This is a genomic window from Mesorhizobium sp. M1182 (assembly GCF_040318335.1).
In the GTDB taxonomy this organism is placed as follows: domain Bacteria; phylum Pseudomonadota; class Alphaproteobacteria; order Rhizobiales; family Rhizobiaceae; genus Mesorhizobium.
On the sequence record NZ_JAMYMD010000035.1, the window covers coordinates 7,501 to 63,811 of the forward strand.

Below are 56,311 nucleotides of genomic sequence, written 5' to 3' on the forward strand. Positions count from 1 at the left end.
AGCCAGATCTATGGCGCCAAGGTCGAAAGCGAGATGAGCTTGAAGACCGTCGATTTCCCGATCGAGACGGCGGCCTTCGACGAAAAGAGCGACCTTTCTGCCGACGAGGTGGAAAAGGTCGTGCGCGAGGCCGGCACCGATCTGAGCGACGGCGCTGTCCAGGTCGCTTCGCTGCATTATGTCGACCCACAGCGATTCGGTGACGGCTTCGCAGAAAGCATGGCTGGCTCCTATGACGTCAAGATCGTCCCGGAAAACGTCTCGGTGTCGCCGCGTGCCGCCATCGACGACCAGGCGCCGGCTTTCGCCGAGGAAATCATCCCCTTCACCAAGGATCTCGACATTGCCGAGGCCTTCGCTGATTCGGGCTATACCGGCGAGGATGCCACCGGAATGGCCGAGGCGATCGCCAAATTGCTGAATGCGACGGCCCTCAAGGCAGGAACCGTGCTGCGCGTTGGGCTTGAGGTCCATGGCGACGCCGCCAAGATCGTTCGCACCAGCGTGTACGACAGGACCCAGCACATCGTCACCATCGCACTCGACGACCACGACCAGTACGTGCCGGCGCAGGAGCCGGAGCCAAATCCCGAATTGCTGACGGCGTTCGACGATTCGCCTGCGCCCGTAGTGCGCGGCAATCTGCCGAACGTCTATGACGGCATCTACCGCACCGCCTATTCCTACGGCATGTCCAAGGCGATGACGCAACGACTGATCAAGTTGCTGGCATCCAGTGTCGACTTTCAGTCGCGCCTCAATCCCACGGACCGCATCGAGGTGCTGTTCTCGCAGCCCGATGGCGACGACCAGGCGTCTGACGAATCCGAGCTGCTTTACGTCTCCGCGACTTTCGGCGGCACGACGCGAAATTTCTACCGTTTCCAGATGCAGGACGGCAGCACCGACTACTTCGACGAAAATGGTAGCAGCGCCGAGCAGTTTCTGCTGCGCAATCCGTTGCCCAATGGCCGATTTACGTCAGGGTTCGGTGCCAGGCGCCACCCCATTTTGGGGTATGTGAAAATGCATACCGGCACCGACTGGGCAGCTCCCGTGGGATCGCCGATCATTGCCGCGGGCAATGGCGTCGTCGAAAAAGCCGGCTGGGCCGGTGGCTATGGCAAGCAGATCATCTTGCGTCACGCCAATGGCTACGAGACGTCCTACAATCACCAGAGCGCCTTTGCCAAAGGCATCGAGCCGGGTGTTCGCGTTCGCCAGGGTCAGGTTATCGGCTATCTCGGCTCAACCGGCCTCTCCACCGGTCCGCATCTTCATTACGAACTGATCGTCAACGGCACAAAGGTCGATTCGATGCGCGTCCGCCTACCGGTCGGCAAGACGCTGAAGGGCGACGACCTCGTCGCCTTCAAGCGCGAGCGCGAACGCATCGACGACCTGCTCAAGCAGGAAGACAGCAACCAGTTGAAGGTCGCGAGCGCCAAGATCGAAGGCTGAGCCGACGTTTTTCGTCGTCAGCCGTGCTGATTCGCCGTGTCGCGCGCCCATGGCAGCCGCTCGCCGGAAACCGTCGTCCACGCGGCGATTGCCGAAAGCAGGCAAAGCACCGCGGTCACCGCGGCAACGGCGGCGAATGCCGCGTCGCTGGCGGCAAGTCGTGCCGCATCGAGGCCGGGCGCCAGGCCGGCTGGCGGCGGTTCGCCGAAACCCGGAATGCCGGAGCCGGCAGCGGTGCCGAGCACGCCAGCATAGACCCAGGCCGCCAGCGATCCCATCGCCGCCACGGCAACCAGGCCGCCGATGCGCGAGACGGCGTTGTTGATGCCCGAGGCCGCACCCGTATCCTTGTCCTCGACGCCGTCATGACGGCGGTCGACAGCGGCGATACCACCAGCGCCATGCCGAGCCCCATCAATGCCATCAGCGGGAATACCCCGATCCAGAAATTGTGGATGCCCCAATAGGCCAGCAAGGCAAGTCCGGCAAAGGCAAGAGCCACAACCAGACTGCCGCTGGAGATCGGAAAGCGAGGCCCGATGCGGTCGGACCACTGGCCGACCGGTCCGGACAACACTGCGATCAATGCCGAAAGCGGCAAGAAGATGAAACCGACCTCGGCCGCGCTCAGCCCCCATCCGGCGATCATGAGCATCGGCAGATAGAACAGATTGGCCGACAGCGCAAAATAAAGGAAGAAGGTAGCCACATTGGCGCCCGCGAACGCGCCGATCCGAAACAACGACAGATCGATCATCGGCTCGCGCCGCCGGCGCTCGAAGACGATGAACACGACGAGCAAAACCGCACCGGCGGCAATACTCGGGCCGGACATCAGCCCCTCCCCGTCGCCACTGATCGAGGTCAGACCGTAAGCGAGAGCTCCGAACGCCAATATGGCGAGTGCAGCGCCGCCGAGATCGAGGCTGCGCTTTTCCACCGGCGCGTCGGCAGGGACCTTGGCCAGCAGAAGATAGACCGAGATAAGGCCGAGCGGCAGATTGATGGCGAAGATCGCCCGCCAGATGCCGTCGCCGAACGCCGACAGCACGAAGCCGCCCAGCACCGGGCCGAGCGCCGTCGTCAGTGCTGATGCTGCGGCCCAGATGCCGATCGCCCGGCCGCGTTCCTTTTTCGGATAGGCTTTGGCGATAATGGCCAGGCTGCCCGGCACCATGATGGCCGCTCCGACACCCTGGATAGCCCGAAACGCAATAAGCACCGCCGGGTTAGGCGCCAGCGCGCAGGCAAGCGAGGCGGCAATGAACAGGACGATGCCGGCGACGAAGGAGTGGCGCAGGCCGAAGCGATCGCCGGCGGCGCCGCCGACGAGAATGAGGGCTGAGAGCGTCAATGCGTAGGCATTGGAAATCCATTGTGCCTCGGCGAGGCTGGCGCCGAGGTCGACGCGGATCGCCGGCGTCGCAATGGCCAGGACCGACCCGTCGATGAAGCCGAGCGCAGAAGCCAGGATCGCGGCGATCAGCACGAACCGCCGCTGCGCCTGCGGACAGAACGTATCGGCGGGAAGTGAGCCGGTCAGGGGAACGGCGCCGGTACCGACTTTGGTTGGCGTGTGCATGCCGCCTTACCTAGATCGCCGGCGCGCCGGCGACAACCGGCCAGCAGACTGTTCTCGTTGAAACCAGGCCCAACCGGCCACACAGGCAGGATCACGCCGCTCAGGGTGCAAACGGCAAGTGCCGTGCTAAGCTTCTCGCAGCGCTACAGACAAGGGGGAAATACCGTATGAAACGGCCGCTCGAACCCTCGGCGGAAGGACGCGGGCGCGTCGTCGGCATCACCGACGGCGTGTTCGCCATCGCGCTCACCCTGATCGTTCTCGAGATCAGGGTGCCGGCGCATGAAACGGTGCATTCCGAACGCGAGTTGATCACAGCGATCACAGCACTGGCGCCGCGCTTCCTGACCTATGCGCTCAGCTTCCTGACGCTGACCATCTTCTGGTTCGGCCAGCAGGCGCAACACGGGCTGATTGCAAAATCCGACCGGCGGCTTGCCACGCTGAACCTCTGCTTCCTCGGCTTCATCGCCTTGCTGCCGTTCTCGACCGACCTTCTCGCCGACTTCCTCGAATTCAGGACTGCGGTGCTCGCCTACTGGTTCAATCTTTTGATGCTCGGACTGACGCTGCTCGCCAGTTGGCGCTACGCGGACAAAAACGGATTTCTGGCCGAAGGTGTCGACGCGGAGACCACCCGAACGGTCTATCTGCGCATCGTCAAGGCACAGATCCTGTGGGCCGTCGGCGCTGCTCTCTGCCTGATCAGCCCGTTGCTCAGCGTCGGCTTCATCCTGGTGGTGCAGCTGATCTATGCCGCAGCGCCGCGCGCGCCACTGCTGCGCAAGGTCATCGGGTGATCCGGGCGCGGGCGTTGCGCTTTAGTCGACGAACTCCACGATAACGCCGGGCGTCACGATCTTGGCAAGCTCGCGCGCGTCCCAATTGGTCAGCCGCACGCAGCCATGGCTTTCGGTCTTGCCGATCTTGGACGGATCCGGCGTGCCGTGGATGCCGTAGGTCGGCTTGTCCAGCGCAATCCAGACCGAGCCGACCGGGCCGTTCGGCCCCGGCGGGATGGTCAGGATCCTGTCGTTTTCGCCCTGCTTGAAATTGATGTTCGGGTTGTAGGTGTAGTTCGGGTCCAATGCGACACGCGACACCGCATGCGTGCCGGACGGCGACGGCGTGTCGGACGAGCCGATAGTCGCCGGATAGGCTGCGACCAGCTTGCCCGCCGCATCATAGGCGCGGACCTGCTTATTGGACTTGTCGGCGATGATGCGCGCCACCGGCGTCGCCACCAGCCTGCCGAAATTGGCGACCTTGATGATGGTGCCCGGACGATTGAAATTGGCGTCCGGATTGAGCTTGTTCAGATAGGTTTCATCCATATGGAAGCGCTCGGCCAGCGCTTCGGGTACCGACGTGTAGCCCATCCGATCGAGCTGGGCCTTTTGGCTGTAGTCCTCCGGTATCGAGGCGACATAGGGACCGGCCGCATCCTCGGGCGTGATCGTATATGAGGCGAAGGCATCGCCGCCGGATTGCGCCAGGGCCGCCTGGATGCCGATTGCGTCGGTCGATTTCAGATTGCTGCCGGTGATCTCATTATAGGCGGCGAGCGCCTTGTCGACATTCGAGCCGAAGCGTCCGTCGATGACGCCGGGCGATGCACCGGCACGGTCGAGCAGCACCTGCAGTGCCGCCACGTCCTCGCGGGCGCCGAGCGCAAGCGACGGGTCGACCGCCGTCTTGCCGCCAGTGCTTGGCGGCGGGGCTGTGTCTGGCGGTAAGGCCGCCTGCTCGTTCGGCACCGTCGGCTCGACCGGCTCGATCGAGGCCTCGTTGAGCGGCGGCTGGCGCTCGATGGTGCGCGGCTTTGCCTCCGGATAACCATTGCCGTAGCCGTCATCCCGTGGCGCTTCGGGGAAGGCTTCCACCGAATTGTCGCCATTAAGATCGTAGTCGTCGGCCGGCGGCACGATGATCCTGCCCTCGTCTTCCAACTGCCTGCGGCGGTAGCGCGCCATGTCCTGCGGGTCGTCGAGATAATAGCGGTCGTCCTCGACCGGTCCGAGATTGCGCAAGCGCTCGCGGCGCAAGGCACGGCGGTCGAGCCTGGTCTGCGGCGGCTGGATGGCGATAACCTTGCCGGTCTCCGCATCGACGATGACGCGGTTTCCCCTGGCGTCGTAATAGATGTCGAGATTGCCGTTCTGGGCGACAAGAATGCCGCCGCCATTGGCGGCACGAACCACCCGTGGCGCGGTATCCACTATTGGCGAGGCCATCGCATTCGACGCCAGCAGCCCGGCAGCAAGCGCTGAAAGGGTGAAGATGGTGCGCAACATGATGGCCAAATTCTCCGGTCCGTAATTGCCGCCGCCGGCATTGTCTCTTCAAAGCGCCGCGCGTCTTTTTCGACGCGCAAAGGACGCTCTAACGCTTTAAATCTCCGCATCGTGCTTTGCGAAAATCAAAACTCGATTTCGGGCCGATGTGGTAGGCGAACCCCTTCGCCAGCAAATCAGTTGCCAACGATAAGGTTCCAATATGAACCGGGCATGAAGATGGCGGATTTCTGACCGATTAACCGGCAGCGAGTCCCAATTCCTTGCGCGCCTGCTTCGTCAGCTTCAGCACGACAAGACGGTGGCTTTCGCGCAGGTAATCCTTCAGCGCGCCATCATCCATGCTTTCGCCGGTCTGGCGCTGGATCCATTTCATGCCGCGTGAGGCAAGATAGGGCGCGGGCCGAAGGCCCGGCTGCTCCCTCAGCACGTCATAGGCGATGTCGGAGCATTTGAAGGTAACGAACGGCTCCTTGCCCTCACTCCAGCCGCCGATCGCGAAGACCTTGCCGCCGACCTTCCAGACATGGGCGCCGCCCCACTGCACGACATGGGTCGCCGAAGGCAGCGAGGCGCAGAAGCTGTTATAGTCGTCCAGCGTCATCTGCGCCCCGCCAGTGATGTTGGACCATGAACCGAAGGCCGGCGTAACAAAAGGGTATGCCGGTTTTTCGGAAAGGATCATGGTCGAGATTGAAGATAGGAATTCCATCCCGATTCGATCGGGATGGAACAGGCTTTTGGCTTGAGCTCAGGCGGCTGCCTCGGTTGCCACGACCGCGGGCTTCGAGCGGAAGTTCAAGCGGTCGGAGCCGGCGGTGACCTTGACAGTTGAGCCGTCGAGGATCTCGCCGAGCAGGATCTTTTCCGCCAGGGGGTCCTGCAATTCCTTCTGCATCACCCGCTTCAGCGGCCGCGCGCCATAGGCCGGGTCGTAACCCTTGGCCGCCAGCCAGTCGATCGCCTCCTGATCTAGCGAAAGCGATATCTTGCGGTCAACAAGCAGGTTTTCCAGCCGCTTGAGCTGGATTTGGACGATCTGGCCCATATCCTGGCGGCGCAGCCGGTGGAACAGGATCACCTCGTCGATGCGGTTGAGGAATTCCGGCCGGAACGAAGCCCTGACGACATTCATCACCTCGTCGCGCACGACGTCGACATCCTGGTCCTCGCCGAGATTGACCAGATATTCGCCGCCGAGATTGGACGTCATGATGATCAGCGTGTTGCGGAAGTCGACCGTGCGGCCCTGCCCGTCGGTCAGCCGGCCGTCGTCGAGCACCTGCAGCAGCACGTTGAAGACATCAGGATGCGCCTTCTCGATCTCGTCGAACAACACGACCTGATAGGGCCGGCGCCGCACCGCTTCGGTCAGCGCGCCGCCTTCCTCATAGCCGACATAGCCGGGAGGCGCGCCGATCAGCCGGGCGACCGAGTGCTTCTCCATGAACTCCGACATGTCGATGCGCACCATGGCGCTCTCGTCGTCGAACAGGAAGCTGGCCAGCGCCTTGGTCAATTCGGTCTTGCCGACGCCCGTCGGCCCGAGGAACATGAACGAGCCGAGCGGCCGGTTCGGGTCCTGCAGACCCGCGCGGGCCCGGCGCACCGCTTTCGACACTGCCTGCACCGCCTCGCCTTGGCCGACGACGCGCTTGCCGACCTCGTCTTCCATGCGCAACAGCTTGTCGCGCTCGCCTTCCAGCATCTTGTCGACCGGGATCCCCGTCCAGCGCGAGACGATATGGGCGACGTGATCGGGGCCGACCACTTCTTCGACCATGCCGGCCTTGCCATCCCTGGCTTCGGCCTGCTTCAGCTGCTTTTCGAGTTCCGGGATCTTGCCGTAAGCAAGTTCGCCGGCGCGCTGGAATTCACCTTGGCGCTGGGCGATGGCAAGTTCGTTGCGCGCCTCGTCGAGCTGTTTCTTGAGGTCGGCGGCAAGCCCGAGCTTCTGCTTCTCGGCCTGCCATTTCGAGGTCAGCTCGGTCGATTCCTCCTCGAGGTTCGAGAGTTCCTTCTCGAGCCGCGCGAGCCGGTCCTTCGAGGCATCGTCCTTCTCGACCTTCAGCGCCTCGCGCTCGATCTTGAGCTGCATGATGCGGCGGTCGATCTCGTCCAGCGCCTCGGGCTTCGAATCGACCTGCATGCGGAGCCGCGACGCGGCCTCGTCGACCAGGTCGATCGCTTTGTCCGGCAGGAAGCGGTCAGCGATGTAGCGGTTGGACAGGGTTGCGGCCGCGACCAGTGCCGAATCCGAGATGCGCACCTTGTGGTGCTGCTCGTATTTCTCTTTCAGGCCGCGCAGGATCGAGACAGTGTCTTCGACCGTCGGCTCATTGACGAAGACCGGCTGGAAGCGGCGGGCAAGGGCCTCATCCTTCTCGACATGCTTGCGGTATTCGTCGAGCGTGGTTGCGCCGACACAATGCAGTTCGCCGCGGGCGAGCGCCGGCTTCAGCAGATTCGACGCGTCCATGGCGCCATCCGCCTTGCCGGCACCGACAAGCGTGTGCATCTCGTCGATGAACAGAATGATGCCGCCGGCGGCAGACGTGACTTCGGAAAGCACCGCCTTCAGCCGCTCCTCGAACTCGCCGCGGTATTTGGCGCCGGCGATCAGCGACCCCATGTCGAGGGCCATCAGCTGCTTGTCCTTGAGCGATTCCGGCACATCGCCATTGACGATGCGCAGCGCCAGCCCTTCGGCGATCGCCGTCTTGCCGACGCCGGGTTCGCCGATCAGCACTGGGTTGTTCTTGGTGCGGCGCGACAGCACCTGGATGGTGCGGCGGATTTCGTCGTCGCGGCCGATGACCGGATCGAGCTTGCCCGCGCGGGCGTCCGCCGTCAGGTCGCGCGCGTATTTCTTCAGCGCGTCGTAGCCCTGCTCGGCGCTCGCCGAATCGGCAGTGCGACCTTTGCGTACGTCGTTGATGACCTGGTTCAGCGCCTGCGGCGTGACACCCGCCTTGGACAGGATGTCGGCGGTCTTGGCCGATTTTTCCATGGCCAGCGCCTGCAATAGCCGTTCGACGGTAACGAAGCTGTCACTGGCCTTCTTGGCCAGTTCCTCGGCGGTCGAAAACACCTTTGCCAGCGGCTGCGCCAGATAGAGCTGGCCATTGCCGCCCTCGACCTTGGGCATTGCCTCCAGTGCCGTTTCGACGCCGAGCTTGACGTCACGGACATTGCCGCCGGCGCGCTCGATCAGCGACGCAGCCAGGCCCTCGTCGTCATCGACAAGGACCTTGAGGATATGCTCGGGGGTGAATTGCTGGTGATTGCGGGAAAGCGCCATGGTTTGTGCGGACTGGATAAAGCCGCGCACGCGCTCGGAATATTTTTCAAGATTCATGCCTGTCTCCTTCCGTCACCGGCCCGCTTCGCGGCACCGGATCAGATTGCGGTGACGGACCCGCCCGTTCGAGCCGGATCCTGTTCACGCAAGATATGGGACGCAAACCACGGACCCTCAAGACGCCTCGACACTGGCGAATGCATAATATTCCGAGCGCGCAAAGCAAAAACGGCGGAGATTTCTCTCCGCCGCCTGGGGTAAAGGATGCGCTAAGATCGACTGAACGTTTTTCCGATCAATTCTCGACGTCTGCGATCACAGCTTGACCGTCGGGGCCTTCAGCCGGCGCTGCATCGACATTGCCAGCGTCGGTATTGCCAGTCTCGGCATTGCTTGTCTCGGCACTGCTTGTCTCGGCACTGCCAGTCTCGGCACTGTCAGGGCCGGCGTTGTCGTTGCCGCCATTTGCCTGTTCGACATCGAGGCGCGGGCGACGCGGACGCCTGGGGCGGCGGGCCGGGCTGTTTTCGGCCGCGGCTTCGTTGAGCTCGGCCTGGGCGGCGAGACCCGCCGGCGAAAGGTTGTCGAATTGCGGTGCGGGCTCGCTCACAAAGACCGGCCCAGCGGCCGGCACGGGCTCCGCCTGCGCCGGCGTCTCGTCGCGCCGTGGCTGTTCGGCGCGCTGGCCACCCTGCTCGCCGCGCGCGCCATACTCGCCGCGCTGGCCGTTCTGGCCGTAACCGCCATTGGGGCGACGGTCGCGGTGGCGTCCGCCATTGTTGTCGCGGCCTTCACGGTTGTCGCGGCCGCCCCGATTGTCGCGGCTGTTTTCCTGGTTCAGAGCCAGCTCGGCCGGCGTGCCATCGATGACCGGCTGCGGGCCGGCACCGTGATTGGCCGCCGAACCCGACGTCTCGTTGGCATTGTTGTTGCCGGCATTGTCGAACTCGTCGCGATCCTCGTCGCCGTCATCGTCGAAATCATCGCGATTCTGCTGCGCGTTCTGGATCGGCATCTGCGCCTGAGCGGCTGCGATGATGCGGTTATAGTGCTCTGCATGCTGGAGATAGTTTTCCGCCATCACCCGGTCGCCGGAGCTTTGCGCGTCACGGGCAAGGGTTGCGTACTTCTCGGCAATCTGCTGAGCCGATCCGCGGATCTTCACGTCCGGGCCGTTGCTCTCGTAGTTGCGCGTCAGGGGATTAGGCCCCTTACGGTTGTTGTTGTTATTGTTGTTGCCGCCGCCGCCATTGTTGTTGCGACCGCGCATGCGCCTGTTTTGCTGTTGTGGCCTCATTAGACTCTCTTCACTTTGAAATTTTCGAAAAACTCTTCACGAACGGAGGCGCTCATGCGGCCAGCCGTTTCGTTCCTTCACCGGCGTTCGCCCGCATCAATTGCGTTGGCGCCACGTGCCATCCTGTTCCGGTTACTTCACTTGCCGGACGATTCCCGCACGAAGCTTGGGCGTCGTTTGCGCAAGAAGGCAGCTATTTCCAAGGAAAACCGAATCGCTAAGAGCACTGCCTGCTTCGTCTCATCCGGTTAAGGCGACCCTAGCCGCATTCCCCGGTATTGCCAAGCGCTTTTTTCGCACTGCATCACGGCTTTCACCGTTCGAACACAAGAACTCTGTCGTTTCCGCCGAGATCACGAAACACCCCGACCGAACGGTACCCGGCCGCGGAGAATATCTCCGTAACCTGTTGGTGCTGCGTATGGCCGATCTCGACCGCAATCCTGCCTTGGACTTCCAAATACGCTGCCGCTCCCGCGGCGATCTTCCTGTAGGGGCTCAGACCGTCCACACCGCCATCGAGGGCCTGGCGTGGATCGAAACCGCGGACCTCGTCCTGCAGATTTCCAATGTCGTCTGAGGGTATATAGGGAGGGTTTGCGACAATTACATGGTACCGGCCAGAAACTTTTTCAAACCAGTCGGATTTGAGCGGCGTGAACCGGCCGGCGAGCCCCAATTCCCCGGCATTACGCATGGCTGTGGCCAGCGCCTCCTGCGAAATGTCAACGCCGGTGGCGGTCGCGGCCGGAACGGCGCTGAGCAGCGCCAGCGCGATGGCACCGGTACCGGTCCCTAGATCGAGGATGCGGCAGCAGCCCTCGCGTGCCGCCACTGCCTTGACGAAGGGCAGTATAGCCTCGACCAGCGTTTCGGTATCCGGCCGCGGCTCCAGCGTTTGCGGCGAAAGCGAAAGGCGCAAGCCGTAGAATTCGCGGTAGCCAAGGATTCGGTGTACCGGCTCGCCAGCGATGCGCCGCCGCAAGGCGGCTTCGATTACCGCCGTCACGTCCGTATCGACAGCGCGCCCGGGATCGGCGATGGCCTGCGTGCGACTGGTGCCGGAAAAATGCTCGACGATCAGCCTGGCATCGAGCGCCGGATCCGCGATCCCGGCTGCGGTGAGCCGGTTTCGCGCTTCCCGCAGCAGCGGCGCCAGCGTGGCGGGCAGGCTGTCAGCCATCGATGCCGATATCGGCGAGCAGCTTCGACTGGTGATCGGCGATCAGCGCGTCGATGATCTCGTCGAGTTCGCCCATCATCACCCGGTCGAGCTTATAGAGCGTCAGGTTGATACGATGATCGGTGACGCGACCCTGCGGAAAATTATAGGTGCGGATGCGTTCCGAGCGGTCGCCCGAGCCGACCTGCGACTTGCGCGATTCGGAACGTTCCTCGTCCGCCTTGCTGCGCTCGAGGTCGTAGAGCCTGGCGCGCAGGATCTGCATGGCCTTCGCCCGGTTCTGGTGCTGCGACTTTTCCGCCTGCACCACCATGATGCCGGTCGGAAGATGGGTGATGCGCACGGCCGAATCGGTGGTGTTGACGTGCTGGCCGCCGGAACCCGAGGCGCGCATCGTGTCGATGCGGATGTCTTCGGCCCTGATGTCGATGTCGACTTCTTCGGCTTCCGGCAGCACCGCGACCGTCGCCGCCGAGGTATGAATGCGTCCGCCCGCCTCGGTCGTCGGCACGCGCTGCACCCGGTGCACGCCGGATTCGAACTTCAGATGGGCAAAGACGCCCTTGCCCGAAACGGTGGCGATGATTTCCTTGTAGCCGCCGACCTCACCCTCGCTGGCCGACACCGTCTCGAAACGCCAGCCATGCGCCGCGGCATAGCGCTCGTACATGCGAAACAGGTCGCCGGCGAAAAGCGCCGCCTCGTCGCCGCCGGTGCCGGCGCGGATCTCGAGGATGGCGTTCTTGTCGTCGGCGGCATCCTTGGGCAACAGCAGTATCTGGATGTCCTTCTGCAGCGCCTCGATGCGATGCTTGACCTCCGGCAGGTCGGCCTCGGCCAAGGCGCGCATCTCGGCGTCGGTGCCCTTGTCGGCGAGCATCGCCTCCAGATCGCCCTGTTCGTGCTCCGCGGCGCGCAGTGCCCTGATCTTTGCCACCATCTCCTGGATATCGGCATATTCGGAGGCCATCCTGACATAGGCGTCCGGCGCTGGCCCGGCCGACATCTGCGCTTCGAGCATGTCGAAACGCTTGACGACTTGATCCATACGGTCGCGGGGCAGGTTGATCATGGCGAAGTCTATAGCGGTATAGAGCGGTCGTCGGCAAAGGCTTGCAGCAGCGCCCGCATCGGCAGGCCATGCGCCGGCGCCATCAGATTATCGTCGAAGAACGCTTCCAGTTCGCTGAGCGGCAGTTCCGTCAGCATCGCCTTGACCGGGCCGATCGATGCCGGAGACATCGAGATCGAGCGATAGCCAAGGCCGATCAGCGCCATCGCCGAGATCGGCTTGCCGGCAAGTTCGCCGCACAAGGTCACCGGCGTCTGGTTGCGCGCCCCGGCGTCGGCAATCTGCTTCAGGACGCGCAGGAACGGCGTCGAGAGCGGGTCGAAGCGGTCGGACAATTGGGTGTTGCCGCGATCCACCGCCATGACGAACTGGAACAGGTCGTTCGAGCCGACCGAGACGAAATCGACCGCCTTCATCAGTTCGTCGAGCTGGAACAGCAACGACGGCACCTCCAGCATCGCCCCAAGCTTCAGGCTGGTCGGCAAATGATGGGCAAAGCGCGACAGATGCCGCACCTCGCGATCGATGATCTCGCGCGCCTGCGCGATCTCGCCGAGTTCCGTCACCATTGGCAGCATCAGCTTCAGTTCGCGCCCGCCGCACGCCTTGAGCAGCGCGCGGATCTGGGTGCGCAGCAATCCAGGCCGGTCGAGCGTCAGGCGGATGGCCCGCCAGCCGAGCGCCGGATTTTCCTCCTGGATCGAGCCCTTGAAATAGGGCAGCACCTTGTCGCCGCCGATATCGATGGTGCGGAACGTCACCGGCTTGTCGCGCGCCGCCTCGAGCACGTCACGATAGAGCCGCTCTTGGGCTTCGGCGCGCGGAAAGGTCGAAGCGACCATGAATTGCAGCTCTGTGCGGAACAGGCCGATGCCGGCCGCACCCGCTTCGGCCAGTTGCGGCAGATCGACCGCCAGCCCGGCATTCATCAGAAGATCGACCTGGACCCCGTCCTTGGTCACCGACGGCTTCTTGCGCAGTTCGCGGTAGACCTCCTGCCGCCGCGCCCTGAAGCGCACTTTCTCGGCATAGGCCGCCTCGAGGTCGGGCTGCGGGCGCAGATGGATAGCGCCTTCCTCGCCGTCAACGATGATGGCATCGCCGTTTTCCGCCATGGAAACGGCGCCCTTCATCTGGCCGGCGACCGGTATGCCCATGGCCCGCGCCACAATGACGACATGGCTGGTCGCGGCGCCGTCCTCCAGCACCAGCCCGCGCAGCTTGTCCCTGGGATAATCGAGCAGCTCCGCAGCACCCATCGAGCGGGCGACGATGATGGCGTCCTTGGGCAGCGAGGCCGCGACGTCCTCCGGTCCGCGCCCCATCAGCTGCCGCAGCAGCCGATTGGCGAGATCGTCGAAATCGCTCATCCGTTCGCGCAGATACGGATCGGTCATGTGCAGCATGCGGGCACGCATGTCGCTCTGCACCTTTTCGACCGCCGCTTCGGCCGTCAGGCCGTTGCGGATCGCCTCCTCGAGCCGGCGCACCCAGCCGCGATCGTTGGCGAACATGCGATAGGCTTCGAGCACCTGGCGATGCTCGCCCTCGAAGGCGACGTCGCGGCGCTCCAGCATGTCGTCGATGGAGAGCCTGAGCGAGCCGAGCGACGCGTCGAGCCGCCTGACCTCTTCCTCGCTGTCCTCGTTGAAAAGATTGGTGACGACGATGCGCGGCTCGTGCAGCACCACATGGCCGAGACCGACGCCTTCGTTGAAGGACAGGCCGGTAAAGCTTACCGGGCGGCGCAGATCGAGCTCGAGGCCGGGCCTTGTCAGCCGCTCCAGATCGCCGGTGGCGATCATCTCGGCGATCACCATCGCCGTTGTTTCCAGCGCCTCGACCTCGTCGTCGCGATAATGGCGCATGGTCTTGTTCTGCACGACCAGGACGCCGAGTGTCCGCCCTGCCCGCAGCACCGGCACGCCGAGGAAGGAATTGTATATCTCTTCCCCTGTCTCCGGCAGGTAGGCGAAGGCAGGATGCTCCTGCGCATTGGAGAGGTTGAGCGGCCGCGCCGAGGCCGCGATCGTGCCGACCAGACCTTGGCCCAGCCTGAGCTGCGCCAGGTGGACGGCGTTCGGGTTCAGGCCTTCGGTGGCGTAGAGTTCGAGCACCGAATCGGCGCGCAGCACATAGAGCGAGCAGACCTCGGCAACCATGTTGGAGGCGATGTCGCGCACGATTCGGTCAAGCCGCTCCTGCGGCTCCAGCGGCTCTTGCATGAGCTCGCGGAGCCGTTTCAGCAAAACGCGCGGGCCACTGGCCGAATCACGCATCGCGGCTTCTTCCTCCAATAGCATTTCAACCGGTGCAGGTTGCCCTGCACAGCGGCACAAACGCAACAACTCAATTAGAGCGCCATCGTCCAATTGGACGCATAAAGACCGCTCCAAGATTTTCGATCCGCTGCATCCTGCCTTCCGAAAATCGATTCCGATTTTCGGGCCGTTGCAGTCCGCTACTGCTTATCCAGACCGTACACGGAATGCAAAGTGCGAACTGCTAGTTCCGTATAGGGACCGTCGATCAGGATCGAAATCTTGATTTCGGACGTCGTGATGGCGCGGATGTTAATCGCGCGGTCGGCAAGCGCCTTGAAGGCGGTAGCGGCGACGCCGGCATGGCTGCGCATGCCGATGCCGATGACCGAGACCTTCGACATGCCGGCTTCCGACTGCACCACGTCGTAGCCGATCGTCGCCTTCAGCCGCTCGAGCACGGCGAGCGCCTTGTCGACGTCGCCGGATGGCACGGTGAAGGTCATGTCAGTGAACTTGCCGTCCTCAGAGATATTCTGGACGATCATGTCGACATTGATGTTGGCCTCGGCCAGCGGCCCGAAAATGCCGGCGGCGACGCCCGGCCGATCGCCGACGCGGCGCAACGAAATCTGCGCCTCGTCCTTGGCGTAGGCAATTCCGGTGACGACCTGCTGTTCCACGATCTCTTCCTCGTCGCAAATAAGCGTTCCCGGCGGATTAAGCAAATCCCCCATTCCTGGTGCGTCGGGATCGTCGAAGGACGACCGCACGAAAGTACGCACCCTGTGCACCATGGCAAGCTCGACCGAGCGCACCTGCAGGACCTTGGCGCCGAGCGAGGCCATTTCGAGCATTTCCTCGAACGAAATCTTGGCCAGCCGCCGCGCCTTCGGCTCGATGCGCGGATCGGTCGTGTAGACCCCGTCGACATCGGTGTAGATATCGCAGCGGTCGGCCTTGACCGCTGCCGCGATGGCGACAGCGCTGGTATCGGAACCGCCGCGGCCGAGCGTTGCGATCCGGTTGTCCGGCCCGATGCCTTGGAAACCGGCGACCACCGCCACCTGGCCTTCGCCGAAGCGCTTGATCAGGAATCCGCCGTCGATATCGAGAATGCGCGCCGCGCCATGCGCGTTGTCGGTCTTGATCGGGATCTGCCAGCCTTGCCAGGAGCGGGCATGCACGCCGATATTCTGCAGCGCGATCGCCAGCAAGCCGGCAGTGACCTGCTCGCCGGACGCGACCACGGCGTCATATTCACGCGCATCGTGCATCGGCGAGGCCTCGCGCGTCCATTGCACGAGCTCGTTGGTCTTGCCGGACATCGCCGAGACCACGACGGCGACCTCATGGCCGGCGTCGACCTCGCGTTTGACATGACGCGCCACATTGCGGATGCGGGCGATGTCGGCGACGGAGGTTCCGCCGAATTTCATCACGATGCGCGCCATAGAAGCGAAATGCCTTTGACTGGATGCCGGACCGGAGGCCGAAAAGCGGAAAAATGCGCCAAGCTGTGGCCGGGCGCTCAATGCGCGGCCTCCTTAGCCAAATGATAGCGGTTTCGCAAGGCGGTGAGGATTCCGTCGCCTTGCCTCGTCCATCAACCAGATTTCAAGCCACGCTCTTGGTGAGTTTTGGCTTTTGCTGCTCGACACGGGCGAGACCCGCTCCGGCGATGACGCGGTCACGGCCCTCAGCCTTTGCCTGATACAAAGCGCGATCCGCGGCATTGACGATCTCCGCCCATGAGGCGCCGAGCTCCGGGAAGGCGGCGACCCCGAACGACGCGGTGATGGTGCCGAGCGTGCGGCCGCGATGCGTGACATGCAGCTGCTTGATCGCCTTTCGCAGAGCTTCGGCGCGATCGGCGCCATCGGCCAGTGACGTTCCGGGCATCATCAAGGCAAATTCCTCGCCGCCGTAGCGCGAAACCACGTCGCTTTCCCTGACATGGTCGACCAGCGTGGCGGCCACCTGCTTGAGGACGAGATCCCCAGCTTCATGGCCGAACGTATCGTTGAACTGCTTGAAATGATCGACGTCGAGCATGATCAACGTCAGCGGCTGCTCGGCACGTTCCAGGCGCCTGAGCTCGCGGCTGCTGGTCTCCTCAAGGTAGCGGCGATTGTAGAGCCCGGTGTTGGGATCCCGGATCGACTGCTGCCGCAACGTCTCGCGCAGGCGCAGATTGGCAAGCGCCAACGCCAGCGTATCGACGACGCCACGCAGTATCTGCTGCCGTTCGGCAAGCCACTCCGGCTTGTCAACGGCATTCGGCTCGCACAGATGCAGGATGCCAAGTGTCTCTCCCTGCGCTGCTAGAGGCATACAGACATAACCGCGGCCGCCATTTTCGGTGATGTGGTTGCAGCGCGGCGTCAGCATGCCTGGACCGACGACGTGCTCCTGGCCGCGCCGCAGCGCCCAACAATCTTCCGGTCCGAACTGGCCGACGCTCGACCGGATGGTGCCCCAATGCGCCATCTCCTCCACCAGGTTGCGCGACGCACTGGTCAGATGAACGGTTCCGCTCAATCCGCCGAAGAAATCAGGCATGGCGGAGCCGACGACGGAAAATGCCTCGTGAAAAGTGACGCAGGCCTGAAGCAGTTCGCCGAGCTTGACCAGGCGGGTCGTGGCCTCCGATGTCTCTTTCAGTTCACGATTGAGCCTCGCCAGTTCTTCGGCACGATCGTGCACCGCCCGCTCGGCACTGCGCAGGTCGCTGATGTCGCTGAGCGTCAGCACGATGCCGCCATCGGCGCGGTTGAGCGGATTGCAGCTGACGACCACGGGCAAGGAGGTCCCATCCGGCTTTGCCAGCCTCACCTCATTCTGGTGGCGGCGGCCGGTGGTCATGGCCAGTTCGACCGGAGATGTTCCCGACGCGGGCTTGTCTCCCGACGGCCCCCTGATATCCAGGGCCGACTGCCAGTCCTGCCCCACGACCTTGTCGCTGCGCCGCCCGATGATCTCGGCTGCCGCCGGATTGACGGACACGACCTGACCCTTGCCGTCGATGACGGCGATGCCTTCGGCAACGGTCTGGACGATGTCTTCGATGTAGGCCTTCTGATCGACAAGTTGAGCGCGCGAGGCTTCGATTTCGGAGGCCATAGTGTCGAACCCTTGCGCCAACTGTCCGAACTCGTCATCGGAGGTGCGGCCGATACGGGCCCCGGCGTCGCCGCGCGCCAGCGATTCGATGCCGCGGTTGAGACCAGCAAGGCCTTTACTGAAGCCTCGCAACAACAGGAAGGCGGAGGCCGCCGCGATCAGCACGGCTGCCGCGGTACACAGGCCCACAAGCCACAGCATATCGTTCGTGCGCTGCTGCGCGGCACGCAGCAGCGGCGTATACTCGAACAGGACGGCGCCGACGATCTTGCCGGGTGCATCCTCGATCGGCACCGCAACCAGGTCAATCGGATCGGCCACGTCGGCACTGGCCTCGACGAAGTTGCGCGGCACGCCGTCGTCAATCGTCCGGGCGATTTCATTGCCGGGATCGTAGTCGAACGTCGTGCCGATATTTTGCTCTTCTCCCGGAACGTCGGCGAAAATAACCTTGTTTTTGTCTACGATGACGAGATCGCGTTTCGAGCGGCCGTGCTGCAAAGTCACGAATTCGCGGAGCCCATCGGGTCTCTCGAATAATGAACGCGGCGCGTCCGACGCCCTGAAGGCAATAGTTTCGGCCAGCTGCCGTGCGACGCTTGTCGCCTCGGCCAGCGCCACGGATTTGGTCAGCGATATCTGCGAGACGATCGCAACGCCGCCGACCAGGCCGATCAAGGCCACGGCGCTGAACAATGTCGCGACTATCTGGGTTCTTATGCGCACCGGGCTGCCCCTACTCGGACAGCAATCTAAATGCCAAACACTGACCCAACGTTAAGAAACCGCCAATATCGTAAATTTGCCGTTAAGCCACACCGGCCAGCTGCACTCCCAACGCGGGCGGTTCAGCCCGTCCGCACGATGGCCTGCCACAGGCGCGGATAGTCGAGGACGAAACCGAGCGGCGAGACCTCCAGTGTCTCGTGGTAGCCGAACATCGGGGCGGCATAGGCGTAATGTGCAGCATCGACGCGCTGATAGGTTTGCTCGAGGCGAACGAGCCTGAGTTCGGGAAATGTCAGATAGGCTGCCGGCGCGGGCGTCGCCATACCGACATCGAGGGCAAAGCGGCGAAGCGCCAAAAGGTTTGTGGCGGGCGTGAAGCCGAGATCGACATCGATGAGACCGTCGACTTCCGCTTGATGCTCGCCGTTCAGCGTCCATTGGCGCTCGGTCAGCCGGTCGATCCTGTAATGCAGCTGTTGCGTGCCGAAAAAGCCGTCGGCGCGCGCCGATCGTGTATGCCAATCGGCGTCGCAGTCCGCCTCGTAGGCGATGCTGCACGGCTCGCCGTCCTGGACGAAAAGCGCGTGTCCCCTGAGGTTCCACCCGGAACTCGCTTCCGACAGAAGGCAAGCGTCGTGGCCTTCCTGGTCAAGCCGGCGCCAAAGAATGGAAGCAACCGCTCGCATCATTGCGCACTCCTCCGAACCCGATGTCTCTGCTTCGTCCGCCAAAGCCTAGGCGTTTCCTTCCGGCACACCATCAACTGACACGTGCTGACACAAATGCAGCCGGCAAAAGGCGGCGCCGGAAGGCATCGCGCGCATCGCACCGCCGGCGGTGAATTTCGCGCCTTGACATTCGCAGCCTCGCGCCCGACTTCCTAGCGTCCGAGGAGACCACGCCATGCCTGAGCCCCGACGATCGACGATCGATGCCGGAGAGGTGGAACGCTTTTCCGCCCTTGCCGCCGAATGGTGGAACCCGAACGGCAAGTTCCGCCCGTTGCACAAGTTCAACCCGATCCGGCTTGCCTATATCCGCGACCAGGTGGCGGCCCGCTTCGGCCGCGATCCGCGTGCGGCACGGCCGTTCGAAGGCCTGCGCTTCCTTGACATCGGCTGCGGCGGCGGGCTCTTGTGCGAGCCGATGGCGCGGCTTGGCGCCGAAGTGGTCGGCGCCGATGCCTCCGCCACCAACATCGAAGTGGCCAAGCTGCATGCGGCGGAAGTCGGCGTGAGCGTGGATTATCGCGCCACGACCGCGGAAGACCTTGCCGATGCCGGCGAAAAATTCGACGTCATCCTCAACATGGAAGTGGTCGAGCATGTCGCCGATGTCGATCTGTTCCTGGCCAAATGCGGCGAGATGGTAAAGCCCGGCGGCATCATGTTCGTCGCCACCATCAACCGCACGCTGAAGGCCCTGGGGCTGGCCATCATCGGCGCCGAATATGTGCTGCGTTGGCTGCCACGCGGCACCCACCAGTTCGGCAAGCTGGTGCGCCCCGAGGAACTGGAAAAGGCGCTTGCCGGCGCCGGCCTGACCGTCATCGACCGCACCGGCGTCACCTACAACCCGCTCGCCGACCGCTGGCAGCGCTCGAAGGACATGGACGTCAACTACATGGTGCTGGCGGAGAAGGCATCCGTCTGAAGCTTACGCCTTCTGGCCTCTATGGCCTCTGGCTTTGCGCCTTGGTGGTGATGAACACGCCGGCGGTGATGATGACGGCACCGGCCCAGGTCAGCAGTTGATAGCGCTCGCCGAGGAAGAGGGTCCCGGCAAACAGCCCGACCGCCGCCGCGACATAGCCGATCTGGCTGAGATAGACCGGGCCGCCGACCGCTTGCAGGCGGAAGAAGAAGGCAAACATCGCCGAGGCTGATGCCACCTGTGCCGCAGCGACCAGCGGCACGCCGCCGAGCGAGCCGAATGCATTGCCGCCAAGCAGGACCAGAATGCCGGCAACCAGCATCAAGGCTGCTGCCAGATGGCTGCCGACGGCGAGCTCGATCGGGCCGGTGCCTTCGGGCCAGTCGACGGTGCGGTAAATGTTGCCGGCGGCGAGGCTGACCGGGATGAGCAGGCCCATCGCAACCCAGAAAAATTCGGCCGGCTGGCCCGCTTCGCCGCGCGTCACCGCCACCATGACTGCGCCGACGAAACCGACGACTATGCCGACGATGCCCAGCATGGTCGGGCGCCTGACGCCGAGCAGCATCGAGAACACCAGCGTGACGACCGGCGACAGCGTGAACATGATGCCGCTGTAGCCGGCGCCCAGATGCGGAATGGCTGAAAACATCAGCAGATTGGGGATTGCATATGAGACGGCCGCGGTGACGAAGAAATAGCGCAGCCTGTGCGGCGTAAGCCGCATGCGCTTCCCGTTGAGCAGCAATGCGCACAAAAGCACGCCGCCGGCACCAAGCGAGATGACGAAGGCCCAGACCATGGCGGCCACGCCGGCCGCCGTCGCGATCTTGCCGAACGGCAGCGTCAGGCCGAGCAGTCCACCGGTGACGACCAGAAGGCCAAGCGCCGAGTCCCAGAGAAATTTCATCGCACCGTCCCGTCGCCCGTTCGCGGCACTTGGCCAATATCGCAAGCTGAGGTAAGATAAGGTAAAGATTCTTCACGTCAAGATACATAACGGTGAGAGACATGGATCGCGCAGCAAAAGCGATCGGGCAATGGAAAAAGGAACGGCCGGATCTCGATGTCTCGCCGATGGCCGTGCTCGGACGGTTGAACGAGGCCGCCTCGCTGATCGCACGAGAGCGGCTGGCGCCGCTGTTTGCAAGTTACGGGCTGCAATCCGGAGAATTCGATGTGCTGGCGACGCTGCGTCGTTCCGGGCCGCCATACGCGCTGACGCCGACGGCTCTCTACGAGGCGACGATGGTAACGTCGGGCGCGATGACCAATCGCCTCGATCGGCTCGAGAAATCCGGTCTGATCAAGCGCGGGCCGCACCCCGACGATCGCCGCGGCATTGTCGTGCAACTGACTAAAAAGGGTCTGGCGTTGATTGACGAGGCGGTTACCGCTCACGTCGCCAACGAGCACCAGATACTTTCTGGGTTAGCACGCCCGGAGCAGATCATGCTCGCACGCCTGCTCGAAAAATTGATAGCGAGCCTGAACTAACCCAAACGGCAACCACTGGGACTCTGCGATCATTGATTGGGAGTCGTAACTGCCAGGGGAGTTTGCCGATGACAGAACATGCAGTCGTGATTGCCGGAGGAGGTCCGACGGGCCTGACCCTGGCAGGCGAGTTGGCGTTGGCAGGCATCGACGTAGCCATTGTCGAACGCCGCCCGAACCAGGAGCTTGCCGGTTCGCGTGCTGGAGGTCTGAGTTCACGCACTCTCGAAGTTTTCGATCAGCGCGGCATCGCGGACCGGTTCCTCGCCGAAGGACAAATAGCCCAAGTCACGGGATTCGCGGCGATGCGTTTAGACATCAGCGATTTTCCGACCCGCCACAACTACGGGCTGGCGCTGAGACAGAAACACATTGAGCGCATTCTCGCTGGATGGGTCAGCGAGCTGGCAGTGCCGATCTATCGCGCCCGTGAATTGATGTGTTTCGTGCAGGACGACGCCGGCGTCACCATCGAACTGTCCGATGGTGCGTCGCTGCGGGCAAGCTATCTCGTCGGGTGTGATGGAGGCCGCAGTCTGGTCCGCAAAGCTGCTGGCATTGAGTTTCGAGGATGGGATGCGACGACCAGCAGCATCCTCGCCGAGGCCGAGATGGCGGAGGAGCCGCCACTGGGCATTCATCGCACCGCACTTGGCATCCATGCCTTCGGCAGGGAAGAGTACGAAATTCGTGACGGCAAGGTCGTCTTTGCCGGTAAAGGTCCCATAGGCGTCATGGTCACTGAAAAGAATGTCGGCGCCACGACCGAACCCACGCTGCGCGATCTCCGCGAAGCGCTCGTCGCCGCATGCGGAACAGATTACGGAATCCATAGCCCAACCTGGATTTCCAGGTTCACGGACATGTCGCGGCAGGCGGCGGCTTACCGCAAGGGCCGGGTTCTCCTAGCGGGCGATGCCGCCCATGTGCATTCCCCGGTGGGCGGACAAGGCCTCAATATCGGTGTGCAGGATGCGGTGAACCTCGGTTGGAAGTTGGCCCAAGTGGTGAAAGGAACATCGCCTGAACGCTTGCTCGACACTTATCACATCGAGCGGCATCCGGTTGCGGCCCGCGTGTTGCGTACGACAATGGCACAGGTCGCATTGCAACGTACTGATGATCGCACTGAAGCCTTGCGTGAAATCGTATCAGAGCTCCTTAGGATGGAGGAGCCTCGCAAACGGATCGCTGCCGAGATGTCCGGACTTGGTATCCATTACGACCTCGGCCAGGCGCATCCGCTGGTCGGCCGCCGCATGCCCGACCTCGACCTGGCCACGCCTGATGGTCCCATGCGCGTATTTGCGCTCCTCCAAAATGCGCGGCCAGTGCTCTTGAATCTCGACGCGCCGGGCAGCCTCGACATCAAGCCGTGGTCAGACCGCATTAAGTTGGTTTACGCCAAATGCGACGATCCATGGGAGTTGCCTGCGCTAGGTTTGGTCTCCGCTCCAACCGCAGTTTTAATCCGACCCGACGGATATGTTGCTTGGGTAGGCGACAGGACGCAGGATGGTCTTCAAGACGCGATGAACACCTGGTTCGGACCACCGGGCTAAAAACCGCAAAAACCAGTTAGCTCGAATGGTCAAACGGCTACGGACGGCAAAAACTCAGATCCTGGTCGCCGAGCCTCGTTTGGGCCGGCGAACAGCTCTGATCTTGCCGCTGTTTCCGCCGCCACAGAAAAACTGGTCGCCGCCATCGGATTCGAGCCCCGACACGCCTGTTCCCGGCGGCATATCGAGCTTCTCAAGGACCTTTCCCGTTTCAGGATCGATCCGTCTGACATCGCTCTCCTCACCCTCCCAGGTGCCATGCCACAGCTCGCCGTCGACCCAGCTGACGCCGGTGACGACGCGGTTGGAAACGATGGTGCGAAGAATTGCCCCTGTCTCGGGATCGACCTGATGAATCTTTCGGCCCCGATGCTGCCCGACCCAGAGTGTTCCTTCGGCCCAGGCGAGCCCGGAATCACCGCCATTGCCGGGCGCCGGGATCGTCGCCAGCACCTGGCCATTCTTCGGATCGATCTTCTGGATGCGATCCTCGGCGATCTGATAGAGGTGCTGGCCGTCGAAGGCCGTTCCGGCGTGTGCCGCGACGTCGATCGAGCGCACCACTTTGCCGCTCGCCGGATCGAAGGCGTTCAATCTGTCGCCTGAGGCAAACCAGACATGCTCACCGTCGAAGGTAACGCCGTCCACGTGGTCGACACCCGGAAAGGGTCCATATTCTCGAAGGATTTCGGCTGCGGATCGTTCCATAATTCCATCCTAGTAGCCCGGCAGTGGGCCGGGGAGTAACAAGATTGTCGGGAAACCCGTCAGCGGCGGGGTCATCCAGCGACGCGCCCGTCCGCGGCCGAACGACTGCACCTTGCCGGCCTGGGCGAGCTGCTCGAGCGCTCGCTGCACGGTACGCGAACTGGCTCCAAGCGCAATCGCCAGGGCCGAACTCGACCAAGACTCGCCGTCCGCGAGGAAGGCGAGCACGGCGGCATGCTCTTCTTCGACGGGTGGCGCCAGCACGACGACCTCACCTGCGCGGCGCGGGGCCAGCGCAAAGCCCCGCTTCGTCGCGCTCACATCCGCCAAGCTCCGAAGCTCCGCGCGAAGCCGCCCGACTTCGACGCGCAATCGTGCGCGATGTGATTCGTCCGCGTCCTTTCCGCGGAAAGCGCGCGCAATGAGCGTCGCTCTTGCCACGTCCCCCGGCCAGGCTTCGGCCAGCGCGCGGGCCAGCGCGAACAGCACCGGGCGGGTCGCCAGCGAGACGACGGTGTCTGCGACACGCACGACATTGCGGCATGCATCCACCACGAGCGCCCCCGACGCCAGGAGCGCTTCGACTTCATCGAGCAGGAGGGGCCGTTCCCCGCCACGCGCGACAAGGCGCGCGGCCGGCGTGTCCAGCACCAGCGATGCGCTCTCCACCTCCGCGATCAGCGCGGGGATGCCCGCCGCCCGCGCCGCCCGCGCCGCCAGCCCGAGCGCGGCGCGCGCAGGACCGGTCCGCAAGCGGCGGATGGCGATGCCGGCGACAGCCAGCTCGTGGGCGGCCCGCGATGCCGGCGGCAGCGGCGACGGATCGAAGCCGTCCAGCCTGCGCTCGGCTTCGTCGAGATGGCCGATCAGCAGCAGGCGCCGAACGTCGAGGTTGCGCGCATGCGCGGCGTTGACGCGGTCGCCATGCTTTTCGAGCGTCGCCCGTGCGGCGTCGAGTGCCTTGGCCGGCCAGGTAAGGTCGCGCGAGACGAGCGCGATCTCGGCCTCGGCGACGATACACCGCGCGCGGGCCACGGCCTCCCTCGGGCTGAATGCGCGCGCCGCCCTCTTGAGAAGAACCTTCGCCCGAACCAGGTCGCCAAGCTGCGCCATCGCGATACCGCGCAACGCCAGCGCCGGCGCATCGTCGCGCAGCGCAACCCGCTTCAAGGCGCCGAGCGGATCGCCCGTCGCAAGCGCATGCGCCGCGGCCGTGATCAGCGAGTCCATCGGAATCCCGTCACACTTGTCACTCCCATGGCTTCGATGCCCGGCGCTAAGTCCATCTCACCAACCAGTCGTATCGACAACGGCGACTGTAGCCAACCTGAGTTGCGGCGCGCCAACGCTCGAACACAACGATAAGCATTAGGAGAGACGCAATGAAGATCGAAGGTACAACCATCCTGGTGACTGGAGCGAATCGGGGCATCGGTCGGGCACTGGTCGAGGAAGCCCTGAGCAGAGGCGTAAAGCGCGTCTATGCCGCAACCCGCCAACCGATGGCTCATCCGGACCGGCGTGTGACGTCCCTGACCATGGATGTGACCAACGCTGCGCAGATCCGGGAGGCCGTCGAGAAGATCGATGCTCTCGATATCCTCATCAACAACGCCGGCGTATCGCCCATCGATGACCTCAGCGACCGTCGTGTGCTCGAACAACAGCTCGCCGTAAACCTCTTCGGCTCGTACGACGTTACCCAGGCTCTGCTGCCGTTGCTCGCCCGGTCGCGGGGAGCCATCGTCAACATTCTGTCGCTGGCCTCGATTGCCGCCGTGCCGTTCAGTCCGGCCTACTCGGTCTCGAAGGCGGCCTCGTTCTCGCTGTCGCAGTCGTTGCGCACCCTTTTGGCCGGACGGGGTGTCAGCGTCCACAGGGTCCTTCCCGGCCCGGTGGACACGGACATGACACGGGGCCTGGACATCGCGAAAGCCTCTCCGGAGTCTGTCGCGCGGGCGATCCTGGACGGCGTGGAGAACGGCGAAGAGGAAATCTTCCCCGATCCCATGTCGGAATCCCTGGCGGAGGGCTGGCGCAGCAGTGCAGTCAAGGCGCTTGAACGCCAGTTTGCAGCCTATGCGGAAGCAACTCCGTCAAGTGAAGCAAGCCCGTCAGGCAGTGGGCATGAAAGAAGCAGCGAAACGATTGCCCGCGAGCCCCATCCTTGCTGCTCGGCCTGAAACTGCGGACGCTTGTGCGAGGGGCGGCGGCATCGCCGCTCTGGGCGGAAGCGAATCCCCACAAGCGAAACGGAGCATCATTTTCGCTTGTCGAAATGCGCTTCAGCTTCTTGTCGCCTGATACGCCTCTGATATCGCCGCCGGGCGAAAAAGACGATCAAGTCTGCCAGCCAACCTGGAGCATTGAGATGGAGCAAGGCATCACGCGCGCTATCAATTTGCCGACCATTCATCGCTACATTGGAAAAATCCGAGGGTTCCGTTTGTCGAGCTTCGACCCATTGACGAATACTCGCCCCGTCCGGCAGTTTCGCCGCAAAAGCCAGTTCACGTCTCATGCAAACCCACTCCACCCGGTGGCGCAATTCCTCCTCATAGCCAATGCCTCGCTGATGGAGACGCGCATGCGTCGCCTCATGCACTATCGCGCTGGCGATCTGGTCGGTCAGCGTGTGCTCGCCTAGAACAAATCGCCGATCAAGCTCGCAAGTCGAAGTCGATTTCACAAATTGCGCAGCGGCACCTAGATTGATTGTAATCCAGATCCGTTTGAGATCGCGGACCAGACGGCTGTATCGAATAGGGTCAAATTCTTGAATCAACCGCAGCGCGGCGGCAACCTTATCTGCATCTTTCCCACCGCTCTCGCCATTATAGAAAACTGGCAACCCATCGATCGTCCTCTTATCGATCGACTTTATAGCCAACCAGCTGAAAACACGGATCACTACCTCTGAACCACGCCGCTTTTCAGTCTTCTCCGGATGGGGCAAGACTTTCCTCAGTTGCGGTCGTCGGGGAAGCTTGGAATAGGCATGAACTCGACGCCGTCTTCGGCGAGGCTCTTGGCCTCGTCCAGCGTCGCCTCGCCATAGATGCCGCGCGGATCGCTTTCGCCGAAATGGATCTTGCGCGCTTCCTCGGCAAATTTGTCGCCGACATAGTCGGCATTCTCGCGCACCTTGTCGGCCAGGGCCTTGAGCTGCGCCAGCGCCTGCTTCTGCGCCTCGCCCATGGCCAGCGCGATGCTTTCGCGCTTGCGCCCGGTCGAGACGGCAGGCGCCATCAGCGCCTTGTCGACCTTGTGCGAGCCGCAGGCCGGGCAATCGACGAAACCGCGCCTCTTCTGGGTGTCGAAATCGTCGTTGCTGCGGAACCAGGCCTCGAACTCGTGCTCGTGCTCGCAGATCAGGGAAAAGCGGATCAAGAGGCGGCACCCCTGAGCGGAATTGCCTCCGCCGAACCGGCGTTTACGGCAAAATCGCGTGCGTTTTTGAGATTCGGTATCTTTTTGCGCGCAGCGACTGACTGCGCCGGGTCGATCTCGGCGACGATCACCGCCGGCTCGTCATGCGCAGCTTCGGCGACGATGCGGCCCCAGGGATCGACGATCAGCGAATGGCCATAGGTTTCGCGGCCGTCCTCGTGCACGCCGCCTTGCGCGGCGGCAACCACATAGGCGCCGTTCTCGATGGCGCGCGCCCTGAGCAGCACGTGCCAATGCGCTTCGCCGGTCTGGCGGGTGAAGGCGGCGGGCACCGAAAGCAGATCGGCGCCGGCCAGCGCCTCGGCACGGAACAGCTGCGGAAAGCGCAGATCGTAGCAGACGGCAAAGCCGACCTTCGCGCCATTGACTTCGGCGACGACGGCCTCGGTGCCAGGCTCATAGGCGGCGGATTCGCGCCAGCTCTCGCCATTGTCGAGATCGACGTCGAACATGTGGATCTTGTCGTAGGTGGCAATCGTGGCGCCGTCCGGCCCGAACAGAAGGGCGCGGTTGGCAAGCTTGCCGTCGGCGCGCAGAATGGCGGTCGAGCCGATATGCAGGAAAATGCCGAGCTCCTTGGCCAGCCGCCGCGACGTCGAGACGACGATGTCCTTGTCCTCGGAGGTGAAGGAAGCGGCCCGTGCCTGGCTGTCGCGGATCAGCGCGCCGGTCATTTCCGGCGTCTGGATATAGGTCGCGCCAAGGCCTGCCGCCTCGCGCACCAGCCGTTCCAGATCGACCGCATTGCGCTCCGGGCTGGTTACCGAACGCATCTGGATCGCCGCCGCCTTGAAACCACCCATAGTCATGTCCTTATCTGGCCGAGCCGTTGGCGAGCAATGTGTCCAGCCGTCCTTCCGCCTCCAATTCGTGGAGATCGTCAGAGCCGCCGACATGCGTGTCGCCGATGAATATCTGCGGAAAGGTGGAACGGCCGTGAGCGCGGGAGATCATCTCCCGGCGCAGCTCCGGCGAGAAGGAGGCGTCGTGCTCGGTGTAGGTCACACCCTTCCTATCGAGCAGCCGCTTGGCCGCGGTGCAATAGCCGCACATCATCCGCGTGTAGATCGTCACATCGACCATCGGTCAGCAATCCTGCCTCGTTCCTAGGCTATATAGGCGCCGATTCGTCGGCCCGAAAGTCCCCCGGCAGCACACGCGCAAAGGTCAGTACGTCGACCGCGCCGGCGCCGCCCTTCTTCAACGCCTTGGCGACCGCGCGGACGGTGGCGCCGGTGGTGTAGACGTCGTCGATCAGCAGCACCCGGCGGCCGGTGATTTCGATCTCCGCCTCATCAGGCACTTTGAATGCGGCGCGAACATTTTCCTCGCGTTCCCGCCGCTCCAGCCCGACCTGCTGGCGCGTGAGTTTGACGCGCCTGATGGCTGATGGCGCGAAAGGCCGCTCGCCGAGTTGCGCCACCGCCCGCGCCAGTTCCGCCGACTGGTTGAACTGCCGCCTGAAGAAACGCCGCCAGTGCAGCGGCACCGGCACGACCACATCGGCCTCGGCGATGAGCTCGGCACCGGCGCGAAGCATCCAGCGCGCCATCCACGGCGCCAGATCGGTGCGGTCCTGGTATTTCAGCCCTTGCACCATCTGGCGGGCAACGCCGGAATAGGCGACCGCCGCCCGCGCGCGCTCGAACGGCGGCGGGTCGGCTATCGCCTCCGCCGACAGGAAACCCTCACCCATATTGTGGGTGAACGGCGTGCCCATCACCGGGCACCACGGCCGTTCCAGCAGCCTGAGTTTCGGCCAGCAGGCGCCGCACAACACGCCGGGCTGCGAGACATGGCGGCGGCAGCCGGCACAGACGGGCGGGAACAAGAGGCGCGCTGGCCAGCCCAATGCCTTGCGGGCAATGCTCTTGATCGCAATACGCTTGATCTCTGGCATGGGATCGGCCACGTGGTTGGTCCTCCGCATCACTATATCAGAGAGCGAAGCACAAGGACCTGCCCATTGCAGCCTGTAATTGACACCTCGCTCTGGCTGGCGCGCAAGCGCCGGGCACTGGCCCGCCCCATCGCCAGCGCGGATTTCCTCATGCGGCGTGCGGCCGAGGATCTTGCCGACCGGCTCGGCGCCGTCGAACGCAGGTTCGGCAAGGCGGCCTCATTGTTTTGCCAGACGCCGGCAGCAGCAGAGGTGCTCGCCGAAAGCGGCAAGGTGACGGAAAACGTGCGCGTCGAGGCCGACGCCGCTTTCCTGGGTGGCCAGCCAGGACTGTTGGCGCCGTTGGAAACCGTGCCATTCGAGCCGGAAAGCCTCGACCTCGCAGTCTCGCTGCTGTCGCTGCAGGCGATGAACGACATTCCCGGCATGCTGGTGCAGGTCCGCCGGGCGCTGAAGCCGGACGGGCTTTTCCTTGGCGCCTTCGCCGGCACAGGCACGCTCTCCGAACTGCGCGAAAGCCTGCTTGCCGCCGAGACCGAACTCTATGGCGGCGCCAGCCCGCGTGTGATCCCGTTCACCGACGTCCGCGACGCCGGCGCGCTGCTGCAGCGCGCCGGCCTGGCACTGCCAGTTGCCGACGTCGAGACGATCACGGTGCGCTACGATTCGCTATTTGGCCTGGTCGCCGATCTGCGCGCCATGGGCGAGACCAGCGCGCTTGTCGACCGCAGCAGGCGGCCGGGCACGCGAGCGCTGTTCGCGCGCGCCGCCGAAATCTATGCGGAGCGGTTTTCGGATGCCGATGGCCGCGTCAGGGCGAGTTTCTCGGTGGTCTGGATGTCAGGCTGGGCGCCCGATGCCTCTCAGCAAAAGCCGCTGAAGCCGGGCTCCGCAAAAATATCGCTGAAGACAATCCTGGAAAACCCCGGCGGCCCCTGAGCGCATCCTTGCGCAAAAGCTAAGCGTATCCCACGCAAAAGCTAAGCAGGTCACTGTGCAAAAGCGTTGGCAAGCTTGCTGCTGTTGTCGCTGAACAACCACTGGATGGCGCCGGCAGCCTGGCCAATACCAGCGACAATGGCAAGCGACAGAACGGCGACGATCAAACCATATTCGATAGCCGTCGCACCCCTCTCGTCTTCTAAAAATCGTTGCAGCAACATTTTCATGGGCGCCTATCCCTCTTGCCCGAACCTAGCGCCGACCCGTTAAGAAAGGTTAATGCGACAGGCTTAACGCGCGGTGAACCAGCTGCATTCTAGGAACCAGCTGCATTCTAGGGTCCAGACTCGATCAGGTCAGCAACGAAGACCTCATATAAACTCGGCGGCCTGACCATCCTGAAGATAACCGAACACGCGAAAGCCGTCAGGCATTTCCTCGCCGGGCACATGCACCTTCTTGAGAGCCGAGCGGACAAGTTCTCGCTGGGCGGGCGTTTCGACCTGAATGTCTAAGTGAAGGATGGATTCGTATCCGCCCTCGCTGAAGTGGTAGAACCACTCGCGGTCGGGCTGTGAGTGGTAGCCGTTTGTGGAAAGCGTGCTCCAAGATGGTGGCGGCGTGAGCGCGTACATTTCTAGCCGAAGCTCATCCCATTTTGTGTTGTTCATCGCCGGATTGAGCATTTCGTCGCCTCTCAAAGCCAGAACGAGATCATGGTAGCCAATGCCACCCCAGACAGGAAGTTGGTGGCGAGTTTGTCGTAGCGGGTGGCGATGCGGCGGAAATCCTTTAGGCGGCAGAAGGCGTTCTCGATCAAGTGTCGTCCACGGTATCGCTCTTGGTCGTAACGGATTGCTCTCTTTCGATTGCGCCGTCCCGGGATTACCGGCGTAGTCTTTCCCTCGCGCAGTGAACGGCGCAGTCGATCCGCATCGTGGCCCTTGTCGCCCAATAGGTAGCGCATCGGGCCAGCGCGTTCGAGTAGGGCTGGCGCTGCCTTCACGTCGCTGACGTTTCCTGCCGTCAACATCAACGCGTAGGGGCGGCCGACGACGTCTGTGAGTGCATGGACCTTAGTTGTCCAACCGCCGCGCGAACGGCTGATGGCCTGCGCTTGGCGCCCCCTTTTGCGCCGAATGCCGCCCGCTGGGCTTTGACGTAGGTGCTGTCGATCGCGGTGCTTTTCGTCACTGCGCCGGCCTGAACCAGCGCATCAAGCATCTTCAGCCAGAAGCCTCGTCGCGACCAGCGGTTGAAGCGATTGTAAACCGTGGTCGAGGGACCATAATCGGCAGGACAATCACACCAGCGGCAACCCACCTTCAGCACGTGCAGGATACCCGAAATCACCCGACAATCGTCCACGCGACGCGCACCAGGCTGGTTCTTGGGCAAGTGCGGCTCGATCGTTGCCCATGCTTCGTCCGATAGCCAAAACAAAGCCATACTGCTCCTCCTGATCCACACCCGCTGGTGAATCAGGAAAGCGCCCTCCCTTCAAGGGGCTGATTGGGCTTTGGCCCTAGGAAACAGCCGAATCCTGGAGATCTGTTGAGGAATCAGCAGTCGCCGCTGCTTCTGCCATCGGCCCGTATAACGCAGACCGAACTGGGCAGCGGCTGCAGCACGCTCTTGCGTAGCGTATAGCTGTCGCGCTGGCCGATCGAGCCGGTGCTCATCGTATCCAGCCCGTCGCGGGCAAACTGCGAGCGGGTCCGGCTGTCGAGGTAGGGCGTCGCGATCAAGGCCAGAGCCACCGCGGCCGAGCCGAACAAGAGAGCGATGCGCAATATTCCCATGCCGGCATTGGCGGCGCCAGGAAGGCGGTCGGGCCAAGGCGAGTCCCAGTCCTTTTCAAGGCTCATGCAAATCGCTCCCCAGCGGTGGAATCGGCGAAACCGCCTAGCGTCAATTTTTCACGGTCAGATAAATCTTTCATTAACGCTGCTGCCGGCGCGTTGCGGCGCTGCCCGATTTACGGCAGGTCGGCCGCTACAGCAGATCGATGAGGAACTGGATCAGCGGGGCATCGGCCGGCGGCATTGGAAAATCGCGCATCTGGCGCGGCCGCACCCATTTCAGCACCTGGCCTTCCTTCGGCTGGGCAATGCCGCGGAACCGACGGCAGACGAACAGCGGCATCAGCAGGTGAAAATCATCGTAGGAATGGCTGGCGAAGGTGAGTGGCGCCAGGCAAGGGATGTCGGTTTCGATGCCGATCTCCTCGTACAATTCGCGGATCAGGCATTGTTCCGGCGTCTCACCGGGCTCGACCTTGCCGCCCGGAAACTCCCACAGGCCGGCGAGTTGCTTGCCTTCGGGCCGCTGCGCCAAAAGCACGCGCCCGTCGGCATCGACCAGCGCGCAGGCCGCGACCAGGAGCAGGCGTTTGCCGATCGTATCCAAGCCGCTCATGCGCCGGGTGGCCGGCGATAGCGATAGCGATAGACTTCGTCGAATCCGAGCGAACGGTAGAGCGCCAGCGCCGGCGCGTTGTCCGCCTCGACCTGCAGCCAGGCTTCCCGCGCCCCGCGCAGCCGCGCCCATTTCAGCGCCGACCGGATGAGATGGCGGCCATGGCCCTGGTTGCGCACCGACCTGTCAGTGGCGATCTCGAACAGGCCGGCAAGGTCGCCGTCATGCACGCAGATCAACGTTGCCAGCGGTTCGCTGCCGGCCTCCAGCGCAAACAGCCCGGCCTCCGGCTGGATGGCGCCGATGATCTCCGACAGGCCCGGACGCAGCGACACATCCGAGCCGCTCACCTTGAGCGCCGCGCCGATGAAACGGCTGATGTCCTTCAACGGAATCTGGTCCATGGCATCGTCGAGCGCGGCGTCCGCCAGCGGCAGCCGCATGACCAGCGACTCCGCGAACGTACTCCAGCCTTCGCTGTCGAGGTACTTCGAAAGATCAGGCCCCGACAGCGGTGAGATGCGAAAGGTCAGCGGCCTGCCATACGCGTCGAAGCGGCGGCTGGCGCGACCGATGCGCTCGGCAATGTGCTGGATGTCGCCCGGATCGAGCGGATTGACCGAGTTCAGCCGCTTGGCCGGGTGGCCGGCCGTCAGCCGAACCACCCAGGTGCCGTCATAATGGACGGCGGCCGCCGGCCAGGCGCGAAAGCCGGCCGCCTCATAGCGGCGCACGATCGCCAACACGCTTGCCGGATGTCTGGAAGCCAACGCCATCAGCTCCGATAATCGCCGTTTATGGCGACATATTCCTTGGTGAGATCGCAGGTCCACACCGTCGCCTTGCCGCGGCCGATGCCGATGTCGGCGCGGATGCGGATCTCGTCGCGCTTCATATACGCCGAAGTCGCCTCCTCGGAATAGGCGGCGTCGCGCTCGCCCTGATAGGCCAGGCGGTTGTCGCCGAACCAGATCGACAGAAGGTCGCGGTCGGCCGGTTCGCCGGCCTTGCCGACAGCCATGACGACGCGGCCCCAATTGGCGTCCTCGCCGGCGACTGCCGTCTTGACCAGCGGCGAATTGGCGATCGACAGCGCGATGCGCTTGGCCGAGCGGGCCGATTTGGCTCCGGTGACGGTGACCTCGACCTGCTTGCGGGCGCCCTCGCCGTCGCGCACCACCTGTAGTGCCAGCGATTTCAGCACCTTGCCGAGGGCACGGCGGAACGCGCCGAGGCGCGCATCCTTGGGGTCGGAAATTGCCGGCGCGCCGCGCCTGGCGGCAGCACCCGTGGCGAACATCAGCAGCGTGTCGCTGGTCGAGGTGTCGCTGTCGACGGTAACCGCGTTGAAGGTCTTGGCCGTGCCGCGCGACAGGAGGTCCTGCAGCACCGGTGCTGCGATCGGCGCATCGGTGGCGATGAAGGAAAGCATCGTCGCCATGTCGGGCGCGATCATCCCGGCCCCCTTGGCGATACCGTTGATGGTGACGTCGGCATCGCCGAGCTTGACCGTCGCGGTCGCCAGTTTGGGATAGGTGTCGGTGGTCATGATCGCCTTGGCGGCTTCGGTCCACAATTCCGGCTTGCCGTCCTTGACCAGACCGGCCAGCAGATGGCTGAACTTGCCGGCGTCGAGCGGTTCGCCGATCACGCCGGTCGAGGCCAGGAATACCTCGCCCGCTGTGCAATCGGCCGCTTTCGCCGCCACCTCGCCCGTGAGTGCCGTCGAGGCGCGGCCCTTCTGGCCGGTAAAGGCATTGGCATTGCCGGAATTGACCACCAGCACGCGTGCCTTGCCAGCCACGAGGTTCTGCCGGCAGAAATCGACCGGCGCCGAAGGGCATTTCGACCTGGTGAACACGCCGGCGACGGTGGTGCCGGCGTCGAACACCATGGCCAGCAAGTCGGTGCGGTTCTTGTATTTTATGCCGGCCTCGGCGGTGGCGATGCGCACGCCCTCGATCACCGGCATCTTGGGATATTTCTTCGGCGCGAGCGGCGAAACCTGTGTGGACATGGAAGACCCCGGGCGGGAAAAATCGCGAAAGGAACGCCGGTTTGCCCGATAGCACGCGCTGGCGCAAGGCGTTTCACAGCCGTTACGGGTGCCGGAAGCCTGACACCGCCTCATGCAGCAAGCAGGCTGTTGCAAATTTGTTGGCGTCGCTGCGACCGATAGCGCTATGATCCTGCCCCATGGGCAGGCTTGTGGTCTTGGCACTGGCGTTTCTGGGCTTTCTGCTGCTGCGCGCCGATGCGCAGACGGCGCGGCGCGTGGCGCTTGTGGTCGGCAACGGCAGCTACGCCGAAGCCGGCACGCTGGCCAATCCCGTCAACGATGCGCTCGACATCGCCGACAAGCTGCGCGCCATCGGTTTCGAGGTGATCGAAGGCAACGATCTCGGCAAGCGCGAGCTCGAACGCAAGATCGGCGAATTCTCCGATGCGCTGCAGGGTGCCGGTGCCGGGCTGTTCTACTATGCCGGCCACGGCCTGCAGGTCGACGGGCGCAACTTCATCGTGCCGGTCGACGCCCGGCTGGACATGCCGGTCAAGCTGCAGCTCGAGGCGGTGCCGATCGACGAGGTTCTCGACATCATGGAGCAGCAGACCAAGGTCAGCCTGGTCTTCCTCGATGCCTGCCGCAACAACCCGTTTGCCCGAAGTCTCAGCCGCAGCGCCACGACGCGCTCGGCGACGGCTCTCGCCGGTCTTGCCCAGTTCGAGTCGACACGCGGCTCATTCATCGCCTTCTCGACTGCGCCCGGCGCCGTCGCAATGGACGGGACGGGACGCAACTCGCCGTTTGCGGCGGCACTTTTGCGGCATATGGCGGAACCCGGACAGAGCATCAACGACATGATGATTGCGGTGCGCCGCGACGTCGTTTCGGCAACGCGCGAGGCGCAGCGTCCCTGGGAGCAGGGTTCGCTGCTCGAGCGTTTCGAATTCGTTCCGGGCGGAGACACTGCCCAGCAACCGAAACCGGCCGTCAGCCCGGCTCCCGCGTCGCAGGTGGCTGCGCTCGAACGCTCCGTCGGCGACGAGGGTGCCATCGAAAAATTCTTGCGCGAAAACTATCTGGCGCCTGATGCCAGGAGAATGCGCGAAACCGTCAAGCGGCTTTACGGTGCGTCGGCCACCATCTACGGCACGCGCTACGACAGCGAGGCGATCGTCAAGGTCAAGACCGACTGGTTCGCGCAATGGGCGTCATGGTCGTTCGGTCTCGAGCCCGGCAGCCTTGAGGTGACGCCGCACGGCAAGGACCGTGCCGATGCGGTTTTCGCCATGCGCTACGACTATGTGCCGAAGGACAAATCGGCGCAGCGCCTGACCGGCAAGGCGCGGGTGACGCTGGAACTCGTGCTGGCCGATGGCGCGTGGCGCGTTGCGTCGGAAACGTCGCAAGCGCTGGAATGAACATCAGCGGACCGCTGGGTTGATGAACCCGCGAAACGCCCGCTGCACGCCCGGAATCAGTCCCCAGATCATGATCGAGACCATCAGCGGCGCGATGACCAGCGTACGCTGCCAGATTTGCCATTCCTGCGTCAGCGGAAAAACCACATACAGAATGGCAGTGATCAGCGGATACACGCCGAGCAGCACAAGCAGGGCGAAGCGCAGGCGCGAAAAGCGGGTCACGGCGGTCGAGTTCATCAAACTCTCCTTATCGTTACGGAACGTTCCGTTACATATAAAACGGATCGTTCCGTTTCGTCAAGAGTTGTATATGATGGCTGCTGAAATCGCGGGTAAGGAAGAAAAGATGGGCGAAATCACCGATCCCGGGCGCAAGTCGGCTGGCGCACGGCGCAGCCCGGAAAGCGCCGATGCCATTCTCGATGCCGCCGAGGCGGTACTGGTCGAAGCTGGCTATTCCGGCTTCTCGATCGAGGCGGTGGCGCGCCGCGCACGCGCCGGAAAACCGACGATCTATCGCTGGTGGCCAAGCAAGGCCGCCCTGCTGCTCGACGTTTATCAACGGCAAAAGCGCGTCGACAATCCCGACACCGGGAACCTTGCGGAGGATCTCGTCGGCTTCCTGAAGAGCTTGTTCGCGCATTGGCGCGACACGTCGTCGGGTAGCGTGTTCAGATCGCTGATTGCCGAGGCGCAGTCGGACGAAAAAGCCGCCGCCGCCCTCGCCGAATACGCAAGAGGGCGTCGTGTCCACACCGGCCAGATGGTCGAACGCGCCAAGGCAAGGGGAGAGGTGGCAGCCGACGTCGATGCCACTGTCGTCGCCGACCTGATTGCCTCGTTCGCCTGGACGCATCTTCTGACGAACCGCCTGGACGAGGACGAAGCAACGCTGCGCAGGGCGGTCGGCTATGTCTTGAAAGGCATAGTCGCTGACGATGCCGGCGACGCCACGGCGGTCCGGCGGCGGCGTCGACGCATCATCGCTCGCCCTACCAAATAGAAGCGACAGGGCGGCAGCGCGCCCTGTCGTAGCTCAATCTAGTCTAGCCCTATTTGGCGCTTTCCAGTGCGTCGACCGTCTTCTTCAGGTTCGCATCGGGGATGTCGACCTTGGCGTTGGCGCGCAGCGACTTGACCAGCGCGAAATACTTGTCGCGGATGACCGCCTGGCGCGCCTGGTCCTTGACCTGGTCGAACGCCGGCGGCTGCTTGGTGCGCTTGTCCTCGACCTTGATGACATGCCAGCCGAACTGCGACTGCACCGGCTGGTCGGTATATTTGCCGACCGCCAGCGCAAACACGGCCTTGTCGAATTCCGGCACCATCTGGCCAGGTCCGAACCAGCCGAGATCGCCGCCGCTGGTCTTGCCGCTCGGATCGCTGGTGTGCTCGTTGGCAAGCTTCTGGAAGTCGGCGCCGCCGTCGAGCTGCTTGATGATGGCGTCTGCCTCTTCCTTCGTCTTCACGAGGATGTGACGGGCGTGCACCTCATTGGTGGGCGGCGTGTTGGCGATTTCCTGGTCGTAGCGGGCGCGGACCTCGGCATCGGTAACCTTGTCGACGACGCCCTTCTCGACCATTTCGCCATGCAGCGCGCGCTGCTGCAGGAAGGCCATGCGGCGCTGGAAGTCGGGATCCTTGTCGAGGCCGGTGGTCACCGCCTGGGCCGCCATCACGCGGATTTCGATCGCCGCCGACAGCGCCGCGGCGCGGCGCTGCTCGGGCGGAAGCTGCGCGAATTGCTGCGACAGCTCGCCCTCGGCAAGCCCAAGGTCTGCCTCGGTCAGCGTCTGGCCGTTGATGGTGGCGACCACGGCGTTCGGATCGACCGGCTTGGCCGCCGGAGCGGGTGCTGCCGGCTGGGCAGGGGCGGCCTCCTGTGCCATCAGCGGCGACAGCGAGAGGGCCGATAGCCCGAATGCCAGACCAAGGCTGGCGAGCGACGCGCGGCGGAACAATACTGACATTACGATTATCTCCAAAGCGGGGTAGCTAGAGCGGAATGGCTTCCAGACCAGCAAGATTGTGGCGGAATTTGGCGCGGTCGACAGGGCGAGCGCGGCGTTGACATCGAATGAGCCCCCTCTTATCTGTCCAACGACTTTGCGTCCAGAACCGTTTTCCGGGCGCTTTTTGCGTTTGTCCGCGTTCACGTGGAGTTGATGGGGCCAGCCGGCGCCTGTCGCAACGACTTGGAATGCTATCGAAAGGGCCATTGGATGGTCAGTCTCGGCGGTCTCGCCCGTAAGGTTTTCGGCTCCTCCAACGATCGTCGGGTCAAATCGACCCGGCCGCGCGTCGAGGCGATCAATGCCATGGAAAACGAGATGCGGGCGCTTTCCGACGCCGAGCTTCAGGCCCGCACGGACAAATTCCGCCAGGACATCGCCAACGGCGCCAGTCTCGACGACCTCCTGGTGCCGGCCTTCGCCACCGTGCGTGAGGCCGCCCGCCGCGTGCTCGGCATGCGGCCGTTCGACGTGCAGCTGATCGGCGGCATGGTGCTGCACAATGGCGGCATCGCCGAGATGCGCACCGGCGAAGGCAAGACGCTGGTGGCGACGTTGCCGGTCTACCTCAACGCGCTCGCCGGCAACGGCGTCCATGTCGTCACCGTCAACGATTACCTGGCCACGCGCGACTCCGAATGGATGGGCCGCGTCTACAAATTCCTCGGCCTCAAGGTCGGCGTCATCGTCCACGGCCTGTCCGACGAGGAGCGCCGCGTCGCCTACGCCGCCGATGTCACCTACGCCACCAACAACGAGCTCGGCTTCGACTATCTGCGCGACAACATGAAATACGAGCGCGCCCAGATGGTGCAGCGCGGCCACAGCTACGCCATCGTCGACGAGGTCGATTCCATCCTGGTCGACGAAGCGCGCACGCCGCTGATCATTTCCGGTCCGCTCGAGGACCGTTCGGAAATGTACAACACCATCGACACCTTCATCATCCAGCTGCAGCCGCAGGACTACGAGATCGACGAGAAGCAGAAGACCTCGATCTTCACCGAGGAAGGCACCGAGAAGCTGGAGAACATGCTGCGCGATGCGGGTCTGCTCAAGGGCGAGTCGCTCTACGACGTCGAGAACGTCGCCATCGTCCACCACGTCAACAACGCGCTGAAGGCGCACCGGCTGTTCCAGCGGGACAAGGACTATATCGTGCGCAACGGCGAGATCGTCATCATCGACGAGTTCACCGGCCGCATGATGCCCGGCCGCCGTTATTCGGAGGGCCTCCACCAGGCGCTCGAAGCCAAGGAGCATGTGGCGATCCAGCCGGAGAACCAGACGCTCGCCTCGGTCACCTTCCAGAACTATTTCCGCCTCTACAAGAAGCTCGCCGGCATGACCGGCACGGCGCTGACCGAGGCCGAGGAATTCGCCAACATCTACAATCTCGACGTCACCGAGATCCCGACCAACCTGCCGGTCATCCGCATTGACGAAGACGACGAGGTCTACCGGACGGTCGAGGAGAAATACAAGGCGATCGTCAAGGAGATCAAGGAAGCCCGCGCCAAGGGCCAGCCGACGCTGGTCGGCACGACTTCCATCGAGAAGTCCGAGCAGCTGGCCGAACGCCTGCGCAAGGAAGGTTTTAAGGATTTCGAGGTGCTGAACGCCCGCCACCACGAGCGCGAGGCGGCGATCGTCGCCCAGGCCGGCAAGCCCGGCGCGATCACCATCGCCACCAACATGGCCGGCCGCGGCACCGACATCCAGCTCGGCGGCAATGCCGACATGCGCATTGCCGAGGAGCTTGGCGACATGCCGGCCGGCCCCGAGCGCGAAGCCAGGGAAAAGGAAATTCGCGACGACATCGCCCGGCTGAAGGAAAAGGCGCTCGCCGCCGGCGGCCTCTACGTGCTCGCCACCGAACGCCATGAATCGCGCCGCATCGACAACCAGTTGCGCGGCCGCTCGGGCCGCCAGGGCGATCCCGGCCGGTCGAAATTCTTCCTGTCGCTGCAGGACGACCTGATGCGCATCTTCGGTTCCGAGCGCATGGACGGCATGCTGCAGAAGCTCGGCCTCAAGGAAGACGAGGCGATCATCCATCCGTGGATCAACAAGGCGCTGGAAAAGGCGCAGAAGAAGGTCGAGGCGCGCAACTTCGACATCCGCAAGAACCTCTTGAAATACGATGACGTCTCGAACGACCAGCGCAAGGTGGTGTTCGAGCAGCGCATCGAGCTGATGGACGGCGAGGGCCTGTCCGAGACCATCACAGAGATGCGCGAAGGCGTCATCGAGGAGATCGTCGCCAAGAACATTCCCGAAAACGCCTATGCCGAGCAGTGGAACGTCGCCGGCCTCAAGGCCGAGATCGCCGAATTCCTCAATCTCGATCTGCCGGTCGAGGACTGGGTCAAGGAAGAAGGCATCGCCGAGGACGACATCCGCGAGCGCGTCAGCCAGGCAGCCGAGGCCGCCGCCAAGGAACGCGCCGAGCGCTTCGGTCCCGACGTGATGACCTATGTCGAACGCTCCGTGGTGCTGCAGACGCTCGATCATCTGTGGCGCGAGCACATCGTCAATCTCGACCATCTGCGCTCGGTCGTCGGCTTCCGCGGCTATGCGCAGCGCGATCCGCTGCAGGAGTACAAGGGCGAAGCGTTCGAGCTGTTCCAGGCGATGCTGGGCAATCTGCGCCAGGCCGTCACCGCGCAATTGATGCGCGTCGAGCTGGTCCGCCAGGCGGCGGAAGCGCCGCCGCCCGAGGCCCCCGACATGTTCGGCAGCCACATCGACGGCTTCACCGGCGAGGACGATTTCGAAGGTGGCGAGACGGCCGTGCTGGTCCGCCAGGAGACCAACGCCGTCGTCGCCCCCGAAGACCGCGACCCGAAGAACCCGGCCACCTGGGGCAAGGTCGGCCGCAACGAGGCTTGCCCGTGCGGGTCAGGGAAAAAATACAAGCATTGTCATGGGGCGTTTGCGTAAGGCACTGCTTTCCTTCGCCCCGTTCACGGGGAGTAGGTGCCCGAAGGGCAGAGCCAGCGTTTGCGATTAGCCAATCTCCCCACCTGAGGGGGAGATGGCCGGCAGGCCAGAGGGGGGCGCGAAGGATCGCGACCCGAAGAAGACAGGCTCAAATCAACCCCGAATCGCGCGCCGCGGCCGTCGCCTCACCCCGCGAAACCGCGTCCAGCTTGCCCAGAACCGCCGAGACGTGGTGATCGACCGTCTTCGGCGAGATGGTCAGGTGCTCGGCGATCCGCTTGTTGGAAAAGCCGCGCTCGATCAGTTGCAGCACCTCCATCTGGCGCTGGGTCAGGCCCGCGCGATTGGCGCGCGTGGTTCGGCGCGGCCCCCTTGCAATGCCGTTGACGCCGTTGCGGCGCATGATATCGCGCAGGTAAACGGCGACCGGCCTGGCGCCGAGGCTTTCGAAAATCTCCAGCGCCAGGCGCTGCGCGGTCTCGTCGCCCTCTGCCAACGCCAGCCCGCGTTCGTAGGGCGCGTTCATCTCGGCCCATAGTTCTGCCGCCGCCTGCCAGTCGCCGGCGAGCAGCAGCCGGTAGGGCGCGGCCATGCCGATGGTGTCGCCTGGATCCATGTCCGGCGCCAGCTTCTGCCGCCACGTCGCCAGCTCGCCGAAACCCGCCCGCGTCGTCGACAAGCTCTCAGCCAGTGCGATCAGGCCGAGCGCCTCATCCTTGTCAGCCTGGCCGAGCCACGCCCGTTCGGCCACCAGCGCCGCATAGGGCGCCAGGCGCTGCAATTCCAATCCCTTATCCAGGAACTGCGTCATTTCGGCAAAAAGCGGCTCGGCGGACGGGTCGCCGCGCCGTATCCGCAGCTTTGCCAGGGCGACCACGGCGGGATAGCGGACCAGCATCGTCGCCTGATCGTTGGCGATCACCTCGAGCGCCTCGCCGGCAGCCTCTTCCCATTGCCCCTGGCGCAGCAGCAACTGGGCCAGCACGCCGCGCATATAGTCGCGCCAGGTGACGAGATCGTTTTCGACGCAATAGTTGATGCCGCGATCGAGGAACGACCGCGCCTCAGCGAAGCCGAGCTGGTTCATCTCGCTGCAGGCGCTGTTGGTGAAGGCGCGCGCCGCATGTTCCTGAAAATTCTGCTCCAGCGCGATCTCCAGGCTGCGGGCAAGGTGCAGCCGTCCGTTTGCCAGATCCAGCCACTGCTCGGCGCTGCCGACATTGTTGAGCGCGTGGCAGACGATGTCGGGCCGGTTCAGTTGTTCGGCGAGCGCAATCGCCTTGTTGCCGAGCCGCAGCGTGTCGTCGAGCCTTTCGGCCAGCATCGCCAGTTGCGAGAGGTTGGAATAGGCCATGGCGAGCTCCGGCCCGGCCGGCGCGGTCTCAAGCAGCTGAACCGCCTGCTCGCCAAGGGCATCGGCAGCCATGCGGTCGCCAAGCAGGTAGGCAAAGCGCGACAGCCATCTGAGGCAATCCCCTTCCTTCGCCGTATTCCCCTGGGCCTGATGCAGCCGGCGCGCCTGGTTCTGCGCGGCGATGGCCTCGTCGATCTTGCCGATGAGGTGGCACTCGAAGGCATATTTCTCATGGAGCGCCGTGCGCTCCTCCACCGGCAGGCTGTCGGCCTGCCGCAACACGGCTTCATAGAAGCCGGCCGCATCGCGATGGGCGCCGACGCGGGAGGCCTCGCGCGCCGCAACCGGGGCCAGTTCGCGCACTGCCTGCAGATTGTGCGCCTCCACCGCGTGATGCACCAGGCGGCCGGTGGAAACCTCACTGTTTTCGAGAAGGGCGGCCAGGGCGCGCTGGTTGAACTGCCGCCGGTGGCTCGTCGTCAACATGGCCTCGATGGCGCGGCGGGCGATCTCGTGCCGGAACGCATAGCCATCGCCCAGATCCTCCAGCAAGCCGTTGGCGACGCATTCGGCAAGCTGGCCGGCGCTGGCGACGCTGCACAGGCCCTGCAACGCCCAGGCATCGGCCCGCCGTGGAAACACCGACACCGCGTCGAGCATCGCGCGGGCGCCGGCCGACAGGCGCTCGGCCCGCGCCAGAACCGCGTCGCGCACGCTTGCCGGCAGCGCCGTTTTTTCCTCGCATCCGCTGCACAACAGTTCGGTGACGAAAAAGGCGTTGCCCGCCGTCGCCCGGTAGATAGCCTCGCCATCGCGCCCCGCCGCCTCGGCCAGCGACAGCACCGCCGACTCGCTGAGCAGCGGCACGTCGATGCGCGCGACGCTGCCTGCCGGTATCTCGCCGAGCGCGCGGCGCACCCGCATCTGTCCCTCGCTGCGATCGGTGCGCGCCGTTAGCAGCAGCAAGAGATGCCTGTTGGCGATGCGCCGGCCGAGAAAGCGGACGAAATCGAGCGTCGCATCATCGGCCCAGTGCAAGTCCTCGATCACCAGCAGGGTCGGCTGCGCCTTTGTCTCGAAGATGTCGAGCGCATCCGAAAACAGCGGCAGCCTCTGTCCCTGCCGATGATCGATCGCCTGCGGCAGCGCCCATTGCGCGTCCCGCGCCAGATCGTAAAGCGGCCCGAGCGGATCGGGTATCGACAGATCCTCGCAGGCGCTGCGGAATATGCGCGTGGCTTGCGCAGTCCGGTCGATGAAGGCCTCGACAAGCGCGGTCTTGCCGGCCCCGGCCTCGCCAGCAAGCACCGCTACGCAGCCACGGCCGCGCCCGGCATCGGCCAGCAGCCCGTCGAGTCGCTCCAGCTGTGTCTGCCGTTCCAGAAGCATCATTCGCTCACGCAGATCGAGTTCGCCGAAAAGGCGGACCCGCGATGGACCCGCCAACATATCCCCCGCTCATAACGCTGCCAACATAGGGAATCGTCCCGCCAAAAATGGGGAAAGGCTCCGATGTGCGCTCTTGCCGGGCGTGATCAATGTCGAGCCGCGCTCAAAACCGGGCGTGACCCACTGGAGAAAGGAAGGCTTCCATGCCTCGCTATCTGATTGAACGCACATTCCCGGACGGCCTCAACGTGCCGATGAACGAAGCCGGCGCCGACGCGCTGGGCGGTGTCGTCATGCGCAATGCCGAAAAGGGCGTCACCTGGCTGCAGTCCTACGTGTCGCCGGACAAGAAGCGCAGCTTCTGCATCTACGACGCGCCCTCGCCCGAGGCGATCCGCAGCACCGCCCAGAAGAATTCGCTGCCTGTCGACAAGATCACGGAGGTGCGGGTTCTTGACCCCTACTTTTACCGTTGATGGCAGGCAAACCCCAAGTGGCGGACAAAAGGATGAGTATCAAACTGCCATTCGCGGCAATTGCGACATGCCTGATGGCATGCCGGTCGGCGAACCGGCGCCTGTCGTGGGAAACCCCGGCGGTTCCCTGCTTGGCCGTCTATGGCGGATCGCGGCGGCGCTGCCTTCGCGTCTGCTGGGCAGGCGGCGCCGGCTGCCCCCGCAAGACGATTATCTGAGACAGGACATGGGACTGCCCGAACGCGAGCAGCGGCGCGAATACTGGGAATATTATTGGTGGGACCATTAGGCCGTCGCGCCGTTTGGACGGGCTGAAACAAGCTGCGCAACCGGCCGCATCATTGCGGCCGACATGAAAACAGGACGAGCGACCTGTTTCGCAAAATTCCAACGGACGCCGCAGCGTTGAGCAGACCCGATCGGTGCGCGTCCTCAAACAACCGGAGAGAACATGAACATCAATCTTTGCACCGGGCGCCTTGCCGCCCTGGCCATCCTGTCAATCGCCGCCACCGCGGCCCAGGCAAAGGACGGCAATCCGCTGGCCGACATGGTACGAGCCGCCAACAGCCGCTTCGAGAATGTGGCGGCGGCGACGGCCGAAGGCTACGCGCCCATCCCCTGCGCCAGCGGCATCACCGGCGGCGCCATGGGCATCCACTATGTCAATCCCGGCTACCTCAAGGACGATGCTGTCGATGTCGCCAAGCCGGAAGCGGTGATGTACGAGCCGATGGCCGACGGCACGCTAAAACTGATCGCGGTCGAATACATCACCTCGAAAGGCCCGGCCTCGCTCGATGGGCATCTGTTCAACTTCAACAGCGCCCCCAATCGCTATGGCCTCGGCCCGTTCTACGAGCTGCATGTCTGGGCCTGGAAGGGCAACCCGACCGGCGCCTTCGCCGACATGAACCCGAATGTTTCATGTGATGCGATGAAGGGGATGTAGCCTCTTCCTTCTCCCCGTCATACGGGGAGAAGGTGCCCGACGGGCGGATGAGGGGCAGCGCGGACTTTCGCGATTGGCCGATCTCCCCACTTGAGGGGGAGATGGCCGGCAGGCTAGAGGGGGGCGCTGTCCCGCCAGCGTGACCAGCTAAAATCCCGCGAAGGCGGCTTCGTCCACAGTTACTTCCTCAACCATCTTCACGCGCACGCCGATCTTCTGCTCCTTGAGCAGGTCGCATAATCCGTCGCCGTCGATCAGGTCGATGGCCGGTGCTCCGTCGCGCACGGCCTCTCGACGAGCATCCGCCGTAAAAGTACCGGTGGTGATAATCAGGCCCTTGTCCGCCCGCCCCACCATGGCGCCGCGAAAGTCTCGCACAACGCCTGCCCCGACTGATCCTCTCCAGCGCTTGGATTGGAACAGCACGTGGAATGAAAGCAGGTTGACCCGCAATACGCCGGTACCGTCGATGCCGCCGTCGCCGCTCCTCCCGGTTACTTCGACCTTGATGAAACCCGCCTCTCGGAGGAGCCGCTGGCACAAGCGCTCGAAGGCTGCTGGGTCCAGCGCCAAGAGAATGTCGAGCAATTGCTCGCGCCAATCCTTCAAAGAGATTTCCGCTGCTTCCGCCTCGACCTCTACCCGCTCAGGGGTGACGACAACCTTCGCCTTGCGCAAAGCGGCATCCGCCCGCCTGACGCTCCGCACGATCTCGTCCGGATTGAGTGACAACGCTGCACGGCCTTCCGCAGTCAGGGCCCACACGCCGCGCTCGCTATTATTCGTAAACCCCGCATTCTTCAGCCAACTCCGCGCCCAGGCGCAGCGATAGTCGAATTTCGACCTTGGCCCATCGCCAACCAGCACCGTCCGCGCCGCGTCGGAAACGTTCATCAACACAGCCGTCTTGTCGTCAATCTCTTCGATCGAAGCCGAGCCACCGAGTGCGTCCAACGCCCTGAGAACCGGCACGAAGAACTCTGCGAAAGGTGGAACGGTTGCTTTCATTGGTCCCCACCCTTACGCCGCCTTAAGCCGTTTCAACTCCAACTCAAAGGCAACTCGCAAGGCCTCGCCCTCTTCCGGCGGAAGCAACAGCGTCAGCTCCGGAACCAGCTTCTCCCAGCTAGCTGTCTCGGCTTCGCTCCACGGCAGCCGCTCAGCTTTGCCGGCAAGGCGAAGCAGTCGGTTGAGGTGCTTGCGGATATAGGCGACGTTAGGAGCGCGAGGCTCCGTGACAGCACGTTCGGTTGCGAAAAACGAAAGCTGATTCATGCAGCTTTCAGCCGCTCCATTTCGGCCTCGAACTCGAACTTCAACTGCGCCGCTTCTTCCTCCGGCAGCCAAAGCGCCATCTGTGGCACGATCTTGCGGTAGAGCCGGACGCTGTCCTGATCCCAAGGCAGCGTTTCGGCGCCGCGCGCCTCGGCGATAAGCCTGTGCAATCGCGCGCGTACCCGGTCCGGATCGCCATGATAATAAACGGTCGGCGCATCCTCATCGAACAGTTCGGACTGTTCTTCGGCGCCAAAAAGGTCGAGTTGATTTCTTGCCATGTCCACGGATGCAAGGGTTCGATTCTGACCCGAACTATGCCTCATCCCGTTTCGTGAAGCGACTACCCGCGATCGGCTTATCCCCGTATTCCTGACGTCGCCTGTCAGTTGACCTTTTCCGCACCGCCGGCTGCGAGCGCCGATTGCAGGTGTGCTACCTTGATCAATTCAGCATCTAGGATGCGCTCCATGAGGTCGCCCTGCGCCGGCTCCAGCGCCACCAACCGGCCAAGCACGTTGAGCAGATCGATCAGGTCGGTCGTGTATTCGGCGAGCCAGTGGTCTGGTTGCACAAAATCTAAGGGCGACGGCGGTCGCTTATCGCCGATCTGCGGACGCGATCGGTCGCGCTTGCGATAGCTGAACCAATGCCAGACCACCTGCTTGCCCGACACCTCGTAGTCCCACATTTCCGGCGTGACATTGTCTACGAAGCCTTTGCCTACATGGAGCCGGCGCTTCACGGGATCGTACTCCATAGTATCCGGAAGTGGCTGCGGTGCGCCGGGGATTGCGCCACCGATCGGAACTGTCGGGGCTGCGTCCCTTACCATCCGGGGCGGCGCCTTCGGTCGACCCGCGGTGGGATCGAAAAACCGCTCACCATAAGTGTGCAGCCAGATTACCTCGCGACCCAACGTCACGGCTTCCGAAAACAGCGAAGGATCGGCGGTCAGCGGCACGCGCAGGCCGGGCTGCACGAGGTCAGGTTGGAAGCGTTTGGTAAAGGCCGGATGTGCCATCACTGCTGCAAGATAGGCGACTACATCCTCGGCCGATATTGGATGGCCGTACGTTTCCGCCAACAGGGCGATCAGCTTCTTTGAGACATTCGGCTCCTTGGCAGCAGCATCGCGCCATAGCGGATGCACGCGGCCGCCGAAGGAGCCTTTATAGTGGTCGTAATCCGGAACATAGCCTGTGAATGTGATTGCCGGTCCGGATCTTGGTGATGCTCGATATAACCCCGTGAGGTAAACTTGGTGGTTCGAGTGTGTATTCCACAGTGTCGGATTCAATTGATTAATCACCCGCACATCGGGAATAATCCATTGTCGATCCAATGTCCTATAGCCATAGCGGATTGGATTTATTACTGGGCCTCTGTCGAAGATGATTGGTCCTGGTCGGTGTTCATGGCCCCTAACGGCATCCTTCACAATTTTGCGAATATGCTTGTCGCCTGGCACACCGTCACGAAGGTGAGGATGGAATTTCTGCTCCTTTCGATCAGGATCAGCTTCAGATGCTAAGCTCTCCCACCGACTTCCGAGTGAAAGCGAATCCGGCGCGATGATCCATGTTCTGCCCGGCTGAACGCCGGAACCGTTGTATGTGAAGAATTCGCTGAGCTGGGGAAAACTCGACCATGCCCCCGTCGCCGCCGGAGAGAACGGGTCGCGCCAGCCGGTGAGACAGTCCTCCCAATCCGTGCCGTGGAACGAGAGCTGTTCCAGCGCCTTAAACTTCTCCTCGCGACGGCCTTTCGGCAATGCGTGGAAACGAACCCGAGCCGGCTTGTTGTTGTCCTTGGCCAGTTTCTTCGCCGCGAGCACGATACAGACTGGCTGCTGTACGCCTTGAAAGACGCGCGTCGGGACATTTGGCTGGTGCCCTTCCGGCGAACAGTCCACCACCCAAATGTCCGAGCAACTGCGCCTAAGGTCGTCGCGCATCTTCTCGAAGCCCGGGCCGTTGAGGAACCCGGCTACGCTGATGAAGCAAACAATGCCTTCCTCGTCCTTGTCGGGCAGACCGGTCGATGCGTTGAGCCCCGAGCCAAAAACCTTCCATGTCGCCCAGCGCCAGAAATAAACATAGAGATTTTTCAGATGCTTGGCGTGCGCGCCCACGCCCCAACCGTTCGGCGGCGTCCACCAGCTCATCGGCGACGGCCGACCCTTCGTGCCGGCCTCGATCCAACCGCCGCGTCCCTTGGCCTTTTCCTTGTAGGGCGGGTTCCCGATGACGACAGTGATCTTTTGAGTCTTCTTGATCGTGTTGGCATCACGCCGCGATTTTGCAACGGCGCCAACCTGAACAAGCGTCTCTTCCTCAACGAACGGATTGCCGAGCGTGTTGGTAATGAATAACCTCAATTCTGGGACATGCGGCAGATCGCCATCGTTCGTCTTCATCAACGTCTGCATCTCGGCAATAAGACGAAGCTGCGCCACCGCGAACGGGCCAAACTGAAGCTCGAAGCCGACCAGTCTCTGCGCCGCCGCCGCGATTGAGCCGCGCACGGCACCTTCGCCCTGATCGTTGGCCACCGTTGAAGCGATATGGCGCAATACACCTAGCAGAAAGGTGCCGGTGCCGACCGCCGGGTCGGCAATCGTCACGTCGGCCGACGCAAGCCCGGCGTGGCGCTCGAACAAAGGGCCACGCAACGTCTCATCGACCAGTCGCACCATCGCGCTGACCACTTCTGGCGGGGTGTAGTATGAGCCGGTCTTCTTCCGCAGCGTGTTGTCATAGACTTCAAGGAAATCTTCGTAGAAATAGAGCCACGCTTCCGGTTTATCCTTGCTGATCGTGTGCCAGTTCACCTCATTGAGAACGCGGGTCAGCGTTTGCAGCGATGTCTTCAGCGCCTGCTGGTTGGCCTCGTCGTCGGTCAGAAGCCCGAGCGCGGTGCCGATCAGAGAATTCGTCTTTCTCAGCTCGTAGGCCGCTTGGTGAATGCCGCCGGTGAGTGGAATATCTAGGGCTCGTGCAACGAGAAGGCCGAAGGGACCGCTTGCGCGTAACCATCAGCGAATTGGGCGTCGTCGGCTTCCGGAAACAGCAGCTTGCGCCAGTCTTTCGCCAGCGCCGTCAATCCTTCGCTGCCACGGGCCATCTGCTCCACGACCTCGTCGCGTAACAGCCGGCAGAGCCGCGCGCTGACTTCCGCCAGGCGCCTTGCATTTGGCGGCGCGATCGGAGCCCAGGTCAGAAAGTTATTGATCAACGGAAGAAGACTGGCTGGCGCACCCAGCTTCGCGCCTGAAGAGACAACGTCACCATCCAGCAAGACGACTTTGCCCTGCAGCACTCCATCTTGCCAAAGGCTGAACGCATTGCCATCGGTGTAGAGCAGATTGGGTAATGACTTCAGCTTGTTCCACTGGTCTTTGTCATGCGGGTCACTGAAATGGCGAGGGTCAGCGCCCTTCCCGGGCTGCTTGACCTCGATGAAGCCGACAAGCGCATTGTTGACTGTTACGGCGAAGTCCGGACGCGTCTTGATGTCAGCAAGACTTGTCTCCCCCACGAGGTGGACCGATCCGGCGGCGTATTTCGCCAGTTCGGCAAGCTCGTGCACCAGCCTTTCGAGCGGTCCGCGAAGCTGATCCTCTGGTGCGCCTCCGATTGCCGGATTTGAAAGCTTCGGCTTAAGCGATGCGCCGTAGGCGGATACCGCATCAGCGACAGTCTTTTCCGTCATTTCTCCCCCGGGCCGCGCAAGAGCGTGATTAGTCTTGTTCCGCATCAAGACTCGAATCGAGCATAACTAGGAAGCTCGCCCATGCCAGCAGATTTTATTTGTCGGCGTCCGCTCGCATCGCCATGCGGCCGGCATGATCAGAGTGCGGGCCCCTCCACCGCCCACCCAACCGTTTCTTAATGTGTCTCCGCTACACCCAACCCCTGTAAATTGGCGGAAAACGGAGAGTATTGGGTGCGCTTTTCCGCGGCGACGACAGCCGGGCGGTTCCTGCCGCAGCGCCTTGCGCTGCGCATAAGGCCGCTGCTTGGCCTGATCGATGCCGTCCTGTTCAGCGCCGGCGCGCGCGGCGAGGCCGGCCGCATGTCGCTGATCGCCTTTTCAGTCCGCATCGTCAGCGCCGTCATCGCCTTCGTCAGCCAGGTCTTGATGGCGCGCTGGATGGGCTCGTTCGAATACGGCATTTTCGTGCTCGTGTGGGTGACGATGGTCATCGTCGGCAATCTCGCCTGCCTCGGCTTCCACACCTCGATCATCCGCTTCATTCCCGAATATCGCGAGCGTGGCATGATGGCCGAACTGCGCGGCATCGTGCGGGCCAGCCGGCTGTTCGTACTGGTTGCCTCGACGCTGATCGCCGGCCTCGGCGCGCTCGGCGTCTGGCTGCTGTCGCCCTTTATCGAGAACTACTATGTCGTGCCGTTCATCCTCGGCATCATCTGCCTGCCGATGATTGCCATGTCCGACCTTCTGCAAGGGCTGGCGCGGGCCAATTCCTGGGCACTGTTTGCGCTGTCGCCGACATTCCTGGTGCGGCCGCTGCTGATCCTGGCGTTCATGGCGCTGATGCTGCTGGCGGGCTATGCGCCCGACGCCAAGACGGCGATCTTCGCCGCGATCGCCGCCACCTATGCCACCACGCTCGGCCAGCTCATCGGCGTGACGTCGCGCATCGACAAAAGAATCCCGGCCGGACCGATGAAATTGCATTTCGGCCAATGGTTCATCGTCTCGCTGCCGATCTTCCTGGTCGAGAGCTTCTTCTTCCTGCTCACCAATGCCGACGTGCTGATGGTCGGCGCCTATCTCCATCCCAACGACGTCGCCGTCTATTTCGCCACCGTCAAGACGCTGGCGCTGGTGCATTTCGTCTATTTCGCGGTCAAGGCCGGCGTCGCCCAGCGCTATGCCCAGTTCACCCATGGCGAGCCGCAAAAGCTCGCCGCCTTCGCCCGCGAAACCGTGTCGTGGACCTTCTGGCCGTCGCTGGCGATGGCGCTGCTCGTGCTGGCCCTGGGCGAGCCGATGCTGACCCTGTTCGGCCCGGAATTTTCCGCCGGCTATCCGCTGCTGTTCGTGCTGGTGTTCGGCGTCGTCGCGCGGGCCGCCGTCGGCCCTTGCGAAAGCCTGCTCACCATGAGCGGCAACCAGAATATCTGTGCCGCTGTCTATGCCATGACGCTGGCCTTCAACATCGCGCTTAGCGTCGTGCTGATCCCGCTCTTCGGTCTGTGGGGCGCGGCGATGGCCACCGTCTTCGCCATGATCTTCGAGGCCGGCGCGCTGTCCTTTACGGTCTGGCGCAAGCTCGGCATCGCCATGGTCATTTTCGTGCCCGCCAAAGGAGCCGCCTGATGGCTGCCGTCCCCTTGCTCGAGGAAACCAGCGGCGGCCCGGCCGGCGCCATGGTGTCCGGCCTTGCCGGGCTTGCCCGCGAAGCCGATCCCGCCCATGTCGAGATCCTCGCCAACAACCGGCCCGAGCGCAAGCTTGCCATCTATCCGGCCTCCGCCGGCTTCGACCTGGTCGAGGAGCTCGACTATCTCTGCACCCGCACGATCGAGCCCAACGTCTTCTTCAATCCGCGCTTCCTGGCGCCGGCCATGCCCAGACTGGAGGACCGCGAGGTGCGGCTGGCCGTCATCCGCGACGGCGACCAGTACCGCAACCGGCTGCGCCTGCTGGTGCCGTTCTCGGTCGAGCGGCCGGCGGTGCCGCTCGGCGTTCCAGTCATGCGCACCTGGTCGAGCCCGTTCGGCCCGATCGGCACGCCGCTGGTCGACCGCGACGATCCGATCGGCGTGATCGAGGATCTCTTCTCGATGCTGTCCAGGCCGCATCTCAAGCTGCCGAAAGTCTTCGTGCTGCCCGACATAAGGCTGGACGGCCCGGTGGCCAGCCTGCTCGCCAGCGTCGCCGAAACGCGCGGCCTGACGCTGGTCACCACCGGCAAGGCCGAGCGCCCGGTGCTCGAAAGCGAGCTCGACGGCGAGGAATATCTGAAGGCTTCGCTGCGCGCGCACCATTATCGCGAGTTCCGCCGCCTGAAGCGCCGCCTCGCCGACCTCGGCCGGCTGGAGCATGTCGTGGCGCGCGGGCCTGACGAGATCCGCCACGCCATCGAAAATTTCCTGACGCTGGAGGCTGCCGGCTGGAAAGGCCGCGAGCGCACCGCCATGGCCATCGACCGCTACCGCGCCGCCTTCGCCCGCGAAGCGGTGCACCGGCTGGCCGAACAGGATCTTTGCCGCATCCATTCGCTGACGCTCGACGGCCGCACCATCGCCTGCCTGGTCGTCTTCGTCGAGGCCGGCGTCGCCTACACCTGGAAGACCGCCTATGACGAGACGCTCGCTGCCTGTTCGCCGGGCACGCTGCTGATGATCGAGGTGACCAGGCAGCATCTCGACGATCCCAACATCATGATGACCGATTCCTGCGCCGTGCCCGACCATCCGGTGATGAGCCGGCTGTGGAGCGAACGCAAGCCGATGGGCACGCTGGTGATCGGGCTGACGCCGGACGCCGACCGCCCCGCCCGCCAGGCGGCGTCGCAGCTTCACCTCTACCGCGAAACCCGCAACATGGCGCGCCTGCTGCGCAACCGGATGAGGAGCCTGCTGCGCCGCCGCTAGTGCATAGGGTCCAAAGTGGGCCCCGGCCCGTCCGTCTCTGCACCGTCGGCTCTCTCGGGCCTAGGTCGTCAGGGTTAATTCTCCCGATCAGCGGAAAGGATTAGCATCGACGCAGTCCCAACCGGGATGAGGCGATCAATTACGGCCGCGCGTCCAGCATCACTGCCGCCTCGGTCCTGCACGGCCAGAAGAAAAAAATCTGGGAGGAATGCATGATGAAAACAACTCACCTCAGGCGTGTCGGTATCCTCACCTTGGCAGGTCTCGTTGGCGCGTGTCTGAACGCCGCCACTCCTCGGGCGGCCGAACCCGACAAAGCCGAGATCGATGCCCTGCGTAAATCGCTGTCCAGGTATGAAGACTACAAGGTTGCCATTCGCGAGCTTTATCTATCGACGGTAGGATGCGTCTTCTACAGCGGCGAAAAGGTAGAGGGGGCGATGGACTACCCGAAGGGCGCGATGGGCATCCATTTCGTCAACGTCACGACTGTCGGCCCGACCGCGGATCCGACGCGTCCCAATGTGCTGATCTACGAGCCGGTCGGCGGCGAATTGCGCCTGGTCGGCGTGGAATGGCTCGTGCCCTTGACCCCGGACACCAAGGAGCCGCCGAAGCTTTTCGGCCAGACATTCATGGGGCCTATGGAGGGGCATTATCCGCTCATCCCGAAGGAGTTCCACCACTACGACCTTCACGCCTGGCTGTTCAAGGACAACCCGCTCGGAATGTTCAGCCCGACGAACCCGGACGTGAAATGCGACAATTATGCGTTCCCGATGCCTGAGCAGCCGACCAAGATGGTGCCGGGACCAATGTGAGCGACCTCGTTACCGCCTGAGGCTGTCGGAGGGGCGGGCCGCGGCCCCAATAGCAGTTATCCCAGGAGGGCTCCTGGGATAACGCCAGCCGAGCTCGCTTGAGAGGCCGGATATGTCTTATCCTAACTTTATCCGGCGGTTAGCCAGGACGCTCGTTGCTCTCGATCGATTCCCGAAAGCCATGTCATTGGACCTGGCCGCAGCCTCGCTCCGATCGCCGTCGCGAAGCCACATGACATCGCTCTGGCCGACGCTGTCGGCAGGACGTCACGAAGCGGACGCGGTGACTTTGGGGCGTCCGAACTCGACGTCCCAGCTGCGCTCCTGGGGTGCGGTTTCGCCACTCAGGCCGAGTTTGGGGAAAAGCAATTCAGCGACGTTGAACGCCTCTTCCAGATGCGGATAGCCGGACGCGATGATGGTTTCGATGCCGATCTCCTGATATTCGCGAATGCGCGCGGCAACATTGTCGGGATTGCCGACCAGGGCCGTCCCCGCACCTCCGCGCACCAGCCCCGGTCCCGCCCATAGATTCGGGCCGACGACCAGCCGGTCGCGGCGGCCCTGATGGAGCGCCGACATGCGCTTTTGGCCGACGGATTCCGAAATGTGGACAAATCCCTTCTGGGCTTCGGCGATCAGGTCGTCGGTGACGTGGCTGATCAGCCGGTCGGCCGCCGCCCACGCCTCATCCTCCGTCTCACGTACGATCAGGTGAATGCGAAGGCCGAAGCGCATCATGCGGCCTTGCGCCGCTGCGGCTTCCCTGACGCGGGCGATCTTTTCGGCAAGCTGGTCCACCGGTTCACCCCAGCTCAGATAGGTGTCCACGTGCTTGGCGGCGATCGCGATGCCGGCATCCGAAGAGCCTCCGAACCAGAGTGGCGGATGCGGCCGCTGAACCGGCGGGAAGGAAATGTCGGTGCCGTGGGCGGAAAGGTACTTGCCGTCGAAATCCGCCGGCTCACCCGAAAGGATTCGCCGCCAGATCGTCAGGAACTCGTCGGTCTGTGCATAGCGCTCGTCATGACTGAGCTTGTTGCCGTCGCCGGCGAGATCGGCCGGGTCGGCTCCAGTGACGACATTGAGCAGGACACGACCACCGGAAATGCGGTCCAGAGTGGCTGCATGACGCGCAAACAGCGCCGGTGTACCGCTGCCCGGCCGAAGTGCCACGAGGAACTTCAGCCGTTCGGTGAGCGGGATCAGCCCGGCCGCCACGATCCAGGCGTCCTCACAACGCGTTCCTGTCGGCAGGAGCACACCCTTGAAGCCAAGCCGGTCCGCAGCCTGGGCGATCTCCCTGAGATAGCCGAAGGTTGCCGGGCGGTGCCGCTCGTCCGTGCCGAGATACGGTCCATCGCCATGGGTCGGCAGATACCAGTAGAGGTCGAGCGGACGGGTGTTGCTGGACATCGGATTGTTTCCTTCAGCGATTGCGGAATGTCTAGGCAAGCGTCAGATCTTGCCCTTCCAGGGGATGAGGCGATGCTCCAGCCAGCGCATGCCGCTGGTAAAGGCGAAGGCAAGAATGGCGATGACGATGAGGCCGACGAAGACGACGTCGGTGGCGAGGAAATTGGCCGCCGACATGATCATGTAGCCGAGGCCCGACTGGGCCGCGATCAACTCGGCCGCTACCAGCGTGGACAATCCGGCGCCGATGGCAATCTTAAGGCCGGTCATGATTTCCGGCAACGCGGACGGCAGGATGATGCTGGTGAAAAGTTGCAGCCGGCTCGCACCGAGCGACAGCGCGGCATTGATGCGTTCGGCCGGCACCGACCGGACGCCGGCCTGTGCGGCAAAACAGATCGGGGCGAAGGTCGACAGCGACAGGAGCACGATCTTGGACGTTTCGCCGATGCCCAGCCAGATGATCAGCAGCGGCAGGTAGGCCAAAGGCGGCAGACCCCAGTAGAGATCGATCGGAACGCTGAAGATGCCCTTGACCCAGCGATTGAGTCCCATCAGCAGGCCGAGCGGAACGCCCAGGAAAATGCCGCCACCGAGCGCCGCGGCGATGCGGCCGAGGCTGGCGAGTGTGTGCTCGAGGAGCGTACCGTTGGCATAGCCATCGGCCCAGACGGCGCTGAACTGGGTCAGTACCTCGGCGGGCGACGGCAGGAACAGCGGCGACGCCCAGCCGAAGCGCGTGGCCAAAAACCACAAGGCGATGAGCGACGCCAGGGTGACCAGGCTGATGCCGAGCGTGCTTGTCGAAGCGGACCGGCGCGTCTTGGGAGACGGCGCGCGTTGAGCTATCGAAGACGAAAAAGAGGTTCCGGAATTGGCGGCGAGCGTCATTGCAAGGTTCCTGTGCGGGCGCCTTCCGGCTGGTGGATGAGCGAGCGGATTTCCTGCCGCAGTTCGATGAAACGCGGGTGGGACTGGATCGGCCCGATGTCGCCGCTCTCAGCGAAGTCGCGAACGAAGTCGGCGTCGAACCGGGCAACGATGCGGCCTGGTCGAGGCGACATCACAACGATGGTGGTGCCGAGCGTGAGGGCTTCCTCGATCGAATGGGTAATGAACAGGATCTGCTTGCCGGTCTTGGCCCAGACCGAGGCCAGAAGCTGCTGCATCGTCTCGCGCGTCAGG

At 63.5% G+C, this 56,311-nt stretch carries 52 protein-coding genes and 1 pseudogene (2 of these 53 running past the window's edge); 16 read left to right on the top strand and 37 right to left on the bottom strand.

Annotation, left to right across the window (positions count from 1 at the left end; translation table 11 throughout):
• Positions 1-1,461, top strand: the 3' portion of a protein-coding gene (locus NKH33_RS27550; protein ID WP_352475052.1) for a M23 family metallopeptidase. Its footprint begins 498 nt before the window's first position; only the last 1,461 of its 1,959 coding nucleotides appear in the window; the start codon falls outside the window, past its left edge; it ends in the stop codon at positions 1,459-1,461.
• 17 nt (positions 1,462-1,478) lie between these two features.
• Here the strand turns inward: NKH33_RS27550 and NKH33_RS27555 are convergent.
• Positions 1,479-3,043: pseudogene (locus NKH33_RS27555) on the bottom strand (MFS transporter).
• A gap of 167 nt (positions 3,044-3,210) precedes the next feature.
• Between NKH33_RS27555 and NKH33_RS27560 the strand changes: the two are divergent.
• Entirely contained in the window at positions 3,211-3,843 is a 633-nt protein-coding gene (locus tag NKH33_RS27560; protein WP_352471308.1) for a TMEM175 family protein, read from the top strand.
• Positions 3,844-3,864: 21 nt separating this feature from the next.
• Here NKH33_RS27560 and NKH33_RS27565 read toward each other — a convergent pair whose 3' ends face one another.
• The 10 genes from NKH33_RS27565 to NKH33_RS27610 form a co-directional block, all read right to left on the bottom strand.
• Complete coding sequence (locus tag NKH33_RS27565; protein ID WP_352471309.1) at positions 3,865-5,337, bottom strand: L,D-transpeptidase family protein; 1,473 nt, start codon at positions 5,335-5,337, stop codon at positions 3,865-3,867.
• 238 nt (positions 5,338-5,575) lie between these two features.
• On the bottom strand, positions 5,576-5,941 hold the full coding sequence (locus NKH33_RS27570) for an MmcQ/YjbR family DNA-binding protein (protein ID WP_352456638.1): 366 nt from the start codon (positions 5,939-5,941) through the stop codon (positions 5,576-5,578).
• Between the two features lie 147 nt (positions 5,942-6,088).
• A complete protein-coding gene (gene clpB / locus NKH33_RS27575) occupies positions 6,089-8,695 on the bottom strand; it encodes an ATP-dependent chaperone ClpB (RefSeq protein WP_352922415.1) in 2,607 nt (868 codons plus the stop codon).
• A gap of 238 nt (positions 8,696-8,933) precedes the next feature.
• Complete coding sequence (locus NKH33_RS27580; protein WP_352922418.1) at positions 8,934-9,908, bottom strand: DUF4167 domain-containing protein; 975 nt, start codon at positions 9,906-9,908, stop codon at positions 8,934-8,936.
• 340 nt (positions 9,909-10,248) lie between these two features.
• Positions 10,249-11,118, bottom strand: coding sequence for a peptide chain release factor N(5)-glutamine methyltransferase (gene prmC / locus NKH33_RS27585; protein ID WP_352471313.1), 870 nt, complete (start codon positions 11,116-11,118; stop codon positions 10,249-10,251).
• Positions 11,111-12,190, bottom strand: a complete 1,080-nt coding sequence (prfA, locus tag NKH33_RS27590; protein ID WP_352471314.1) for a peptide chain release factor 1 — start codon at positions 12,188-12,190, stop codon at positions 11,111-11,113. Before prfA ends, prmC begins: the two co-directional genes overlap by 8 nt.
• An 8-nt stretch (positions 12,191-12,198) precedes the next feature.
• Positions 12,199-14,469: a phosphoenolpyruvate--protein phosphotransferase gene (gene ptsP, locus NKH33_RS27595; RefSeq protein ID WP_352471315.1), complete on the bottom strand. Its 2,271-nt coding sequence runs from the start codon at positions 14,467-14,469 to the stop codon at positions 12,199-12,201.
• 182 nt (positions 14,470-14,651) lie between these two features.
• Positions 14,652-15,905, bottom strand: coding sequence for an aspartate kinase (locus NKH33_RS27600; protein ID WP_352471486.1), 1,254 nt, complete (start codon positions 15,903-15,905; stop codon positions 14,652-14,654).
• Between the two features lie 163 nt (positions 15,906-16,068).
• Positions 16,069-18,300: a sensor domain-containing diguanylate cyclase gene (locus NKH33_RS27605; protein ID WP_352922423.1), complete on the bottom strand. Its 2,232-nt coding sequence runs from the start codon at positions 18,298-18,300 to the stop codon at positions 16,069-16,071.
• A 122-nt stretch (positions 18,301-18,422) separates the two neighbouring features.
• Positions 18,423-18,992, bottom strand: a complete 570-nt coding sequence (locus NKH33_RS27610; protein WP_352542483.1) for a putative glycolipid-binding domain-containing protein — start codon at positions 18,990-18,992, stop codon at positions 18,423-18,425.
• A 214-nt stretch (positions 18,993-19,206) separates the two neighbouring features.
• Between NKH33_RS27610 and ubiG the strand changes: the two genes are divergently transcribed.
• A complete protein-coding gene (gene ubiG, locus NKH33_RS27615) occupies positions 19,207-19,956 on the top strand; it encodes a bifunctional 2-polyprenyl-6-hydroxyphenol methylase/3-demethylubiquinol 3-O-methyltransferase UbiG (RefSeq protein WP_254816707.1) in 750 nt (249 codons plus the stop codon).
• Between the two features lie 19 nt (positions 19,957-19,975).
• Here ubiG and NKH33_RS27620 read toward each other — a convergent pair whose 3' ends face one another.
• Positions 19,976-20,866: a DMT family transporter gene (locus tag NKH33_RS27620; protein ID WP_352471318.1), complete on the bottom strand. Its 891-nt coding sequence runs from the start codon at positions 20,864-20,866 to the stop codon at positions 19,976-19,978.
• A 101-nt stretch (positions 20,867-20,967) separates the two neighbouring features.
• On the opposite strand from NKH33_RS27620, the gene NKH33_RS27625 reads away from it, so the two are divergent.
• Complete coding sequence (locus NKH33_RS27625) at positions 20,968-21,453, top strand: MarR family winged helix-turn-helix transcriptional regulator (RefSeq protein ID WP_352471319.1); 486 nt, start codon at positions 20,968-20,970, stop codon at positions 21,451-21,453.
• 68 nt (positions 21,454-21,521) lie between these two features.
• The gene (locus NKH33_RS27630; protein ID WP_352471320.1) at positions 21,522-23,015 is read left to right on the top strand and encodes an FAD-dependent monooxygenase; all 1,494 of its coding nucleotides are present in this window, start codon (positions 21,522-21,524) and stop codon (positions 23,013-23,015) included.
• Positions 23,016-23,069: 54 nt separating this feature from the next.
• Here NKH33_RS27630 and NKH33_RS27635 read toward each other — a convergent pair whose 3' ends face one another.
• Positions 23,070-23,723, bottom strand: a complete 654-nt coding sequence (locus NKH33_RS27635) for a Vgb family protein (RefSeq protein ID WP_352471321.1) — start codon at positions 23,721-23,723, stop codon at positions 23,070-23,072.
• A 9-nt stretch (positions 23,724-23,732) separates the two neighbouring features.
• Entirely contained in the window at positions 23,733-24,953 is a 1,221-nt protein-coding gene (locus NKH33_RS27640; RefSeq protein WP_352471322.1) for a helix-turn-helix domain-containing protein, read from the bottom strand.
• A gap of 152 nt (positions 24,954-25,105) precedes the next feature.
• On the opposite strand from NKH33_RS27640, the gene NKH33_RS27645 reads away from it, so the two are divergent.
• Positions 25,106-25,906 (top strand): SDR family NAD(P)-dependent oxidoreductase, encoded by an 801-nt coding sequence (locus NKH33_RS27645; protein ID WP_352471323.1) that lies wholly within the window; start codon positions 25,106-25,108, stop codon positions 25,904-25,906.
• Positions 25,907-25,983: 77 nt separating this feature from the next.
• On the opposite strand, the gene NKH33_RS27650 is transcribed toward NKH33_RS27645, so the two are convergent.
• From NKH33_RS27650 to NKH33_RS27670, 5 genes are read right to left on the bottom strand one after another with little or no spacing between them, the layout of a single operon-like run.
• The gene (locus NKH33_RS27650; protein ID WP_352471324.1) at positions 25,984-26,679 is read right to left on the bottom strand and encodes a hypothetical protein; all 696 of its coding nucleotides are present in this window, start codon (positions 26,677-26,679) and stop codon (positions 25,984-25,986) included.
• Between the two features lie 8 nt (positions 26,680-26,687).
• Positions 26,688-27,113 (bottom strand): DUF1178 family protein, encoded by a 426-nt coding sequence (locus tag NKH33_RS27655; protein ID WP_352471325.1) that lies wholly within the window; start codon positions 27,111-27,113, stop codon positions 26,688-26,690.
• A complete protein-coding gene (locus tag NKH33_RS27660; RefSeq protein ID WP_352471326.1) occupies positions 27,110-27,976 on the bottom strand; it encodes a carbon-nitrogen hydrolase family protein in 867 nt (288 codons plus the stop codon). Before NKH33_RS27660 ends, NKH33_RS27655 begins: the two co-directional genes overlap by 4 nt.
• Before the next feature lie 10 nt (positions 27,977-27,986).
• A complete protein-coding gene (gene grxC, locus NKH33_RS27665) occupies positions 27,987-28,256 on the bottom strand; it encodes a glutaredoxin 3 (protein WP_352617227.1) in 270 nt (89 codons plus the stop codon).
• 28 nt (positions 28,257-28,284) lie between these two features.
• Positions 28,285-29,085 (bottom strand): ComF family protein, encoded by an 801-nt coding sequence (locus tag NKH33_RS27670; RefSeq protein ID WP_352471329.1) that lies wholly within the window; start codon positions 29,083-29,085, stop codon positions 28,285-28,287.
• A 54-nt stretch (positions 29,086-29,139) separates the two neighbouring features.
• On the opposite strand from NKH33_RS27670, the gene NKH33_RS27675 reads away from it, so the two are divergent.
• Positions 29,140-30,012, top strand: a complete 873-nt coding sequence (locus NKH33_RS27675; protein WP_352471330.1) for a methyltransferase domain-containing protein — start codon at positions 29,140-29,142, stop codon at positions 30,010-30,012.
• A 50-nt stretch (positions 30,013-30,062) separates the two neighbouring features.
• Here the strand turns inward: NKH33_RS27675 and NKH33_RS27680 are convergent, their stop codons facing one another.
• From NKH33_RS27680 to argJ, 7 genes are all read right to left on the bottom strand, one after another.
• Positions 30,063-30,242 (bottom strand): Flp family type IVb pilin, encoded by a 180-nt coding sequence (locus NKH33_RS27680; RefSeq protein WP_023677981.1) that lies wholly within the window; start codon positions 30,240-30,242, stop codon positions 30,063-30,065.
• 144 nt (positions 30,243-30,386) lie between these two features.
• Positions 30,387-30,701 carry a DUF6678 family protein gene (locus NKH33_RS27685; protein WP_352471331.1) on the bottom strand — a complete coding sequence of 105 codons (315 nt, stop codon included), beginning with the start codon at positions 30,699-30,701 and terminating at the stop codon, positions 30,387-30,389.
• An 11-nt stretch (positions 30,702-30,712) separates the two neighbouring features.
• A protein-coding gene (locus tag NKH33_RS27690; RefSeq protein WP_502904841.1) for an IS5 family transposase occupies positions 30,713-31,464 on the bottom strand; the annotation gives its coding sequence in 2 pieces (ribosomal slippage) (positions 30,713-31,111 and positions 31,114-31,464; 750 coding nt in all).
• Between the two features lie 113 nt (positions 31,465-31,577).
• The gene (locus NKH33_RS27695) at positions 31,578-31,883 is read right to left on the bottom strand and encodes a hypothetical protein (protein WP_023677980.1); all 306 of its coding nucleotides are present in this window, start codon (positions 31,881-31,883) and stop codon (positions 31,578-31,580) included.
• A gap of 127 nt (positions 31,884-32,010) precedes the next feature.
• The gene (locus NKH33_RS27700; RefSeq protein ID WP_023677979.1) at positions 32,011-32,433 is read right to left on the bottom strand and encodes a (deoxy)nucleoside triphosphate pyrophosphohydrolase; all 423 of its coding nucleotides are present in this window, start codon (positions 32,431-32,433) and stop codon (positions 32,011-32,013) included.
• On the bottom strand, positions 32,430-33,209 hold the full coding sequence (locus NKH33_RS27705) for a GNAT family N-acetyltransferase (RefSeq protein ID WP_352471332.1): 780 nt from the start codon (positions 33,207-33,209) through the stop codon (positions 32,430-32,432). Before NKH33_RS27705 ends, NKH33_RS27700 begins: the two co-directional genes overlap by 4 nt.
• Positions 33,209-34,450: a bifunctional glutamate N-acetyltransferase/amino-acid acetyltransferase ArgJ gene (gene argJ, locus NKH33_RS27710; protein WP_352471333.1), complete on the bottom strand. Its 1,242-nt coding sequence runs from the start codon at positions 34,448-34,450 to the stop codon at positions 33,209-33,211. Before argJ ends, NKH33_RS27705 begins: the two co-directional genes overlap by 1 nt.
• Positions 34,451-34,629: 179 nt before the next feature.
• Here argJ and NKH33_RS27715 point away from each other — a divergent pair, with 179 nt between their 5' ends.
• On the top strand, positions 34,630-35,856 hold the full coding sequence (locus NKH33_RS27715) for a caspase family protein (RefSeq protein WP_352471335.1): 1,227 nt from the start codon (positions 34,630-34,632) through the stop codon (positions 35,854-35,856).
• A gap of 3 nt (positions 35,857-35,859) precedes the next feature.
• On the opposite strand, the gene NKH33_RS27720 is transcribed toward NKH33_RS27715, so the two are convergent.
• Entirely contained in the window at positions 35,860-36,096 is a 237-nt protein-coding gene (locus tag NKH33_RS27720; RefSeq protein WP_352471336.1) for a putative antibiotic biosynthesis monooxygenase, read from the bottom strand.
• 109 nt (positions 36,097-36,205) lie between these two features.
• Here NKH33_RS27720 and NKH33_RS27725 point away from each other — a divergent pair, with 109 nt between their 5' ends.
• Entirely contained in the window at positions 36,206-36,862 is a 657-nt protein-coding gene (locus NKH33_RS27725; RefSeq protein WP_352821662.1) for a TetR/AcrR family transcriptional regulator, read from the top strand.
• A gap of 49 nt (positions 36,863-36,911) precedes the next feature.
• Here NKH33_RS27725 and NKH33_RS27730 read toward each other — a convergent pair whose 3' ends face one another.
• Positions 36,912-37,829 (bottom strand): peptidylprolyl isomerase, encoded by a 918-nt coding sequence (locus tag NKH33_RS27730; protein ID WP_352456658.1) that lies wholly within the window; start codon positions 37,827-37,829, stop codon positions 36,912-36,914.
• 252 nt (positions 37,830-38,081) lie between these two features.
• Here NKH33_RS27730 and secA point away from each other — a divergent pair, with 252 nt between their 5' ends.
• Positions 38,082-40,814, top strand: coding sequence for a preprotein translocase subunit SecA (gene secA / locus NKH33_RS27735; protein ID WP_352821644.1), 2,733 nt, complete (start codon positions 38,082-38,084; stop codon positions 40,812-40,814).
• Between the two features lie 148 nt (positions 40,815-40,962).
• On the opposite strand, the gene NKH33_RS27740 is transcribed toward secA, so the two are convergent.
• Positions 40,963-43,617 (bottom strand): helix-turn-helix transcriptional regulator, encoded by a 2,655-nt coding sequence (locus tag NKH33_RS27740; protein ID WP_352922434.1) that lies wholly within the window; start codon positions 43,615-43,617, stop codon positions 40,963-40,965.
• A gap of 143 nt (positions 43,618-43,760) precedes the next feature.
• On the opposite strand from NKH33_RS27740, the gene NKH33_RS27745 reads away from it, so the two are divergent.
• The 3 genes from NKH33_RS27745 to NKH33_RS27755 all read left to right on the top strand — a co-directional run bounded on the left by NKH33_RS27745 (position 43,761) and on the right by NKH33_RS27755 (position 44,985).
• Positions 43,761-44,033 (top strand): DUF4242 domain-containing protein, encoded by a 273-nt coding sequence (locus NKH33_RS27745; RefSeq protein WP_023677971.1) that lies wholly within the window; start codon positions 43,761-43,763, stop codon positions 44,031-44,033.
• Between the two features lie 67 nt (positions 44,034-44,100).
• On the top strand, positions 44,101-44,322 hold the full coding sequence (locus tag NKH33_RS27750) for a hypothetical protein (RefSeq protein ID WP_352821638.1): 222 nt from the start codon (positions 44,101-44,103) through the stop codon (positions 44,320-44,322).
• Positions 44,323-44,484: 162 nt separating this feature from the next.
• Complete coding sequence (locus NKH33_RS27755) at positions 44,485-44,985, top strand: hypothetical protein (RefSeq protein ID WP_352619584.1); 501 nt, start codon at positions 44,485-44,487, stop codon at positions 44,983-44,985.
• 147 nt (positions 44,986-45,132) lie between these two features.
• Here the strand turns inward: NKH33_RS27755 and NKH33_RS27760 are convergent, their stop codons facing one another.
• The 5 genes from NKH33_RS27760 to NKH33_RS27780 form a co-directional block, all read right to left on the bottom strand.
• Positions 45,133-45,993, bottom strand: a complete 861-nt coding sequence (locus NKH33_RS27760; protein ID WP_352820141.1) for a restriction endonuclease — start codon at positions 45,991-45,993, stop codon at positions 45,133-45,135.
• Between the two features lie 12 nt (positions 45,994-46,005).
• Positions 46,006-46,260 (bottom strand): hypothetical protein, encoded by a 255-nt coding sequence (locus tag NKH33_RS27765; RefSeq protein ID WP_352820140.1) that lies wholly within the window; start codon positions 46,258-46,260, stop codon positions 46,006-46,008.
• Positions 46,257-46,541, bottom strand: coding sequence for a hypothetical protein (locus tag NKH33_RS27770; RefSeq protein ID WP_352820139.1), 285 nt, complete (start codon positions 46,539-46,541; stop codon positions 46,257-46,259). Before NKH33_RS27770 ends, NKH33_RS27765 begins: the two co-directional genes overlap by 4 nt.
• Before the next feature lie 104 nt (positions 46,542-46,645).
• Positions 46,646-49,093 (bottom strand): type ISP restriction/modification enzyme, encoded by a 2,448-nt coding sequence (locus NKH33_RS27775; protein WP_352922439.1) that lies wholly within the window; start codon positions 49,091-49,093, stop codon positions 46,646-46,648.
• Between the two features lie 155 nt (positions 49,094-49,248).
• Positions 49,249-49,974 (bottom strand): hypothetical protein, encoded by a 726-nt coding sequence (locus NKH33_RS27780; RefSeq protein WP_352922441.1) that lies wholly within the window; start codon positions 49,972-49,974, stop codon positions 49,249-49,251.
• Positions 49,975-50,208: 234 nt separating this feature from the next.
• Between NKH33_RS27780 and NKH33_RS27785 the strand changes: the two genes are divergently transcribed.
• From NKH33_RS27785 to NKH33_RS27795, 3 genes are all read left to right on the top strand, one after another.
• Positions 50,209-51,609, top strand: a complete 1,401-nt coding sequence (locus NKH33_RS27785) for a lipopolysaccharide biosynthesis protein (RefSeq protein ID WP_352471346.1) — start codon at positions 50,209-50,211, stop codon at positions 51,607-51,609.
• A complete protein-coding gene (locus NKH33_RS27790; RefSeq protein WP_352471347.1) occupies positions 51,609-52,889 on the top strand; it encodes a GNAT family N-acetyltransferase in 1,281 nt (426 codons plus the stop codon). The genes NKH33_RS27785 and NKH33_RS27790 overlap by 1 nt, the downstream gene beginning before the upstream one ends.
• Positions 52,890-53,101: 212 nt before the next feature.
• A complete protein-coding gene (locus NKH33_RS27795) occupies positions 53,102-53,710 on the top strand; it encodes a hypothetical protein (RefSeq protein ID WP_352471348.1) in 609 nt (202 codons plus the stop codon).
• A gap of 267 nt (positions 53,711-53,977) precedes the next feature.
• Here the strand turns inward: NKH33_RS27795 and ssuD are convergent, their stop codons facing one another.
• The 3 genes in view from ssuD to NKH33_RS27810 are tightly spaced (at most 42 nt apart) and all read right to left on the bottom strand, a layout consistent with a single transcriptional unit that may run on beyond the window.
• On the bottom strand, positions 53,978-55,126 hold the full coding sequence (ssuD, locus tag NKH33_RS27800; protein WP_352471349.1) for an FMNH2-dependent alkanesulfonate monooxygenase: 1,149 nt from the start codon (positions 55,124-55,126) through the stop codon (positions 53,978-53,980).
• Positions 55,127-55,168: 42 nt separating this feature from the next.
• Entirely contained in the window at positions 55,169-56,017 is an 849-nt protein-coding gene (locus tag NKH33_RS27805) for an ABC transporter permease subunit (protein ID WP_352471350.1), read from the bottom strand.
• Positions 56,014-56,311: the 3' end of a taurine ABC transporter ATP-binding protein gene (locus NKH33_RS27810; RefSeq protein WP_352471351.1), read on the bottom strand. The gene runs 497 nt beyond the window's last position; only the last 298 of its 795 coding nucleotides appear in the window; the start codon falls outside the window, past its right edge; it ends in the stop codon at positions 56,014-56,016. The genes NKH33_RS27805 and NKH33_RS27810 overlap by 4 nt, the downstream gene beginning before the upstream one ends.

What these genes read in the sequence shown, in the direction of transcription:
- NKH33_RS27560 (WP_352471308.1), top strand. Translation starts at nt 3,211, where the DNA reads ATGAAACGGCCGCTCGAACCCTCGGCGGAAGGACGCGGGCGCGTCGTC.
- NKH33_RS27565 (WP_352471309.1), bottom strand. Translation starts at nt 5,337, where the DNA reads ATGTTGCGCACCATCTTCACCCTTTCAGCGCTTGCTGCCGGGCTGCTG.
- NKH33_RS27570 (WP_352456638.1), bottom strand. Translation starts at nt 5,941, where the DNA reads ATGACGCTGGACGACTATAACAGCTTCTGCGCCTCGCTGCCTTCGGCG.
- clpB (WP_352922415.1), bottom strand. Translation starts at nt 8,695, where the DNA reads ATGAATCTTGAAAAATATTCCGAGCGCGTGCGCGGCTTTATCCAGTCC.
- NKH33_RS27580 (WP_352922418.1), bottom strand. Translation starts at nt 9,908, where the DNA reads ATGCGCGGTCGCAACAACAATGGCGGCGGCGGCAACAACAATAACAAC.
- prmC (WP_352471313.1), bottom strand. Translation starts at nt 11,118, where the DNA reads ATGGCTGACAGCCTGCCCGCCACGCTGGCGCCGCTGCTGCGGGAAGCG.
- prfA (WP_352471314.1), bottom strand. Translation starts at nt 12,190, where the DNA reads ATGATCAACCTGCCCCGCGACCGTATGGATCAAGTCGTCAAGCGTTTC.
- ptsP (WP_352471315.1), bottom strand. Translation starts at nt 14,469, where the DNA reads ATGCGTGATTCGGCCAGTGGCCCGCGCGTTTTGCTGAAACGGCTCCGC.
- NKH33_RS27600 (WP_352471486.1), bottom strand. Translation starts at nt 15,905, where the DNA reads ATGGCGCGCATCGTGATGAAATTCGGCGGAACCTCCGTCGCCGACATC.
- NKH33_RS27610 (WP_352542483.1), bottom strand. Translation starts at nt 18,992, where the DNA reads ATGATGCGAGCGGTTGCTTCCATTCTTTGGCGCCGGCTTGACCAGGAA.
- ubiG (WP_254816707.1), top strand. Translation starts at nt 19,207, where the DNA reads ATGCCTGAGCCCCGACGATCGACGATCGATGCCGGAGAGGTGGAACGC.
- NKH33_RS27620 (WP_352471318.1), bottom strand. Translation starts at nt 20,866, where the DNA reads ATGAAATTTCTCTGGGACTCGGCGCTTGGCCTTCTGGTCGTCACCGGT.
- NKH33_RS27625 (WP_352471319.1), top strand. Translation starts at nt 20,968, where the DNA reads ATGGATCGCGCAGCAAAAGCGATCGGGCAATGGAAAAAGGAACGGCCG.
- NKH33_RS27630 (WP_352471320.1), top strand. Translation starts at nt 21,522, where the DNA reads ATGACAGAACATGCAGTCGTGATTGCCGGAGGAGGTCCGACGGGCCTG.
- NKH33_RS27635 (WP_352471321.1), bottom strand. Translation starts at nt 23,723, where the DNA reads ATGGAACGATCCGCAGCCGAAATCCTTCGAGAATATGGACCCTTTCCG.
- NKH33_RS27640 (WP_352471322.1), bottom strand. Translation starts at nt 24,953, where the DNA reads ATGGACTCGCTGATCACGGCCGCGGCGCATGCGCTTGCGACGGGCGAT.
- NKH33_RS27645 (WP_352471323.1), top strand. Translation starts at nt 25,106, where the DNA reads ATGAAGATCGAAGGTACAACCATCCTGGTGACTGGAGCGAATCGGGGC.
- NKH33_RS27660 (WP_352471326.1), bottom strand. Translation starts at nt 27,976, where the DNA reads ATGGGTGGTTTCAAGGCGGCGGCGATCCAGATGCGTTCGGTAACCAGC.
- grxC (WP_352617227.1), bottom strand. Translation starts at nt 28,256, where the DNA reads ATGGTCGATGTGACGATCTACACGCGGATGATGTGCGGCTATTGCACC.
- NKH33_RS27680 (WP_023677981.1), bottom strand. Translation starts at nt 30,242, where the DNA reads ATGAAAATGTTGCTGCAACGATTTTTAGAAGACGAGAGGGGTGCGACG.
- NKH33_RS27685 (WP_352471331.1), bottom strand. Translation starts at nt 30,701, where the DNA reads ATGCTCAATCCGGCGATGAACAACACAAAATGGGATGAGCTTCGGCTA.
- NKH33_RS27695 (WP_023677980.1), bottom strand. Translation starts at nt 31,883, where the DNA reads ATGAGCCTTGAAAAGGACTGGGACTCGCCTTGGCCCGACCGCCTTCCT.
- NKH33_RS27700 (WP_023677979.1), bottom strand. Translation starts at nt 32,433, where the DNA reads ATGAGCGGCTTGGATACGATCGGCAAACGCCTGCTCCTGGTCGCGGCC.
- NKH33_RS27705 (WP_352471332.1), bottom strand. Translation starts at nt 33,209, where the DNA reads ATGGCGTTGGCTTCCAGACATCCGGCAAGCGTGTTGGCGATCGTGCGC.
- argJ (WP_352471333.1), bottom strand. Translation starts at nt 34,450, where the DNA reads ATGTCCACACAGGTTTCGCCGCTCGCGCCGAAGAAATATCCCAAGATG.
- NKH33_RS27715 (WP_352471335.1), top strand. Translation starts at nt 34,630, where the DNA reads ATGGGCAGGCTTGTGGTCTTGGCACTGGCGTTTCTGGGCTTTCTGCTG.
- NKH33_RS27720 (WP_352471336.1), bottom strand. Translation starts at nt 36,096, where the DNA reads ATGAACTCGACCGCCGTGACCCGCTTTTCGCGCCTGCGCTTCGCCCTG.
- NKH33_RS27725 (WP_352821662.1), top strand. Translation starts at nt 36,206, where the DNA reads ATGGGCGAAATCACCGATCCCGGGCGCAAGTCGGCTGGCGCACGGCGC.
- NKH33_RS27730 (WP_352456658.1), bottom strand. Translation starts at nt 37,829, where the DNA reads ATGTCAGTATTGTTCCGCCGCGCGTCGCTCGCCAGCCTTGGTCTGGCA.
- secA (WP_352821644.1), top strand. Translation starts at nt 38,082, where the DNA reads ATGGTCAGTCTCGGCGGTCTCGCCCGTAAGGTTTTCGGCTCCTCCAAC.
- NKH33_RS27740 (WP_352922434.1), bottom strand. Translation starts at nt 43,617, where the DNA reads ATGTTGGCGGGTCCATCGCGGGTCCGCCTTTTCGGCGAACTCGATCTG.
- NKH33_RS27745 (WP_023677971.1), top strand. Translation starts at nt 43,761, where the DNA reads ATGCCTCGCTATCTGATTGAACGCACATTCCCGGACGGCCTCAACGTG.
- NKH33_RS27750 (WP_352821638.1), top strand. Translation starts at nt 44,101, where the DNA reads ATGCCTGATGGCATGCCGGTCGGCGAACCGGCGCCTGTCGTGGGAAAC.
- NKH33_RS27755 (WP_352619584.1), top strand. Translation starts at nt 44,485, where the DNA reads ATGAACATCAATCTTTGCACCGGGCGCCTTGCCGCCCTGGCCATCCTG.
- NKH33_RS27760 (WP_352820141.1), bottom strand. Translation starts at nt 45,993, where the DNA reads ATGAAAGCAACCGTTCCACCTTTCGCAGAGTTCTTCGTGCCGGTTCTC.
- NKH33_RS27765 (WP_352820140.1), bottom strand. Translation starts at nt 46,260, where the DNA reads ATGAATCAGCTTTCGTTTTTCGCAACCGAACGTGCTGTCACGGAGCCT.
- NKH33_RS27770 (WP_352820139.1), bottom strand. Translation starts at nt 46,541, where the DNA reads ATGGCAAGAAATCAACTCGACCTTTTTGGCGCCGAAGAACAGTCCGAA.
- NKH33_RS27780 (WP_352922441.1), bottom strand. Translation starts at nt 49,974, where the DNA reads ATGACGGAAAAGACTGTCGCTGATGCGGTATCCGCCTACGGCGCATCG.
- NKH33_RS27790 (WP_352471347.1), top strand. Translation starts at nt 51,609, where the DNA reads ATGGCTGCCGTCCCCTTGCTCGAGGAAACCAGCGGCGGCCCGGCCGGC.
- NKH33_RS27795 (WP_352471348.1), top strand. Translation starts at nt 53,102, where the DNA reads ATGATGAAAACAACTCACCTCAGGCGTGTCGGTATCCTCACCTTGGCA.
- ssuD (WP_352471349.1), bottom strand. Translation starts at nt 55,126, where the DNA reads ATGTCCAGCAACACCCGTCCGCTCGACCTCTACTGGTATCTGCCGACC.
- NKH33_RS27805 (WP_352471350.1), bottom strand. Translation starts at nt 56,017, where the DNA reads ATGACGCTCGCCGCCAATTCCGGAACCTCTTTTTCGTCTTCGATAGCT.